At 44.5% G+C, this 46,775-nt stretch carries 41 protein-coding genes, 5 tRNA genes and 4 pseudogenes; 19 read left to right on the top strand and 31 right to left on the bottom strand.

The annotated features are described in order from the left end of the window. The 5 genes from H9625_RS08125 to H9625_RS08145 all read right to left on the bottom strand — a co-directional run bounded on the left by H9625_RS08125 (position 1) and on the right by H9625_RS08145 (position 1,464). Positions 1-72, bottom strand: a tRNA-Gly gene (locus tag H9625_RS08125). 9 nt (positions 73-81) lie between these two features. Then, positions 82-164 (bottom strand) — tRNA-Leu (locus H9625_RS08130). 23 nt (positions 165-187) lie between these two features. Then, positions 188-268 (bottom strand) — tRNA-Leu (locus H9625_RS08135). Between the two features lie 13 nt (positions 269-281). Beyond that, positions 282-354, bottom strand: a tRNA-Gly gene (locus H9625_RS08140). A 207-nt stretch (positions 355-561) separates the two neighbouring features. Further along, positions 562-1,464 (bottom strand): DMT family transporter, encoded by a 903-nt coding sequence (locus H9625_RS08145; RefSeq protein ID WP_022039217.1) that lies wholly within the window; start codon positions 1,462-1,464, stop codon positions 562-564. Between the two features lie 114 nt (positions 1,465-1,578). On the opposite strand from H9625_RS08145, the gene H9625_RS08150 reads away from it, so the two are divergent. Further along, the gene (locus H9625_RS08150; protein ID WP_225226370.1) at positions 1,579-1,800 is read left to right on the top strand and encodes a hypothetical protein; all 222 of its coding nucleotides are present in this window, start codon (positions 1,579-1,581) and stop codon (positions 1,798-1,800) included. Between the two features lie 4 nt (positions 1,801-1,804). On the opposite strand, the gene H9625_RS08155 is transcribed toward H9625_RS08150, so the two are convergent. Further along, positions 1,805-2,431: an HU family DNA-binding protein gene (locus tag H9625_RS08155; RefSeq protein ID WP_191763829.1), complete on the bottom strand. Its 627-nt coding sequence runs from the start codon at positions 2,429-2,431 to the stop codon at positions 1,805-1,807. A gap of 468 nt (positions 2,432-2,899) precedes the next feature. Here H9625_RS08155 and H9625_RS17900 point away from each other — a divergent pair, with 468 nt between their 5' ends. The 3 genes and pseudogenes from H9625_RS17900 (at position 2,900) to H9625_RS08165 (ending at position 4,576) form a co-directional block, all read left to right on the top strand. Then, complete coding sequence (locus tag H9625_RS17900) at positions 2,900-3,028, top strand: hypothetical protein (RefSeq protein WP_255376631.1); 129 nt, start codon at positions 2,900-2,902, stop codon at positions 3,026-3,028. Positions 3,029-3,043: 15 nt separating this feature from the next. Beyond that, a pseudogene (locus tag H9625_RS17680) lies at positions 3,044-3,352 on the top strand (DUF1016 N-terminal domain-containing protein); the annotation flags it as partial. A gap of 177 nt (positions 3,353-3,529) precedes the next feature. After that, complete coding sequence (locus H9625_RS08165) at positions 3,530-4,576, top strand: DUF1848 domain-containing protein (RefSeq protein ID WP_191763880.1); 1,047 nt, start codon at positions 3,530-3,532, stop codon at positions 4,574-4,576. Between the two features lie 153 nt (positions 4,577-4,729). On the opposite strand, the gene H9625_RS08170 is transcribed toward H9625_RS08165, so the two are convergent. Continuing rightward, complete coding sequence (locus H9625_RS08170) at positions 4,730-6,853, bottom strand: DNA topoisomerase 3 (protein ID WP_191763831.1); 2,124 nt, start codon at positions 6,851-6,853, stop codon at positions 4,730-4,732. Positions 6,854-7,005: 152 nt separating this feature from the next. Here H9625_RS08170 and H9625_RS08175 point away from each other — a divergent pair, with 152 nt between their 5' ends. Then, entirely contained in the window at positions 7,006-9,264 is a 2,259-nt protein-coding gene (locus H9625_RS08175; RefSeq protein WP_087207263.1) for a cation:proton antiporter domain-containing protein, read from the top strand. 37 nt (positions 9,265-9,301) lie between these two features. Then, entirely contained in the window at positions 9,302-9,727 is a 426-nt protein-coding gene (locus H9625_RS08180; RefSeq protein WP_022041254.1) for an HIT family protein, read from the top strand. Between the two features lie 62 nt (positions 9,728-9,789). Here H9625_RS08180 and H9625_RS08185 read toward each other — a convergent pair whose 3' ends face one another. The 4 genes from H9625_RS08185 to H9625_RS08200 form a co-directional block, all read right to left on the bottom strand. Continuing rightward, on the bottom strand, positions 9,790-10,221 hold the full coding sequence (locus H9625_RS08185; RefSeq protein ID WP_022041255.1) for an RNA-binding S4 domain-containing protein: 432 nt from the start codon (positions 10,219-10,221) through the stop codon (positions 9,790-9,792). 79 nt (positions 10,222-10,300) lie between these two features. Next, the gene (gene pth / locus H9625_RS08190; protein ID WP_191763833.1) at positions 10,301-10,864 is read right to left on the bottom strand and encodes an aminoacyl-tRNA hydrolase; all 564 of its coding nucleotides are present in this window, start codon (positions 10,862-10,864) and stop codon (positions 10,301-10,303) included. 35 nt (positions 10,865-10,899) lie between these two features. Beyond that, complete coding sequence (locus H9625_RS08195; RefSeq protein WP_191763835.1) at positions 10,900-11,496, bottom strand: 50S ribosomal protein L25/general stress protein Ctc; 597 nt, start codon at positions 11,494-11,496, stop codon at positions 10,900-10,902. A gap of 286 nt (positions 11,497-11,782) precedes the next feature. After that, a complete protein-coding gene (locus H9625_RS08200) occupies positions 11,783-12,172 on the bottom strand; it encodes a DUF3276 family protein (RefSeq protein ID WP_087250797.1) in 390 nt (129 codons plus the stop codon). Between the two features lie 182 nt (positions 12,173-12,354). On the opposite strand from H9625_RS08200, the gene nusB reads away from it, so the two are divergent. From nusB to H9625_RS08225, 5 genes are all read left to right on the top strand, one after another. After that, positions 12,355-13,281 carry a transcription antitermination factor NusB gene (gene nusB, locus H9625_RS08205; RefSeq protein ID WP_022041259.1) on the top strand — a complete coding sequence of 309 codons (927 nt, stop codon included), beginning with the start codon at positions 12,355-12,357 and terminating at the stop codon, positions 13,279-13,281. 43 nt (positions 13,282-13,324) lie between these two features. After that, complete coding sequence (gene yajC, locus H9625_RS08210) at positions 13,325-13,633, top strand: preprotein translocase subunit YajC (protein ID WP_022041260.1); 309 nt, start codon at positions 13,325-13,327, stop codon at positions 13,631-13,633. A gap of 11 nt (positions 13,634-13,644) precedes the next feature. Further along, on the top strand, positions 13,645-14,664 hold the full coding sequence (locus H9625_RS08215; RefSeq protein ID WP_022041261.1) for a CdaR family protein: 1,020 nt from the start codon (positions 13,645-13,647) through the stop codon (positions 14,662-14,664). Further along, a complete protein-coding gene (gene coaE / locus H9625_RS08220) occupies positions 14,658-15,263 on the top strand; it encodes a dephospho-CoA kinase (RefSeq protein ID WP_191763836.1) in 606 nt (201 codons plus the stop codon). The genes H9625_RS08215 and coaE overlap by 7 nt, the downstream gene beginning before the upstream one ends. Positions 15,264-15,336: 73 nt before the next feature. Beyond that, complete coding sequence (locus H9625_RS08225) at positions 15,337-15,768, top strand: DUF5606 family protein (RefSeq protein ID WP_022041263.1); 432 nt, start codon at positions 15,337-15,339, stop codon at positions 15,766-15,768. Between the two features lie 141 nt (positions 15,769-15,909). Here the strand turns inward: H9625_RS08225 and H9625_RS08230 are convergent, their stop codons facing one another. The 11 genes from H9625_RS08230 to H9625_RS08280 form a co-directional block, all read right to left on the bottom strand. Beyond that, entirely contained in the window at positions 15,910-16,173 is a 264-nt protein-coding gene (locus H9625_RS08230; RefSeq protein WP_191763838.1) for a hypothetical protein, read from the bottom strand. A 95-nt stretch (positions 16,174-16,268) separates the two neighbouring features. Next, the gene (locus tag H9625_RS08235) at positions 16,269-19,298 is read right to left on the bottom strand and encodes a fimbrillin family protein (protein ID WP_191763840.1); all 3,030 of its coding nucleotides are present in this window, start codon (positions 19,296-19,298) and stop codon (positions 16,269-16,271) included. A 20-nt stretch (positions 19,299-19,318) separates the two neighbouring features. Continuing rightward, positions 19,319-20,854, bottom strand: a complete 1,536-nt coding sequence (locus tag H9625_RS08240) for a BACON domain-containing protein (RefSeq protein WP_191763842.1) — start codon at positions 20,852-20,854, stop codon at positions 19,319-19,321. A gap of 85 nt (positions 20,855-20,939) precedes the next feature. Beyond that, positions 20,940-21,212 (bottom strand): hypothetical protein, encoded by a 273-nt coding sequence (locus tag H9625_RS08245; RefSeq protein WP_191763844.1) that lies wholly within the window; start codon positions 21,210-21,212, stop codon positions 20,940-20,942. A gap of 647 nt (positions 21,213-21,859) precedes the next feature. Further along, a complete protein-coding gene (locus tag H9625_RS08250) occupies positions 21,860-22,588 on the bottom strand; it encodes a hypothetical protein (RefSeq protein WP_191763846.1) in 729 nt (242 codons plus the stop codon). A 13-nt stretch (positions 22,589-22,601) separates the two neighbouring features. Beyond that, complete coding sequence (locus H9625_RS08255) at positions 22,602-23,459, bottom strand: hypothetical protein (protein ID WP_225226371.1); 858 nt, start codon at positions 23,457-23,459, stop codon at positions 22,602-22,604. A gap of 123 nt (positions 23,460-23,582) precedes the next feature. Further along, positions 23,583-23,843, bottom strand: a complete 261-nt coding sequence (locus H9625_RS08260; RefSeq protein WP_191763848.1) for a hypothetical protein — start codon at positions 23,841-23,843, stop codon at positions 23,583-23,585. A gap of 395 nt (positions 23,844-24,238) precedes the next feature. Beyond that, positions 24,239-24,550, bottom strand: coding sequence for a hypothetical protein (locus H9625_RS08265; RefSeq protein ID WP_191763850.1), 312 nt, complete (start codon positions 24,548-24,550; stop codon positions 24,239-24,241). Beyond that, the gene (locus H9625_RS08270) at positions 24,547-25,656 is read right to left on the bottom strand and encodes a radical SAM protein (protein WP_191763852.1); all 1,110 of its coding nucleotides are present in this window, start codon (positions 25,654-25,656) and stop codon (positions 24,547-24,549) included. Before H9625_RS08270 ends, H9625_RS08265 begins: the two co-directional genes overlap by 4 nt. A 76-nt stretch (positions 25,657-25,732) precedes the next feature. Continuing rightward, on the bottom strand, positions 25,733-25,885 hold the full coding sequence (locus H9625_RS08275; protein ID WP_191763854.1) for a hypothetical protein: 153 nt from the start codon (positions 25,883-25,885) through the stop codon (positions 25,733-25,735). A 35-nt stretch (positions 25,886-25,920) separates the two neighbouring features. After that, positions 25,921-28,995: a PL29 family lyase N-terminal domain-containing protein gene (locus H9625_RS08280; protein ID WP_191763856.1), complete on the bottom strand. Its 3,075-nt coding sequence runs from the start codon at positions 28,993-28,995 to the stop codon at positions 25,921-25,923. A 313-nt stretch (positions 28,996-29,308) separates the two neighbouring features. Between H9625_RS08280 and H9625_RS08285 the strand changes: the two genes are divergently transcribed. Together H9625_RS08285 and H9625_RS08290 are read left to right on the top strand one after the other, a co-directional pair. Next, on the top strand, positions 29,309-31,210 hold the full coding sequence (locus H9625_RS08285) for a tetratricopeptide repeat-containing sensor histidine kinase (RefSeq protein WP_191763858.1): 1,902 nt from the start codon (positions 29,309-29,311) through the stop codon (positions 31,208-31,210). Next, positions 31,191-31,832 carry a response regulator transcription factor gene (locus H9625_RS08290; protein ID WP_191763860.1) on the top strand — a complete coding sequence of 214 codons (642 nt, stop codon included), beginning with the start codon at positions 31,191-31,193 and terminating at the stop codon, positions 31,830-31,832. The genes H9625_RS08285 and H9625_RS08290 overlap by 20 nt, the downstream gene beginning before the upstream one ends. A gap of 165 nt (positions 31,833-31,997) precedes the next feature. On the opposite strand, the gene H9625_RS08295 is transcribed toward H9625_RS08290, so the two are convergent. Together H9625_RS08295 and H9625_RS08300 are read right to left on the bottom strand one after the other, a co-directional pair. Then, a complete protein-coding gene (locus tag H9625_RS08295) occupies positions 31,998-32,234 on the bottom strand; it encodes a nucleotidyltransferase domain-containing protein (protein WP_087207197.1) in 237 nt (78 codons plus the stop codon). A gap of 115 nt (positions 32,235-32,349) precedes the next feature. Continuing rightward, positions 32,350-32,422: transfer RNA gene (locus H9625_RS08300), tRNA-Phe, on the bottom strand. Positions 32,423-32,615: 193 nt separating this feature from the next. Here H9625_RS08300 and H9625_RS08305 point away from each other — a divergent pair. Next, positions 32,616-34,133: a DUF3843 family protein gene (locus tag H9625_RS08305; protein ID WP_191763862.1), complete on the top strand. Its 1,518-nt coding sequence runs from the start codon at positions 32,616-32,618 to the stop codon at positions 34,131-34,133. A 106-nt stretch (positions 34,134-34,239) separates the two neighbouring features. Here the strand turns inward: H9625_RS08305 and thiL are convergent, their stop codons facing one another. From thiL to sppA, 5 genes are all read right to left on the bottom strand, one after another. Further along, complete coding sequence (gene thiL, locus H9625_RS08310; RefSeq protein WP_191763864.1) at positions 34,240-35,274, bottom strand: thiamine-phosphate kinase; 1,035 nt, start codon at positions 35,272-35,274, stop codon at positions 34,240-34,242. A 3-nt stretch (positions 35,275-35,277) separates the two neighbouring features. Then, complete coding sequence (locus tag H9625_RS08315) at positions 35,278-36,087, bottom strand: purine-nucleoside phosphorylase (RefSeq protein WP_022041274.1); 810 nt, start codon at positions 36,085-36,087, stop codon at positions 35,278-35,280. Beyond that, the gene (lpxK, locus tag H9625_RS08320) at positions 36,044-37,159 is read right to left on the bottom strand and encodes a tetraacyldisaccharide 4'-kinase (protein ID WP_191763866.1); all 1,116 of its coding nucleotides are present in this window, start codon (positions 37,157-37,159) and stop codon (positions 36,044-36,046) included. Before lpxK ends, H9625_RS08315 begins: the two co-directional genes overlap by 44 nt. A 22-nt stretch (positions 37,160-37,181) precedes the next feature. Continuing rightward, positions 37,182-37,358 (bottom strand): hypothetical protein, encoded by a 177-nt coding sequence (locus H9625_RS08325; RefSeq protein WP_191763869.1) that lies wholly within the window; start codon positions 37,356-37,358, stop codon positions 37,182-37,184. Between the two features lie 186 nt (positions 37,359-37,544). After that, positions 37,545-39,308 (bottom strand): signal peptide peptidase SppA, encoded by a 1,764-nt coding sequence (sppA, locus tag H9625_RS08330; RefSeq protein WP_191763871.1) that lies wholly within the window; start codon positions 39,306-39,308, stop codon positions 37,545-37,547. Positions 39,309-39,875: 567 nt separating this feature from the next. Between sppA and H9625_RS08335 the strand changes: the two genes are divergently transcribed. The 3 genes from H9625_RS08335 (at position 39,876) to H9625_RS08345 (ending at position 42,862) form a co-directional block, all read left to right on the top strand. Then, positions 39,876-40,325 (top strand): HU family DNA-binding protein, encoded by a 450-nt coding sequence (locus tag H9625_RS08335; RefSeq protein WP_191763874.1) that lies wholly within the window; start codon positions 39,876-39,878, stop codon positions 40,323-40,325. Between the two features lie 799 nt (positions 40,326-41,124). Next, entirely contained in the window at positions 41,125-42,111 is a 987-nt protein-coding gene (locus tag H9625_RS08340; RefSeq protein ID WP_191763876.1) for a DUF3592 domain-containing protein, read from the top strand. A gap of 37 nt (positions 42,112-42,148) precedes the next feature. Further along, the gene (locus H9625_RS08345) at positions 42,149-42,862 is read left to right on the top strand and encodes a DUF3592 domain-containing protein (RefSeq protein WP_087406680.1); all 714 of its coding nucleotides are present in this window, start codon (positions 42,149-42,151) and stop codon (positions 42,860-42,862) included. Here H9625_RS08345 and H9625_RS08350 read toward each other — a convergent pair. After that, a pseudogene (locus H9625_RS08350) lies at positions 42,863-43,138 on the bottom strand (tyrosine-type recombinase/integrase); the annotation flags it as partial. It lies immediately after the preceding gene. Between H9625_RS08350 and H9625_RS17990 the strand changes: the two are divergent. Together H9625_RS17990 and H9625_RS17995 are read left to right on the top strand one after the other, a co-directional pair. Beyond that, a pseudogene (locus tag H9625_RS17990) lies at positions 43,133-43,543 on the top strand (aldo/keto reductase); the annotation flags it as partial. The pseudogenes H9625_RS08350 and H9625_RS17990 overlap by 6 nt on opposite strands. Before the next feature lie 114 nt (positions 43,544-43,657). After that, positions 43,658-44,104, top strand: a pseudogene (locus tag H9625_RS17995) (DUF2271 domain-containing protein); the annotation flags it as partial. Positions 44,105-44,336: 232 nt separating this feature from the next. On the opposite strand, the gene H9625_RS08365 reads toward H9625_RS17995, so the two are convergent. Further along, on the bottom strand, positions 44,337-46,682 hold the full coding sequence (locus H9625_RS08365; protein WP_191763878.1) for an ABC transporter permease: 2,346 nt from the start codon (positions 46,680-46,682) through the stop codon (positions 44,337-44,339). Positions 46,683-46,775 lie beyond the last annotated feature (93 nt).

Below are 46,775 nucleotides of genomic sequence, written 5' to 3' on the forward strand. Positions count from 1 at the left end.
GCGGAAAACGAGACTCGAACTCGCGACCCCAACCTTGGCAAGGTTGTGCTCTACCAACTGAGCTATTTCCGCAACAACGCGTGAAGAGAAGGAGACTCGAACTCCCACGACATAATGTCACTACCCCCTCAAAGTAGCGCGTCTACCAATTCCGCCATCTCTCCGATAAACAAACTTAAAAAGAACGTGCCCAGAACAGGACTCGAACCTGCATGCCTCTCGACACACGCACCTGAAACGTGCGCGTCTACCATTCCGCCACCTGGGCATTATTACTATAGAGCGGAAAACGAGACTCGAACTCGCGACCCCAACCTTGGCAAGGTTGTGCTCTACCAACTGAGCTATTTCCGCAACAATCGTTGTTTTGTTTTGCGGTTGCAAAGGTAATGCTTTTTCTCAAATCAGCAAACAAACTGCTTGTTTTTTTGCGAAAAAATGTTTCTTACCGGAACTTAAAGCAGGAAAACGGAGCGGCAAGCTACCTTTTTCCTGCTTCAGAAATCAGACTTTTACACGGATGTATGTAGAGCCTGTTTAAATTTTCCTATAAAGAGAATCCTACCGGCTCCCCAGATACAGGAAGAACATGCCGAGAAGCACCAGTGCGAGATCAACCGCCTTGCTCCGCAGGTTCTTTTCGCGGAACACCATGGCACCGAAGAGGAACGATACCACCACGCTTCCCCGCCGCACCATCGACACGATGGAAATCATCGAGTCGTCCATTCCTAAGGCATAGAAATATACGAAGTCTGCCGCCGAAAGGAAGAGGGAAATCAGCGGGATGCACCAGTCCCAGTGGAAAGGGGTAGTGGTCTTGCGCTTCGGAAGCCACAGGAACATCAGCACCGCCCCCATCATGAAAAGCTGGTAGATGTTATACCAAGCCTGCACCACCATGTTGTTGAACATTCCCATCAGGTATTTGTCGTACAGGCCGCTGATAGCTCCCAGCAAGGCGGCAAGCACCACGAACCACACCCAGCGGTTGTGTTCGAAGCTGATGCCTTCTTTCTTGCCCGAGCGGCTCAGCATGAAAAACGATACCACCGCCAGCAGCACACCAATCCACTGGTACAGGTTTAGCCGCTCGCCGAAGATGAGCAATGCGCCCACCAGGGTCATTACAGGGCGTGTGGCGTTAATCGGCCCTACGATGGTAAGAGGCAGGTGCTTCATCCCGAAATAGCCGAAGGTCCACGACGAGAGTACAATTACCGATTTCAGCACAATGTATTTGTGCACTTCCCAGCCTCCCGTTTCGGGTACGAAAAATATCGTGTCCTGCAATGCCGACGGACAGAACCTGGACACAAGGATGAAGGGGATGAAGATGAGGCTGGAGAACAGCGTGTTCAGCGCCAGTACGGGGAGCACCGCATTCCCGTTCAACGATTTCTTTTTGAACACGTCATAAAAGCCCAGCAATGCCGCCGAGCAGAATGCTAATAATAACCACATGTCGTTTCGTTTAGTTTCTAAATCGGGTGCAAAGGTACGAAAAACAATTGGTTAATTAATGCATGGAGATACATAAGAAACTATTTTGAGAAGCTGTTTTGAATTTATCGTGCGATGATTTGGGATGAGTTTTTGAGGCATTTTCGCTTCTGTGATGAGGAAGATAGCGGGCTATCTGACGAAGAACAGGAGCGAAAAGGACCAAAAAATCGCCCAAAGCACACACGAAAAACGGGATACATCAAGCTAAGAAAAACTTTTTGGAGAAATTCAAAACAGCTTCTGAATTTATCGTGTGCTGATTTTGTAGAATTTCAAAACAGTTTACTTTATTGAAAAATTAAAGCCCGTCATCCTGCCCCTTACGCTTCACATACACCCGGTGAGGAGCACGCCCCTTGATGTCGATAAGGTGCGCTTTCACCCATTTGTCCAGGTCCTGCCAAGCTTTGTATTTCAGCAGCCCCGTCAAAGCGCCATATTCCGCACGGGTGATATAGTCGTGGCTCTCCAGATACGATTGAAGCAAGGCGAGCCGCTCTTCCTCCGTATACGTGCACGAACTTTGCTGGAACTTCTTCCACGAAGGGGCACGCAACACCTTCCCGCAGCATTGCTTCGAGAACTGTTTGGATACCGTCACCCTCATCTTATCGAAACGGATGGACTGAGCATGTATATCCTCTTTATCGTACACCTCCGCGTCTGCCTTGAGCGAGGCAGAAACCGTGCCGATGTTCCCTATCTGCACGCGGTACCCCTCCGAAAGGAGCTGCTTGGTCCAGTTTTCTATTTCTTCCATCACGGCAAGGATATTCCCTTTGGTCAATCCGGAATGGGAGGCAATCTTTTCTGTAAGTTCATCAAAAGAAACAGTCTTGTAAGGACGCAGTTTAGGATAAAGGTGCGATCCGCTTTCATTGTTTCCTTTTGGCGGTACAGGCAAGAAATCATAAAGGGCACTCATGGCAATGTGTTTTTAAAAGGTTAATAATCGGTTTTCAGTTGTCTCCTTTTTACGGTTTCCATATCGAAACCGTACGTTCTTGATATGGAAACCATACGTTCTCCAATTGGAAACCGTACGTTCTTGATATCAAAACCGTAAAAGGAAGCTATCTGCAAAGATAATATAGCCCAGAAGCGAAGTCAAGAGTTTGGGGGATTTATTTGAAAAAGATTCGGATATAAATTCTTAACCCATCAAATATAAAAGAATATCGTTTGATTTGTTCGTAAGGATTGCTTACTTTTGTGGTAGTAAGCAAAACCTTTTGGAACAAACTGATTCTCACGGCTCCTACCAGTATAGCTATCGCTTTTCGATACAGTTATAAAGACGTTGGACGATAAATGAGTCGTAAGTTTGACGAACTAAAAAAGATAAGATACAAATGAAACCGATCTCATCGGATGTTTTTTAAAGTTTTTGGGTATGGAAAAAAATAAACTACAGACCGATATGATAACCGAGAATTTTGTTTCCGATATCCGGGCGATTATCGAACAAGGGCAAAGACAGGCATACGCTGCAGTCGGACAAATAGCTGTTATCACTTATTGAAACATCGAACGCCGTATAGTGGAAGAAGAACAGCATGGAGCTGCCCGTGCTCAATATGGCACCAAGCTGATTAAAACAATTGCAGATCGGTTGTCCATCGAATTTGGAGCAAACTACAGTGAACGGCGATTGCGGGATTATCGACAGTTTTACTTGAGTTTTGATGATTTGCCAAATTGGCACTCGCGAGTGCCAAATCTCACATGGACTCATTTCCGCCGCATTATGGCAGTACCTCATCCTGATGCCAGAAGGTGGTATGCGGAGGAAGCCTCACGGGAAATGTGGAGCATCCGTACGCTTGACAGGAACATTGGTACGCAATATTACGGAAGACTATGTGCGGCAAAAAGGGAAGGTGAACAATTGCCGAAGGCAGAAAATATCCACGTGGACGACCCCAAAGAATATATAAAGAATCCGATGGTGGCATTTATAATTTCACTGATGAAGTTTGAATTTCAATCCGATTTTTGCAACTTTGTAGAAAATTCGGTCGATATGGGAAAAGATAAGATAACCACCGATTCTGGCAAACAAATAGAAGCAACCGCTCCGGTAATCATTTCCGCCAGCCGCTCTACGGATATACCTGCCTTTTATTCCAAATGGTTCTTTAACCGCTTGGCTAAAGGGTATTGTGTATGGTATAATCCGTTCAACCGGAAGCCGATGTATGTGTCTTTCAAGCATTGTAAAGTAGTGGTGTTCTGGACGAAGAACCCGGAACCTATCTTACCTTATTTATATCAGTTGGATGAACGAGGGATTCATTACTATTTTCAGGTGACGTTGAACGACTATGTACGCGAAGGTTTCGAACCGAATGTGCCCAGTGTGGAGAAACGGATTGAAACGTTCTGCAAATTGTCGGAGCAGATTGGACATGAGCGAGTGATATGGCGGTTTGACCCGTTGGTTATCACGCCTGACATAACCCCACGTATATTGCTGAACCGGATATGGAAGATAGGCAATCGGTTGAAAGGGTACACGGACAAGCTGGTATTCAGCTTTGTGGATGTAAAAGCCTATCGGAAAGTGCAAAACAATCTGATAAAGGAAACGCATTGCTTTACGAAAGAGAATGTAGAAACCGCAGAACTGAATGAGGTGCAACGGTTGGAAATAGTGGAAGGTCTGGCAAAATTGCGCGATGTATGGAAAGCCGAAGGCTGGAACCTGACGCTTGCCACGTGTGCCGAAGAGATAGACTTGGAAGATTATGGCATTGAGCATAACCGTTGCATAGACGGGGAGTTAATGGAACGTGTGTTCGGCGAAGATAAGGAGTTGGTTTACTATCTGCATACCGGCAAGTTGCCCGAACCGGATTTATTCGGAGAGATTCCTCCTATTCCTATTGAACGGAAAAATCTGAAAGACAAGGGGCAACGTAAAATATGCGGATGCATGGTGAGCAAAGACATCGGGATGTATGATACGTGCCTTCATTTTTGTGTATATTGCTATGCCAACACAAGCCGTGAATGTGTGTTGCGAAATAAAGCAAGGCATTCGGACAATAATGAAAGCTTGATAGAATAAAAACGGAGTAACTGAAAATCAACTTTTTCATTAAAGTTGTTGAAATCCAGCTACTTGACCTGTTGTGTTATGCTAAACCTTACCAATGAACTCGTTTGTTTTCAACGGGTTAGTTATAAATTTAACGATACGAGTCTGTGGTAAGAAAAACTTTCAGAAAGGTTTGCGGAACGTACATCCGTTTTTCCATTCCGAACAGCCGTATGCGGTTTTCCCTTTCAGTATTGTACCTTTTCCACATAAGGGGCATTTTGTTCCTACGATAGCATCTTCTTGCGGTAGTGTATCGGTGGCGGTATTGGGAGAAGAAACAACTTTCTTGCTTCGTTTGGTGGAAGTTGTTTTCTTCTTTTTGGGCATGTCTTTGGTAACGGTTTTGTGTATAGGTTCTTCTGCTGTTATGGTGATGCGTCGGTTTGTATTGTCACTTAACACGCTGTTGACTATTTCACTAACCATTTGTTTTAATTCGTTCAAGAACTGTTTGGCATCATAGCTGCGCCGTTCTATTTCACGCAGTTTCTTTTCCCAAATGCCGGTCAGTTCGGCAGATTTCAGTAATTCTTCGTGTATTAGTCCGATTAATTCTACACCTGTGGGAGTAGCTGTCAGGCTTTTGCGTTCCTTGCGGATGTAATGCCGTTTGAATAATGTTTCGATGATGGCTGCGCGGGTGGAAGGACGTCCTATTCCGTTCTCTTTCAGGGCGTCGCGCAACTCTTCGTTATCCACTAACTTGCCTGCTGTTTCCATAGCCCGCAGCAAGGTGGCTTCGGTATAGGGTTTGGGCGGTTGTGTCCATTTTTCATTCAGCATAGGTGTATGTGGTCCGCTTTCTCCTTTGGTGAAAGCAGGCAATACGCTTTCTTCTTCCCCTTCTTTCGTATCGTCTTTCGGTTCTTTGGCAAAGATGATTCTCCAGCCTGGGTCGATGATCTGCTTGCCGCTAACCTTGAATTCAATGCCATCAGCTTCTCCTGTGACTGTGGTGGTGGAAAATTTGCAATCCGGATAAAATATGGCAATAAAGCGTCTTGCTATCAGGTCGAACACTTGTTTTTCCATATCAGTCAATCCTTTAGGTTGTACGCCTGTAGGAATGATGGCATGGTGGTCGGTCACTTTCGAATTGTCGAATACTTTTTTCGATTTAATCAGGGTCTTTCCGGATAGAGGAGCCGTGAAAGAGGTATAATCTTTTAATCCTTCTAGTATCTTGGGACATTTGGGGTAAATATCATCACTTAAGAAAGTGGTATCTACACGGGGATAGGTTGCCACTTTCTTTTCATAAAGCGATTGGATGAGCTGTAGGGTCATATCGGCAGAATAAGAAAACTTCTTGTTGCATTCTACCTGTAGTGAGGTCAAGTCGAACAGACGAGGAGGTGCTTCTGTTCCTTTTTTAAGAGCCGTGTCAGTAATTGTAAAAGGTACATTGCTGATACGTTCAAGTAGCAGTTTTCCTGTTGTTTCATCGGTGATGGGTGGAATGCCGCGATTTGTTTCTTCTTTATTGATGGTTTTTTTAGATGCTTGTGAAGTTTGGGATGCTTCTTCCGCAAGCTCTTCGTCACTTTTGCGCACGATGGCACTGAAAGTGGTATCTCGGTATACAGTCTTCAGCTCCCAGTATTGTTTCGGTACGAAGTGTTCTATCTCTTGTTGCCGGTTAACTATAAGGGCAAGGGTAGGAGTCTGTACTCTCCCGATGGAGAGCACTTGGCGGTTTTGTCCATATTTCAGTGTATACAGTCGGGTGGCATTCATTCCCAGCAGCCAGTCACCGATGGCACGGCTCAGTCCTGCTTCGTAAAGCGGCTGGAATTCAATTTGGTCTTTCAGTTTGGAAAAACCTTCACGAATGGCTTCTTCAGTGAGTGAAGAAATCCACAAGCGTTTCACCGGACAGTGTGCACCGGCTTTTTGCATCACCCAGCGCTGTATGAGTTCCCCCTCTTGTCCGGCATCACCACAGTTGATAATTTCATCGGCAGCCTGCATCAGGTGTTCAATGATTTTAAATTGTTTGTGTATGCCTGGGTCTTCAATTAGTTTGATGCCGAACCGTGGTGGTATCATAGGCAGGCTGGAGAGCGACCATGATTTCCACGAAGGTGTATATTCGTGCGGTTCTTTCAGTGTACAAAGGTGACCGAATGTCCAAGTCACTTGGTATCCGTTTCCTTCGATGTATCCATCTTTGCGTTCTCTGGCTCCAAGTACATCGGCGATGTCGCGTGCTACACTTGGTTTTTCGGCTATGCAAACTATCATATATAAATTTATTTGATTGTTCTGCAAAGGTAGTCAAAAAATAGCTTTTGCGTGTCCGTGCACTGATTTTTCTTGAATCTGTTCTGTATGTATTCGTATCTATCGGATTTTTTGTTACATTTGTATGGAAATATACATACAACTTGAACAATATGTCTCAATTAGCCCCTCTTATTAGTGACTTGGCATTGATTTTGATATGTGCCGGAGTGATGACGCTTGTATTTAAAAAACTGAAGCAGCCTTTAGTATTAGGTTATATAGTTGCCGGTTTTTTATGCAGCCCGCATTTTCAGTTCACTCCTTCCGTAACCGATGAGGCAAATATACATTTATGGTCAGAGATAGGTGTGATTTTCCTGTTGTTTGCTTTGGGGCTTGAATTCAGTATGAAAAAACTGTTGAAAGTAGGAAGTTCGGCAGTTATTTCAGCCTGTACCATTATTTTGTGTATGATCGTGGTCGGTATATCAGTGGGATGGATGTTTGGATGGAAACAAATGGACTGTATCTATTTGGGAGGAATGATAGCCATGTCTTCTACTACGATTGTCTATAAGGCTTTTGATGATATGGGTTTGCGTCAGCAGCATTTTGCCGGTGTTGTATTGGGGATTCTGATTATCGAAGATATTCTTGCCATTGTATTGATGGTTATGCTTTCTACAATGGCGGTCAGTACACATTTTGAGGGAGTCGAAATGGTGTACAGTCTTGCCAAACTGGTGTTCTTTTTAGTGTTGTGGCTGGTGGTGGGACTTTATCTGATTCCATTGCTGTTGAAGCGATTGCGTAAATTGATGAGTGATGAAACGTTGCTTATTGTATCGCTTGCTTTATGTTTCGGAATGGTTTATTTTGCAGCTGCTGTAGGTTTTTCTCCGGCATTTGGTGCCTTTATTATGGGGTCAATCCTTTCGGAAACAATTGAGTCGGAGCATATCGGGCGATTGGTGGCTCCGGTTAAGGATTTGTTTGGTGCCATTTTTTTTGTATCGGTAGGCATGATGGTTAATCCTCATATGATTGTTGAATACAAATATCCGATTCTAGCCATTGTAGCAGCTGTACTGTTGGGGCAGACTCTGTTTGGAACGGCAGGTGTCTTGTTGTCGGGACAACCGTTGAAAACTGCGATACAATGTGGCTTCAGCCTGACTCAAATCGGAGAGTTTGCCTTTATCATTGCAGCCTTGGGAGTCAGTTTGGGAGTGACCGGTAATTTCCTTTATCCGATTGTGGTTGCGGTATCGGTGATTACTACTTTCCTTACTCCTTATATGATTCGGCTTGCTCTTCCTGCTTATAATCTGGTTAACAGCCACTTGCCTAAGCGTTGGAGCCTGTTGCTTGAGCGGTATTCGGCGGGAGCATCTACGGTGAATCATAAGACTAATTGGCAGAAACTGATGACGGCAGTGCTTCGGATTGTGGTTGTTTATTCTGTCCTTTCAGTTGGTGTCATTATGGTGTGTCTGCATTTGGTAGAGCCTTTTGCTACGAATATGTTGGGCGACTTATGGGGCCGGGTGTTGACAGCTGTTGTCACGATAGCAGTGCTGGCTCCATTCTTACGTGCGATGATTATGAAGAAAAACCATTCGGAAGAATTTCGTACTTTATGGGCAGACAATCGTTTCAATCATGCCTTGTTGATTTCTTTAGTTGTCTTCAGGGTTATTATAGCTGCAGGATTTATCGTGTCTGTAATCGAACGCTTGTTTCACACATCGGTGGCGTTGATGATGGGGATAGCTATCTTGCTGGTATGTGCTATGGTCTTTTCGCGTTTCCTTAAAAAGCAGTCTATTGTGCTGGAGCGTACGTTTGTGATGAATTTGCGTTCGAAAGAGATGCAGCAGGAATATTTGGGCGGCAAGCGTCCGTCGTATGCCGGCAAGTTGCTTGACAGGGATTTACACTTGAGTGATTTTGTGGTGTCTCCTGATTCGGAATGGGTCGGACACACGCTGAAAGAACTGGATTTAGGGAAAAAATACGGTGTGCATGTGGCATCTATCATACGAGGCAACCGACGGTTGAATATCCCTGATGGCGCATCGCGTATTTTTCCAGAAGATACGTTACAGATTATTGGTACCGATGAACAGTTGTCGTTTTTCTCTTCAATGGCAATGAAGGCGATGCGTACCTCTGATGACGGGGAGTTTGAAAGGCATGAAATGTTGTTGAAGCAGTTTATTGTGGATAAAGATTCTCCCTTTGTCGGGAAAAATATTATTGAATGTGGTGTGCGGTCGAAATATCATTGTCTGGTAGTAGGGGTAGAGTCGTCTGGGGAGAATGTGCTTCGTGCTCCTGACGTACATTTACCTTTAAGTGAAAATGATATTGTCTGGGTGGTAGGTGAAGAAGCGAATTTGAAACGATTGTTTGCGGCAGAAGGATAAAACCATTATTTTATAATTATTAAATATAAAAAGAAGTATGAAAAGTGATCCGAAAGATTGTCTCTATTGTCAGAACAATGAGACGTTGCACAATTTGATGATTGAAATTGCTCCGCTGAGTGTTTCGCGTGTTTTCTTGTTTAAAGAACAAACTTATCGCGGACGTTGTCTGGTGGCATATAAAGATCATGTAAATGACTTGAATGAGTTGAGCGATGAAGACCGTAATGCATTTATGGCAGACGTGGTACGTGTGACCCGTGCCATGCAAAAGGCATTCCATCCTGAGAAAATCAATTATGGAGCATACAGCGACAAGTTGTCGCATTTGCATTTTCATTTGGCACCCAAATATGTAGATGGTCCGGATTATGGAGGAACTTTCCAGATGAATCCGGGAAAGGTTTACTTGTCGGATGCCGAGTATCAGGAATTGATTGAAGCCATCAAGGCAAATCTGTAACAGGCAATAGAGGCATAAAGTTTAGAGTCTTACGTGCTCTGGTGCTTTATGCCTCTATGTTTTTATTCCTCATCGTCCGAATCTTCGTCATCGAAATCAAAGTCGAAGTCATCATTATATTCGGGCATAAAGAAGTCGTCCAATTCACGACGGTCTTTTTTGGTTGGTCTTCCTGTACCTTTAGCACGATTGACGAACCCGCTTATCTTACTCATTTCCAGTAATTCATATTGGTCAGGTGTCGTGACATTTTCCATAATTTCGGGAACCAGTTTGGCTCCTACGCGTTTCTCTATCGCCTGCAATACTTTGAAAGAATAGGTAACGGGCGGTTTTTTTACTTGAATGACATCTCCTGGCTTGACCATACGGGAAGGTTTTGCTTGTGCCCCGTTGATGTGTATTCTTCCTTTTTTACAAGCCTCGGCGGCGATGGTGCGGGTCTTGAATATGCGGGCAGCCCACATCCATTTGTCTATTCTTGCTTCAGGCATAGGTTGTTCTGTTTTAGTATTAAAGTATTAAAGAAGTCAGAGGGGTAAGTATAAACGGATGCTCTGCCTCCTTTTATACTTATTTATTATTAAATTGATTCATGGTGATGTTCAATCCGGCAAGACAGAAACTTTTGATGATTTCTTCCGCTATACTGATCCGTTCGGGAAGAATTTTCCGTTCTTCTTCATCGAAATGTCCCAATACATAATCTATCTGTCCTCCTTTCGGGAAGTTATTGCCGATACCGAACCGTAGTCTTGCATAGTTTTGTGTGCCTAGTATGGCGGCTATGTGTTTCAGTCCGTTATGGCCGGCATCACTTCCTTTGCCTTTCAGGCGTAAGCTTCCTAATGGGAGTGCCAGATCATCTACTACGATGAGGACGTTTTCTAATGGAATTTTTTCTTGTTGCATCCAGTATCGGACTGCATTTCCACTCAGGTTCATGTAAGTGGATGGTTTCAGCAGAATAAGCTGCCTGCCTTTCAGCGATAGTGATGCCGTAGCTCCGTAACGTCCGTCCTTGAAAACAATATTGGACGCTTTGGCTAAAGCGTCCAATACCATAAATCCTATGTTGTGCCGGGTCTCGTGATATTCGTCACCGATATTTCCCAGACCTACAATCAAATATTTCATTGAAAGTGGATTTGTACTTTTAGTGGTTTACAGGATTATTTTGCAGCGGCAGCCTGAGCACCACGTGCGGCACGGGTCAATTTGACAGCACATACCACAGCTTCTTTGGCATTGAGGATTTCCATATTGTCGTAGTGCAATTCACCGACTTTGATGGTTTTGCCCAGTCCTAAGTTGGTAACATTGATAACCACACGTTCGGGCATATTGTTGTACAAAGCTTTCACTTTCAACTTGCGGATTTGCAGTACCAGTTTACCACCGGCTCTCACACCTTCAGCCAGACCATCCAATTGAACCGGAACTTCCATTACAATCGGATTTTCTTCGTTGATTTGATAGAAGTCAACGTGCAGGATAGCATCAGTTACGGGGTGGAACTGGATATCTTTCATGATTGCATTGTAAACCTGTCCGTCGATGTTCAAGTTTACTACATAGATATGCGGAGTGTAAACCAGTTTGCGCAAACCTTCTACCGTAACAGTGAAAGGAGTGGCAACGGGCAGACCGTTTTCGTCTTTCTTCATGCCGTACAATACGCATGGAACTTGACTGCTCTTACGCAAAGCGTGGGTAGCCTTCTTGCCTGTTTCTGTTCTTAAAGAACCTGTAATGTCAATTGATTTCATGTTTGATAAATTTTGTGTTACTCTAAATTAAGTGATATCTTTGCTTAATTCACCATCACACGATGCGTCAATGTCACAACGATGAAATTGAAAAAGCGGTGCAAAGGTAGTGATATTCTTTGATATTGCAAGCGTATGGACTATTTTTCTTGAACGAAATGTTTTCGTCTTTTATTGAAGATATACTTCAATGGGTCAAGAATATATCTTCACCTGCCCGGGTAGATATTTTCATTGGCTGGTGAATATATATCCGTTGACCAAAAAGCGGGTGTACCTCTGGTTATTAAAAATCGATGTCGATTTTGATGTCTTCTGTCTTTAGCGGCTCATTCAGGATTGCGTTGCCTCTGAGGTCGGTGTTTTCAGCGATGTGGCTTTCTCCTACAATCGGTCCCTGCTCACGCTCGATGTACCGGATTACTTCATGAAGCCCATCCATGAATTTTTCAATATCTTCTTTATAAAGGAATATCTTATGCTTCTCAAAGCTGACCTGCGACATTTCCCTTTCACCTGTTACGACTTTCTTGCTTTCCGTGATGGCGAGAAACATTTCGCCTCTTCTGCTTTTCTTCACATCCAAATAATAGATTCTTTTCCCGGCTTTGATAGCTTTCGTAAAAACGATTTCTTTGTCTATTTCAGTCATCGTATTCTTCTTAACTTCTTCCATTGTCTGTAAAATCTAAAATTCCGATGCCAAAATTGCTGAATTTTCTGCAAAAAGCCAAGGAACTATGTCTTAAAATATCTATAAACAGAAAAAAACAGTAAAAATGCGTACTTTATTTGGAACGTATGGATGAAAATCATTATTTTTGCACCTCATAATGTGACATAGTTATAATAATTAGTATGATTAACAGAGTTCTTATTCGTTTGAAGGTGGTTCAGATAATCTACGCTTATTATCAGAATGGCGGGAAAAATTTGGATACTGCAGAAAAGGAGTTGTTCTTCAGTTTGTCCAAGGCGTATGATCTGTACAACTATCTTTTGCTTTTGATGGTAGAAGTGACGCGGTATGCCAGCAGGCGGCTGGATGCTGCCAGGCACAAGCTTGCTCCCACGCCGGAGGACTTGAATCCTAACACAAAATTTGTAGACAACCGATTTATCGCGCAACTGGAAGTGAACAGGCAGCTGAATGAATTTGTCAATTCTCAGAAGAAAACATGGGAGAACGAGGGCGAGTTCATCAAGAGTTTGTGCGAGCAGATTATGCAAAGTGATATATATAAGGAATACATGGCAAGCGAAGTTTCTTCGTATGAAGATGACCGTGAAGTATGGCGGAAGCTGTATAAGAAGGTAATTTTCAACAATCAGGCATTGGATGAAGTGCTGGAAGACCAGAGCTTGTATTGGAACGATGACAAGGAGATTGTCGATACATTCGTGCTCAAGACCATCAAACGTTTTGCCCCCGAAAACGGGGACAAGCAGGAACTGTTGCCCGAATTCAAAGACGATGAAGACAAAGACTATGCGCGCCGTCTTTTCCGTCGTACCATTTTGAATGCCGATTATTACCGTCACCTGATTAGTGAACATTCGAAAAATTGGGACCTGAAACGGGTTGCCGCAATGGATGTGGTGATTATGCAGGTTGCACTAGCCGAGATACTGACTTTCCCCAACATTCCGGTCAATGTATCGCTGAATGAATATGTGGAGATAGCCAAATTGTATAGCACTCCCAAAAGTGGCGGCTTTATTAATGGCACACTGGATGGAATTGTTAATCAATTGAAAAAGGAAAACAAGCTGACAAAAAATTGATATATTTGTCTGCTGATATTTTATTAACCAAGAAAAGATAATTATGAATTTGTTAACTGTATTTATGGCAGCACAAGGAGGAGGCGACTACTCTTTCCTGATTATGATGGTAGCAATTTTTGCTATTATGTATTTCTTTATGATTCGTCCCCAAAACAAGAAGCAGAAGGAAATAGCAAACTTCCGCAAAAACCTGGAGGTAGGACAGTCGGTCGTTACAGCCGGAGGTATTTATGGGAAGATTAAAGAAATAGAAGACAATGCTGTTATTGTAGAAGTGGCTCCGAGTGTAAAACTGAAAGTAGACAAGAACTCTATTTACGCTGATACACAGGCTGCAAACAATAAATAAGAGACGGATCTATGTTCGATGTAAAGAACATACAGCAATATTATAGACTGGGAATACGGAAGATCAGAAAATTCTTGCTTAGCGATAAGTGCAAGGAGAGTCTGGTCTTCTTGTTTTTTGTCTTGGTCTCTTTCGCTTTTTGGATGTTGCAGACACTGGATGATGTCTATCAGACAGAATTTAAGGTGCCTTTACGCTTGAAAAACGTCCCGAAAGAAGCTGTGTTGACATCCGAACTGCCAGGCGATGTGCGGGTAAGGGTGGAAGACCGGGGGACAGTCTTGCTGAACTATATGCTGGGAAGAACCTTTTTCCCTATTTCGTTTGACTTTAACGACTATAAGGACCGGGGGGCGCATGTGCATATTTCTTCGGCAGATCTGTTGAAGAAGATTTCGGCACAATTGAACGTCTCTACCCATCTGCTTTCGGTACGTCCGGATACGCTTGATTTTATTTACACGATGGGCAAGGCGAAGAAAGTTCCTGTCAGGCTGGCAGGTGAAGTAAGTGCCGGCTTGCAGTATTATATTTCCCACATAGGTTTTTCTCCCGATTCGGTCATCGCATATGCCCCCGAAGAAGTGCTCGATACATTGACGGCTGCTTATACCGAGAAAGTGCATCTGCAAAATGTAACGGATACTTTGAACCAGCGGGTAATGTTGCAGAAGATTAAAGGAGTGAAGTTTGTTCCGGCATACGACGACCTGCTGGTGTATGTCGATATGTATTCCGAAAAAACCGTAGAGGTGCCGATTGTGGGCATTAATTTCCCTGCCGATAAGGTGCTGCGTACTTTCCCTTCGAAAGTACAGGTGACGTTTCAAGTAGGTTTGGCGCATTTCAAGGATGCCACATCAGACGATTTTTTTATTGGTGTTACTTATGAGGATATCATTCGGGCCAAGAGTGACAAGCTTCCGCTGACTCTAAAGACTTCTCCCGATTATGTCAGTCATGTCCGTATTACGCCAGCTTCGGTCGATTATTTAATAGAACAGACATCGGGGGAGGAAACCGAATGGTGAAGATAGGTATTACCGGAGGAATTGGGAGCGGAAAATCGTATGTTTCCCGCTTGTTGACAGAACACTATGGAATTCCGGTCTATAATACCGATTCGGAAGCAAAACGTCTGATGCTTTCTGATGAAGGGATTCGCCGGAGGCTGACAGCATTGCTTGGAAAAGAGGTTTACAAGAGTGACGGCACACTTAATAAGCCTTTGCTGGCAAATTACCTGTTTGCCGATTCTTGTCATGCCGGGCAAATTAATGCCATTGTCCATCCGCAGGTAAAGGCTGACTTTCTGAAATGGGCGGACAGGCAAACCGGATGTGAGATTGTGGCATTAGAGTCGGCTATCCTTTTTGAGTCGGGCTTCGACAACATTGTAGATAAGGTTGTCATGGTGTATGCTCCGGTAGAACTTCGGATTCGTCGGGTCATGTTGCGTGACGGTACTACCGAAGAGAAAATACGTCAGCGGATAGTAGCTCAGATGGATGATAAAGCCAAGCAGGACCGCTCAGACTTTATCATATTCAATGACGGGAGTCGTCCGTTAAATCTTCAATTAGACGATTTGCAGGAAACTTTAGAAAAAATGATAAAAGGTAACGGATAAAGTTTGTGTATGTCGGTCGTGTATTGTATTTTTGTCCTATTAAAATAAATTATTAAACTAATTAGAAACTCGTATGTTGAAAACTATTTTGGCAATCTCGGGAAAACCGGGACTGTATAAGCTGATTTCTCAGGCTAAAAATATGTTGATTGTTGAAAATATCGCAGATAAGAAAAGAATGCCGGTCTATGCCAGTGATAAAGTGATTTCGTTGGGCGATATTGCTATGTACACCGATGCAGAAGAAGTGCCATTGGCTACTGTGCTCGAATCGGTAAAGAAAAAAGAAAATGGTGCTGAAGTGCAGTTCAATTATAAGAAAGCATCCAGTGACGAGCTGCACGGGTTTATGGCGGCAGTATTACCCAATTATGACCGTGACCGTGTTCATACCAGTGATATCAAAAAGCTGATTCAATGGTACAATCTGCTTGTGTCAAGTGGTGAAACTGATTTTGTAGAAGGTGTTCAGATGGAAACCGTAGAGACTGCTGTTGAAGAATAAACAGAGACTATTTATGCACATTTGAAGCCATAAATTGAATGAATTAAACGACAATTCCTATTTGGGGATATTCAGTAAATGTCCCTAAAACATAAAATGGCATATGGAGATGACAGACGATAATCACTCTATGTGCCATTTTTATTGTAATTTTTCTGTGTTTCTCACATAATAACTGTGTCTCCTGACATTACCGATATCTTCGCTTCTCAGATACAAACTTACGGCAGGCATATAAGAAGCTGTTTTGAATTTCTCCAAAAAGTTTTTCTTGGCTTGATGTGTTCGTTTTCGTGTGTGCTTTGGGCGATTTTTTGGTCCTTTCCGCTTCTGTTCTTCGTCAGATAGCCCGCTATCTTCCTCATTACAGAAGCGAAAATGCCTCAAAAACTCATCCCAAATCATCGCACGATAAATTCAAAACAGCTTCTAAAAAACAACGGCCGGAATCTCTCACGGACTCCGACCGCAAATTATGTCTCTTCAATTTTATGCTACTATTATCTGTAAGGCACCACGATGTGATTCTTTTTAGCGTCGCGCCAAGTGCCTTTCACCCGTACAGGTGGGCGGTGGGTCTTCTTCCACTTTTCTACCTGTGCGGTAGAAGGCTGTTGGCGCAAACTACGTGAAACTGCTGTATTTCGGCTAACGGCATCGAATTGAACAAACTCTTCGTAGTCGTAGGTCCAACTACTGCCTTCGGACATCTGCATAACGGTCTTGTAGATTTGCTCGCGGCTGGGAGCGTTGAACGGGCTGTCGTTATAGCGCATCATGCTATTTTCCGTAGGACGATAAGCACCGTATCCATAGAGATAGGCTCCCTCGTAGAGACCCAACCCTTCATTGTCATAACGGCTGTCTTGCAGGAAGCGCGACCACCTGACGGTTGTCGGGTCATTGCGCCAATCTACGTTGGCACCCCAACCGAAGTTCTCCCACTGGTTATCCATGGTTTCTTTTTCGGATTCGGGAAGGGTTTCATTCCAATAACCAGCTTCTACATATTCATCCGACAACTTGGCAATGCCGTGCCCGCCGGTTTCATGGTTCAATACTCCGTCAATGTTTTGCATGATATATGCCACGAAAGAGCCGTCGGAATACATGGTTGTATAACTTCGTCCGGAATTATAGGATGTATTATACACGACTGTCACCATCAGTTTATCCATATCAATGCCGGGTACCTTGGAGGCATATTCGAAGCATTTTGCGTTATCTTCATTGAGTGCACTAATGAAGTTCGCTTTGGATACCACTTTCACTGAATATACATTGAAGCGGTCACGGAGAGAGCTATACGGTTCTATGGCAAACAGTTGCTCCATGGCTTGTATCATTTTCCAATCATACGAATCCATTTCTTTGTCTGTAAAGAAATCACCCAAGAACACCAAGTCCACGCCGTTTCCTATGGATGCGGATTGCAGTTGCACCACTTCGCCATCCCGTGAATAGTCTACATCAAAATCTTCATCCTCAAAACTTCCGTCTTCATCAGGATTTCCAAAGAGTGCTCCTGTGAACTTGAAAATGTTTTCGTTGTTGAGCGGATAAGAATCGCTGGTCTGGCAGGCGCATTCGTAGCCATATCCCCAATAAATGATATTGCCTTGATTATCGACTATATGGAAAAATGGGTCGAACGGTTGCCTGAACAAGTAAAAACCATTTGTCATGCTTGACCATGGGTAGTTGTCGTATGTTTCATCCTGCGCACCCGCATTTCCGGCCATTGCACCCCAGAAATGTTTCATATTGGGCATGCAGGCAAGTTGGGTCGTGATTTCTTCATCCTTGTATTTCATGGTTGTCATTCCAATCACGCCCAGTCCTTGGTCTTTGTATTTGTCATACAGGTGCGAAACAGCTCGCATTAACAGCGTGGAGGTTTCGTTCGTATTCGGACTCCACGTGAAGAACATTGTATATTTGTTTTTCTTATACTCTTCACCTAAGTTGACAAACGAGCCATCGTAACATTTTACGGTATTGGTATGGGACGGGATGTCTACTTTGTCGAACACATAACTTTCGTTCTGGAACATTATATCCCACCAATATACGTGGAAATTAGGATGTTTGGCTATAGCATCCGGAATCTTTCCGCTTAAGTTATTATCCCCGATTTTCAGATACCGGCCTGTGTCCATGATATAAGTATAAGACTCGGGTATGGTGCCGGTAAACTGATTCCCTACCGTTTCTATGCTAATGCCGTCTTTATGGCTTTCAGGCAATGAACCGGTAAATGCATTATAATTAAGATATAGTTCTCTCAGATAGGGACAGTGCGAAGCAAAGTCTGGCACTTCACCGGTCATTTTACGAAGATTGGTGTCAAATTGATGCTTGGCTACATTGAATTCTACCAATAACGGGAAGTCGATATAATTTTCAGGTATTTCTCCATAGATGTCATTGCTGGGAAGAAATATATAATTAAGTTCTTCTAATTGTGTCAATTCCGGCGGAAGAGTTCCGGATAAGTTGTTGGCTCCTAAGTATAATCCTCTTACCCGGTCATCTCCCGGCCAAAGAGTTACTCCATACCATTCTGATACAGGCTTGTCGCTACACCAATTGTCATTGCGTATCCAGTTGTCTCCATCCATAGCGTTATAAAAAGCAATGAGCGCCTCGCGTTCACGTGCCAGCATCTCGGCGTTGTTGTCTTCATTGATGCTCAACGTATAGATATTCCCTGCTTGAAAACCGCCTTCAGGTGCCTTTTTTGTCAATAGTGTATGATCGACACCATTGTCAAAACCGTAAGTTTTAATGGTCAGGACTGCATGTTCCGATTGCGGGTATATGGCTACATAACACGTTATACTTTTTCTGTTATTGATAGTATCTTCTGGAATGGAATAATTTACCCAATCATTATATATAATGTCTAAGTCAGGGTTATTTGTCTCATTTTTAATAATTTCTTGGCTTATGGGGTTAAAGTAGTTTGGCTCGTACGGTCTCCCTCCTATATACTCTTTAGATTGGATTTTAATTCCCAAAGCCCCTTTTAAGATATCTGTAGACAGAGTTATTTTAAGGTAAGCAAATACGTGTTTGAACTTCAGCGAAAGCACATTATCCTGTACGGTTCCCTCTGCGTAAAGGAAATCGTTAGTGATGGAGTCGCTATACTCTTGTGTTGCAATTGGGGCAATCAAAACCATATTGTCCTTTGTGTCTTCCGTATAAGGATAATAGGCATATACCTTTGTCCCGTCTTCAATCTCCAATTTGTTTTGTTGGGCAAGCGGGCTGAATTCTGTGAATCTTCCTGTGGATATGGCATAATAAGGCAAATTGCCTTGTTTATCCGTGAAGAGTCCTATTTGGTCATTTTCCTCCCAAATGGAATAGTTGATGTTTTCGGATTCTGAATGTGCCAAGCGTGTTTCTGTGAAACTGGCTATCACACGCAATCCGCCATGATTATAACTAACAAGTTCATCATCCTGACACCCATATAAAATACAGGCAGTAAGGAGAGTATATAATATGTTCCTTATGTTCATAATTCCTATCGTTTTAAGTTTTACCAAGGTTGCACAGGCATATCGTCAATGTCGCCTTCTGTATCAATTGAGTTGTCACTCTCTTGCATAATCTCTACCTCATCGCTTACACCGTATGCTTCGTTATAGATGCGAATAATGCCGGTGCGGATTTCCGTACTTTCATTTCGGCTGACACTAATGGTTATTTCATAAATATTTCCGGTCTCTGTACTACCTATAATATAAGCATCCGTATCTGATAACCAATCGGGCGAATCAACATAAGGATTGATGCCAAATCCGCATTCCACTTCCAATTGGATAACATTTACGCCATAATCTACATGTGTGGCACTACAAGAAAGGATTTTGATGTGAGCAATAGCACCTTTTTGTATCACGCGAATGGTTTGCGTGGCTTCTCCTCCGTCGCTTATTAAACGGATGTGCCCTTCACGGTCTCCAGGTTGTTTGTGCGGAGCTATTATGAATGTTAATATTCTTTCTGTCAATTCATTGGTGTTTTTTTCATCATATTGAATCCAATCCACATCAATGTCTACTATGAAGTTCACGTTAGCCTGAACGGGGAGCTCCAACACTCCCTCTATAGTGGGAACTTCATAAAGGTCTTGCGCCACAACAATGGCATCCCGTTGCATCTGTGTGACGGTCACGGCTTGCTCTATCCCGTTTTCCCTATCTATAAACCGAATCACCGCGCTACGTGCGTCGTATGTTTCATTCGGGTCTACTATAAAATAATGTGTATAGGTGGAAAGGCTTCGGGAGGAGTTTTTCCTTAACCAATCTACACCGGGCATTTCGATTTCGTATGCCGTATTGCTTCGTAATTCCACCTGAATGGTCTCTCCGGCACTGCTTACGATGTACTCTGACTGACTTAACACCAAGGCAGGACCGGTTCCTATCTGATAGACCGTAACTTCTTCGGTCAAGCCGTTTCCTCCAGCTAACTTGATGACAGCCTGACGGGCTTCCGCCTCCTCATTAGCTTCTGCATGGAAGGCCAAGAATGAGGAAGTTAGTCCACGAGAACGGGCAACGGGAGTCAACCACGTTTGTGCACCGGATTCAATCTCATAAGTCACTTCAACATTCGCCTGCAGCTCTATCGAGAAATCGCCTCCTTCTGCTTCCAATTCCACTTTGTTGGAAGTCAGAAGCAACGCGTCCTTTTGCTTCTGTGTCACGGTAAGGGTTTTCTTTACGCTTCCCGATGTGATTGTGACCGAAGCATTACGTTCATCATAGCTATCATTTGCCGTAGTGACAAGGCTCAACGTATGAGTGCCCGCTTCACCGCTTGCAGGCGAAACACTAAGCCAACCCGAGGCGGTACCGTCAACAGAAGCCGTCCAATCGGAAGTAGTTGTAAAAGTCAAGGCGAGCGTACCGCCAGCAGTATCAAACACAGGAATATCTTCTTCCGATTCAACCGTTATAGACGGAGATTCTGGAGCAGGAGGATTCTCTTCTTTATCCTCCGAACATCCCTGGCAAAGCATCAGCAGCAAGCCAAGGACAGGCAAAACAAACAAATTCTGTTTCATTTTCATACTATCTAAATTACAGTCAAAACTATTAAAGAGTTATCATTTATCTGTGGTATAATACGGTCAAGAATAAGCCGCACTATCATATCGTTCTCTTTTCGCCAACGAGCGGGCAATACTCCGAAATATGACCATAATGGCTGCAAAGCGTACAAGCCTTTTCCTTGGAAACTAACATCGCGTTCTTAGAAGCTGTTTTGAATTTCTCCAAAAAGTTTTTCTTGGCTTGATGTGTTCGTTTTCGTGTGTGCTTTGGGCGATTTTTTGGTCCTTTCCGCTTCTGTTCTTCGTCAGATAGCCCGCTATCTTCCTCATCACAGAAGCGAAAATGCCTCAAAAACTCATCCCAAATCATCGCACGATAAATTCAAAACAGCTTCTTATTACCCTTTTGTGCGGCTTGATAAACCTTATTTAAATCTCTTTCCCAAGGCGAACACGAAGACAGCCCCCAACACAAAAGCATTCCCAATAAGACCAATCCGGAATGCATAAAAGATTTCCATGTCAACATTGATTTTACAGCCATATCTATTATTATTGTTTTTTCATAGTATAAATTCCGCAATTTGCCAATCCGTCTGTGTGAAAAACGCAGTAGTACTTACTTTGCCTCTGAAGTATATATCCGTAGGCGGATGAAGTATATATTCAACCGCACATGCAGTATATATCCGTTTTCAAAGGGTATGTATTAACTGGATACGGATATTCAATTTTCATAATATGCCATACAATTACTAAGCATACACTTTTTGCAAATTACAGCATTTTTTTCAATTAGCTTGTCACCTAAAACAGTGATATTTGAAGCATATTGAACTTTTATGACCGCCCAACCACACATGTCCCGTAAGCCTTATCTTTGCTTTTGTATAGGAACATTCTATAAAAAGCGGTCGGAGTTCCTCCCGGAATTCCGACCGTAACAACTATTCAATAATATGCTGTTATTTTATCATATAACAGATAAAGCCGATTGAGACAAATGGAATAAGAAAATCACTTATCATCTTCTTTTTTAATTCCGTATTTGGCTTCTAACTCTTCATTCCATTTCTTAGCTTGTTCACGCAATGCATCCCGTTGCGAATAATAGGTATATTCTGTGACAAATTTTAACATGTTGCAGGCTTTTGCATATTTTGCAGGGACATCCGGAGCGGTAATTTTATCCTTAACATGTATTGTATCGCCTACAGCATGTTTCCCTAATCCTGAGCAAGATCCATAACCGATAGGTGTATCATCATCCATAATCAAATAATACAACCTGATATATTCTTCTGAATTTTGAGTCATTACGATGTCAAAGTTCACATGAAGCCGTGTAGTCTGCTCACCACCCCCGAATAATGCATATTCAGGAAGAGAAACTTTTTTCACCTCAATGTCCGACACAAGTTGATAAGACAGGCTATCCGACAATTCATATGCTACTTTTTCCCCTACCAGTTTGTCTGCCAACGGTTGGGCTTCTTTTCCTGCTTCTTCATACATCACCTGCATCTTGGCAATCAGCCCAAGAGCTTCACCCATACTCGCCTCCTTGCCTTGCATGGATGCGGCTTCTTTCAACAAGTCTACCGCCTTTTCTTCATACAATTCCGGTATATCGCCGAATAAACTTTTCTTGGCTACACCCGATGAGGATGTTCCATTACCTCCACAAGAGGCGAATGCCAATGATGCTATCGCAACAAGGGCAAAAACTGATTGTTTTGTTTTCATAGATTCTGTTATATTAATTATATTGTTCCAATCCTACAAGCACCATGGTCCAGCCTTTGAACACCAGCCACAAAGCAGCCAGCGAAATAAGCCCTACGACCATCCCTGTCAACGGGAATAAGTCGATAATAGCTGCTATCAGCAAAATAATCATGCTGATGCGTAACTTGCCTGCACCTGCTTGCCCTTCGGTGCCTAAAGATGCCGACTGCATCATCGAGCCATACCCTAAGAACTCAATGATAAATCCAATAATCAGCAAGATGCCTGCCACGATGCCACCCAACAAGGGAATCCAGCCGAACACAACTGCCACGATACCCAAAATAACGGCTATCTTCAGACGCGACACGCCCTGTGCACCTTTCTGGTCAACACTTTGCTTGAGTTTGCCTAATCCCACAAAGAAAAGCACCAGGCCTATCAGTGCTGCAATGCCTGTCATTGTAGAATCGCCGATGCTATCGTATACATGTAGCAACAGAGCCATCAATACCAGGTAAGCTCCCTGGCTTCCACTATTTTTCCAACGGATGCCCAAAGCTCCTGCACTCATAAACAAAGCGACAAGCAAGGCTATCAGACCCACATAGTCCAACCAAGCCGGCATATCGGGAATAAGCGAAAGCAACCCTATCACGATTCCGCCACCTGCCAGGCACAAGAAAGGTACGGGCATAGGCCCGCTTTTGTAGAAAGCGTATAAGGCCCATCCGGCTCCGATCACACCTACCAACTGGCTGCAAAACACCGAAACGCTGAAATCGGGTAACCCCAACAAAGAACCCAAATCGGGTAACAAGGTACACACCAGCAACAGCATACAGAACTGAAGCTGCAAAAACTTCTGTTTTCTTACTTTTTCGTCCATAAACGTATCATTTTAAATGATTATTTTCCGTATAATTAAGAACACGTATAACGCTGCCAAAACTCATAAACAGCGTAACCAATACCAGTAACGACTGAAATTCCAAGAAAATGTAACACGCCATCAGCCATCCGCTTCACTCGGCATAAGGAAAGACAAATGATGCCCTTTCCAACCGACTAACAGATACACCTCTGCCAGCGAAAGCACAATGAAACCTATCATCACTTCCAACGTCACCCCGGGTTCTTCATCGTCCCTATTGGCACGTGTCAGCCAAAACAATATCAGTATGCCCACTAATATGACATATACCAGCCACGAAGGAGTGACAATATCCTGTAAGAAAGGAAAACGTTCTAATATTTGTTTCGTATAATCCATACAACATTGTTTTTAATAATCCTCTTTCCAAGACAAGCACGAAGAAAGCCCCCAACACACAAGCATTTCCCATAAGACCAATCCGGAATGCATAAAAGATTTCCAAGCCATCATCAATCTTACAAACCTATTTATTAGTATTTTTTTCATAACATACCATACAATCTACTAAACATACGTCTTTGCAAATTACAGCATTTTTCGTCGATTAGTTTGTCACCTAAAACAGTGATATTTGAAAAAAATGAGACAATGTATGATTGAAAGATATAGAACCAGCCTCAAGCAGTCTCCCTTTTAGGTTTTCCGTCCCAAAACCATAAAAAGACACCGTCTGCACGGTAATATAACCCAAACGAAAACTCGAAATGTTCTAATCAGTAAGGACACATCCATTATAAACAAGAAATGAGCCATTTTACAACATACCAACAAATGATAAGTATTAATATAAAACTTATGATAAAACCAGCCCAACCAATTACGATACGCAACGAAGTCCCTAATAATTTATGAGTTCCTGTGGCAAGAAACAATACTGCAAAAAACAAGAAACAAACTACCTTTGGCGAAAAGCCCCATTGAGAGATTTGATTTGCGATTCCTAAAAAAAACGCAAATCGCGTCAAATCAACCCAAACTAATAATTGAGTACATACCCATGCGCAGACTGCTGCCCAAATCACACTAAACACAAACTCTTTCATCGTTTTACAGAAGATTCATATTCGTCAACCAACTTCTTTGCTGCCTTCAATTCTAAATAATCGAATTTATCAAATGCTTCAAACGGTTTATTCCCCAATACTTGAAGTTTATACCGGGCAATCATTACATTTTCCACAATGAAGAACGGGCATAAGGCCTTATCCCGTTTCCCGATATCACCGCGCTCTTTGTAATTCTGACCGACACAAGTCTTACAAATATTACATATGATGCACTTTTGGCAATCCTCATCATGCAGAAAAGTCGTATCACCGTGCAAATCAATAGCAGCAATCTTTTTCCAAGCTTCTGCATCTACCGAATTTGGTGCAAATAAATGACAGGGATACAGGTTTCCTTCGGGGTCATAAGCCCTCATGGTTTTTCCTGCTCCACAATGATAATTCATCATCTTCTCATTCAGTAGAGGAATCAGCGAGTCTTCAAAACGTTCGTATGGCTTTAGTTCCGAATGCTCCAAGCAATATCCGACTACTTTTTCCAATTCCCGTTTATACACTTCCACTTCTTCGGCTTTCCATTGGGGACCACGTGCCAAGCTTACCTTGAAACGTTGGAATCCCAAAGAATGAATATACCGGATGCCCTCTGCCATCATGGGAAGCGTTTCTTGCGATACGGTCATATTCACTCCTTGCCCCGGCCAAAGTTCCCGAAACAATTGGATATCTTGCAAGTCAATCACCGCCCCACGGTTTATCTTTTGCATTTCAGGCGTTCCGTCCAAGCTAAGCGAGCCTAAAAAGCGACTTTTATTTTCCCTCAGCCACTCCCGGATAGCCGGAGTAAGCGTAACGCCATTGGTCGTTGTAAAGAAACAGATGTCTTTTTGGGGATATTCATTCCATGCCCATTCACATAATTCTTTTATCAACGGAAAGTTCAAGAATGGTTCTCCGCCAAAAAAGTCTACTTTCAAAGCGTCACGTCCTTTTTCACTCAATGTTTCTTTCAAAATCCGTTTCCCCGTATCTAACGTCATTTTCCGGGGATTCTTATTTCCCTCAAAACAATACCGGCAATGCAAATTGCATGCATTGGTCACGATAAGCATTATACAAAGTATCGGTTTCTTTGTTTCCATTATTCATTGCACAAAAAACAAGAATCCCCTCCTTCGTTATGTTATAGCAAAGGAAGAGATTCTTTTGTTCATTTACTTAATAACCTGTGGCATTCCCTTTACAAGACCCACAACCTGCATCGTAAAAGAAATGGTCACACGGATCTTGTACATTCGCTTGTTCGACAATGCTTCTTGCATCACCAAACTTTTCTTGCAATTTCTGCAATAAGTCTTCTACTTTTTCCATAATTTAAATCATTTATTTATCAATATGTAATCCCTTTAATCTTGTACGGGTCGAATAGGATACCCGAAAAAAATGAAAGGAGTACTCCTATAATTAGAATAACAAGTTAAATAAGGCTGATCATTGTCATCATAATATATGTCCAAATAAAGTGTATAGGCTCTATGTCGAGTAGGAGTTCCTTCATCCAGAGTACTTGTCCAATAATTTCCATTTTCATTTTGAAGTCTGTAAGTATCTCCACAGCGATATCCAGTAAAAGGTAAAAATATAGCATTCCCATTCGGACCTGTAACTTTTGCTCCCCTCACGCCATTCTCTGTATATATTTCCCAAGCACATTTTTCTATCAATTCCGACATTTCTCCGTGAGTAGGCATACGCCACGGACTTCCCCAAGCTATACGGGCATAATCCCATTCACTACCACTGATATCATCGGGAGGATTTCCACCAGCATATTGTCTATAACAATAATACGTATCGGCATACCAGCCATAATAGTATTCTGCACATTGCCACAAGCATTCTCCGGTCGGGTCACCCCAACCATACAAACCTCCATACTCTTCAGGTTTAGAGGCACCAACATTGTAATTTGCCCATTTCACGCTCAAACCCAAATCTATAGCCTTACCTGCGACAAAAGCACCTGATGCTCCAGTCGTAAAGCTCTTTCTTGCACCATAATAATATTTACCCGCATATTCAAATCCAATGCGGCAAGAATAAGTTTTTTCGGCTTCCAAGCTGGTCAATTGATGCTCTATATTACCTTCTTCGTCTACTTCTACTTCTTCCGAAAGTATCCCCTCATCCGTTACATTAAATTCTTTATCACCTTCACAATAGTATATTTTGTATTCGATACCCGCTTTCAAGTTCTTATACCCATTAATCGTAGCGGAAACAGGAACAGATGTGAATTTCTTCGCATCATCTGATGTTACATCATTGGTCGTTATGCTGAAATAGCGTTGGTTGGGGTATGTGTTTTTAATATGCTTTTCAGGTGCTGATTCTACAGCAGGCCACCAACTTATCCATTCATGAATCCAATCATTATGCCCAAAAGAAGTCCAAGGTCTATCCCATGTCTTAGGACATTTCTCCCCTGATTCCAAATGCGACAATCCATTAAATAACCTCATAAAATAATTAGTCATATACACTTGATTATCTGCACGTCCTGAACTATGTTTAATACCAACAAAATTTCCATTGCAGGCCGTTTCTTGATTAAATGTATTACATGCCAATACAGCATAAATGGTCTTATTATCAACCGAATTTAATCCAGAATTGTGACGTACAAAATAAGGTGTCACCAGTGTATAATCAGCCTTATCATAATTAGATAATCCAACAACCTCATTATTTATAGATAAACATATTCCACTTATTAATCCATTCGTTTTATAATATTCTTCTTTAGGTATAGCAAAGCAACTAAAATGGTCATAATCCTTATGATCATTGGGCAAGTTCAACTTTGCCGGGTCTACGCCAAACGAATGAGTTTTAGTAACCAATATAATTCCATAATTTGAAAAATTTTCAATAGTAGAAAGAGAACCATTAGTTTCATATTCTACATCTAAATTTACAGGAGAAGCACTAACTAAATCATTCCGAAAAATAGAAGTTTCACTATGCTTATATATAATTTCTTCCCAATTAAAAGGATCATAAAACAACACTTTTTTATTATCAATTATGACATCATCAGAATATGATTCTACATCAAAAGTTTTTTGTTCCAACACATCAATTGCAGCTCTTGTCTTTGTGACATTAGAAGCCTCTTCTTCCACCAAACCAAGAGCAACAAAAGAACTCAAACCATTTACATAAGTAAAAGTAATAATATCATGTTGGACCGTAACCTCCTTAATATAAGGCTGTTCTCCAATCCAAGCAGCAAGTTCATTCAGTGCAGCATCCAAACTTTCAGCAGACTCCATCGTAGATATATGCTCTTCAATCGTATTTAAATAATAGTCCGACATTTCCTCATCACTTAACGCTTTTACCTCTACCTGATAGAAGAAAGCCTGATTGTCCTCTGCTACTACCGTAAAGAGAATAGTCGCTGAACCGGAAGCTGTAATTGCAGATACTTCAACTCCCGACGAAGTAGATGTAACCGTCCAATCGCTTCCACCATCCAACACTTTATGAGACCAGCGGAAGCCTCCTGTAGTCTCACATACAATGCTAAACGCTTGATTCAATGGGACAGACAATTGTCCATTAGTTATCATCTGCTTTTCACCATTCATCACACTATATAAAGTAACGCAACTCTTCGGCACACTTATTTCCGTACCATCCGCCAACACGAATATCACACTACTTCCCGTTTCTATTACATCCGAGAAGAAACTATCGCCGTTACTTCCGTCCTTTCCGTCTTCACCGTCCTGACCATCCTGACCGTCTTGACCATCTTCACCATTTACCTTAGTCCAAGTTTTTCCACCGTCTACCGACAGATATACATCACCATATTCTGTTTTCAATTGTGGAACAGGAGCAGAAACTCCATCCTTACCATCCTCTCCATCTTGACCGTCTTTGCCATCTTCACCATCCTGACCGTCTTGACCATCTTGGCCATCCTGACCGTCTTCACCATCCTTACCATTAGCACAAATCGGATTGCCGGAAGCATCTTCCAAGAGTTCACCGTTCAATGTCCAGTACCAACGCCCATCTTTACCTTCGGCCACACCGATAATGGGCATATCACCTTTATCTCCCTTGTCACCTTTATCACCCTTATCACCTTGATCTCCCTTGTCACCTTTATCACCTTTTGCACCGTTATAAATATTTACCTCACCTTGGCGATAGAAATTGATGGTATAACCGATAACCTCATCTCCATCTTTGATTTCCTCCACCGAAGTGATATAATCGTTCCCGTTTACGATTGCCTGCAGGGCAGCAATGTTTTCGTTAGCTGTCTTTTGCCATTCTTCCAGTGCGGCGATGCGCTCCTCTTGGTCATTAATGGCGTTCCATACTTCATTGTCATCGTAGCCGCATCCGCTCAGGCAAAGCGACACGATGCACATCATTGCGTAGAAAAACTTTTTCATAATCATTCGTATTTAGTTTTACTTTACTTATATTCACACGCTTTTTGCAAATTAAGACATTTTTCCAAAAACACTTTGTCACCTAAAACAGTGATTTTTCAAAGGAGAATAAACTTTATTGAATGTTCGCATGAAGAGCCTTTGCAAACATAAGTGATGTGGCTGGCTCACTTATGTGAAACGTCCGACTCACTTATGTTAAACAGGCAACTTACTTATGTTTATCAAAATGCATCCTTGAATGAAAAAAATCCAACCACCCGGCATGTGGTTTCAAATAAATTACTATTTTTGCATCGGTTAACTATTATAAACAATTATGCGCACGTATTGCCTGCATCTTATCCTGCTGATTTCCGCTTTCGTGATACCTTTATCCGAAAGCAAAGGAAAAGAATTGCCTACCGATACCCTTCTGGCGCATCTCTATGATCAGGCAGTCTCGCTTATGGGAGAAGGCGAATACGACTCGGCTCAGGCTTGTTTCGACAAGGCTTTTGCTATGGAAGGCGTAACCGGCTCACCCCTTTATCCGGTTCTGCTCAACGAGCAAGCCACCTTGCTCTTCTATAAAGGTGAACTCGCCCGCTCGCTGGAGATGAAGAAAAGCGTATTGCCCTACTTGCCCGAAGTGGAGGACTTAGAGAAGCACGTCAGCGTGTACAACGACCTGGGTGTGCTTTATCACCGGTTCAACCGGCAAGATTCTTCCCTTTATTTCTATAACAAGGCACTGGATGCCGCCCGGCAATACGGAGACAAGAGCTGGATAGGAAACCTCAACCTGAACCTGGCAGTATTCTACTTTAACCTGCGGAACTATGAAGACGCGGAAAGGCACATCGACGATGCGTTGAAGTATGTGCTCCAAACCGACGACCTTCCCACCACATTCGCTGCCTGGCAAGTGCGGTCCGCCATCAAGGCGCAAATCGGAAAGACTGAAGAAGCGGGGGCTTCCATCCAACAAGCGTGGCAAATCGCATGCGGTCCCGAAGGCAATGCGGAATGGAAGGTGCGCTGCATCCCCGGCATGTACCGGTACTTCCAGCGCAAAGGGATGACCGACTCTATCCGTTATTACATCGGCATAGGGAACAAACTTTTGGGAAAGCTTCCGCCTCATAACATTTCCGCCGTGGGATTCATCCAGACACGAGGCTTGGCGAACTACGAACAAAAGCGGTATGCCGAAGCCCTGAAAGACTTTATCTACCTGAATACCCATCCGACGGGAAGCGAAAAGAAATCGCTTTTCGAAAAGATGGCGGTCTGCTATCATCATTTGGGAAATCCGCAAAAAGCCTTCGCCTATATGGACAGCGCACGGATGTGGGCGGACTCGCTCGCCAAGCAAGAAGTCACCTCGCAAATGGCGGAAGTGAAAGTGAAATACGAGACACAGGAAAAAGAACTGGAAATCACCCGGCTCCGCGAAAAGGTCTTGAAGCAAGAAGCCGACTCGCTGAAGATAGCCCTCGCCCTGATAGCCGGACTGGCATGTCTGGTTATCATCCTGCTCCAGCAACGCCACAAGCGGAGGAACGCCGAACGGGAACTGCTCCGGATGAGGCAAGAAAAAGAACTGGAATCGGCACGAAGCTACATCGAAGGATTGGAAGAAGAATGCAGGCATTTCGCCAAAGAGCTTCACGACGGTACCGCCAACGACCTGCTTGCCCTCGAAATGAAAGCCCGCACGGAAAAACAGGCGTCAATGGCTGAGGCTATCAAACAGGTAAGGGAAAACGTAAGAACCATCTCGCACGAACTGATGCCGCCCGAATTCGAAAGCCTCAGCCTGAATGAGATACTGAGCCAATATGCCCGAAGCCTCACGGAAAACACGGGCGTCCGCGTCAGCTATAACGAAGGCTCATCTTCGCCAACGCCACCCGACGCGTTGCCCCAAAGGACCGCCCGCGAAGTGTACCGAATCGTGCAGGAAATCACCATGAACGTCATCAAGCATACCGACGCTTCAAGCATCGGCATCTACCTCAGCCGCCATACAGACGGAAATATCTTCTTACAGATTACAGATAACGGTCATCCCATATACCCGAACCGTCCCCAAACGGAAGAAAAAGGCATCGGGCTACGTACCATAAGCGACCGTGCCAAAGCCATCCGGGCTACAATCGAAAACCAGACCGGCGAAAAAGAGAACCGCTTTATAATGACTTTCAAAATCGAATCCAATGAACGAGAATTTGTATAACATCCTTATGATAGATGATCATCCCATCGTGACCGACGGCTTGGAAAAGTTACTTAGTACGCATATCCAAGCACATTGCATGAAAGCCAACGACTTGAACACGTTAAAGCAAGTCCTTACGGGAACGGATTTCAACCTGTGCATCACCGATTTGGAATTTCCGGGCACAGACGGTTTCAACCTCATCCGAATGATACACGAACATCTGCCGCAATGCCCCATTCTGGTCTATACCATGCATGAGGAGCCTTGGATAGCTACCAAGCTATACGAATCGGACATCCGCAATTTCATTAGCGGAGCTGTATCCAAACACGCTGACCTTAATGAAATTCCCATGGCAGTAAATACCATACGGAACGGTCAGGAATACTTCAGCCAGGCATTCAGCTTGTTGCACGATAAACGGAGCAGAACCGAGAACAGGTCACCTTACCGTACCTTGTCTGACCGGGAAAAAGAAGTATTGACATACCTTATGCAAGGGCTGAGTACGCGAGAAATAGCCCGGCGCATGTATCTCAGCATAAACACGATACAAACCTACCGCAAACGCCTGCTTGAGAAAATGAATGCGAAAAATGTAGCCGAATTGGTCAGCAAATGCAAAGGATTATTTTGATGGAAACCAAAACTTTTATTGGCATCAAGCTTATGCAGGTTGTGCATACTGGAGAAAAACTCACCGTAGTTTACACCTCGGCTTACACATAATTATTAACAATTGTATTACTTATCTCATATAAATATAAGTGGTCCTATATTGGATAGGTCTCTATATTTCTGTTTATATCAGTATTCCCGTTTTGAGAATATCTGCATAGAGAGGATTGTTTGTATCTTCTGTAAGTAGAACTGGCTCTATAAGATTGCTTATCTTACGTTTCAGTTTCCACAATAAAGGAGTATCTTCAAAATAATCATCACTCATTCGTTCTACCACAACGGCAATGTCAATGTCGCTGTCCTCTGTGTGGTTGCCTTTGCTGTATGAGCCATAAAGGTAAAGATCCTTTAAGGGCAAATATAGCTAATTCTTTTTAGAAACAATCATTTGATGTTGAAAAACCTTTTTATTTCGGACTCCCAATAAAGCAATAAAAAAGAGAGCTACATCGCTGTAACTCTCTGACTCTTTGTGGTGCCAACGGGAATCGAACCAGTGACACAAGGATTTTCAGTCCTTTGCTCTACCAACTGAGCTATGGCACCAACTTTACAATCATTGTTTCTTGATTGCGAGTGCAAAGGTAGGCAAATTTTTTGAATCTGCAAACTATTTTGAAACTTTTTTATCAAAAGTGCAGAAATAATCGGAAAAGCAAAAGGATAAACGATTTTTTTGTACTTTCGGTCAAAATTGACAAGAAAGAACAACGATGTGTGCTACTAAAATCAATAGACAATGAAGAAAATATATCCGAAAGAATGGTTGGAATTGCATCCTTATCAAATTGTGGACGAAGTAGACCGCTATTACACCGATGTAGCCAATCAGATTTACCAAGTACTGAACACGCCTTTAGCAGACGGAATGTTTGAGGAGAAGGATGCCCGCTATTTTAGCCTTTGCCTGACAGCCTGGTTTGAGGATGTCATCAGCCAAGTAGGAATTTGGACTACTTTTACAGCAGCGTGTAAGAAACGTTACGGGAACTGGCTTCCCTTTTATCCGCTGGATGAAAATTATTACCCCGATGAAATTAATGTCGAAGACATACGCTTTCTGTTATGGCATCATATACAGTTCTCTTCCCGGGATGAAGGACGTATTATTAATCCCGAAAATCCAGTGATAGAACTTTTTGCGAATGAACTTTACTGCATATTGGATGAGATTTATGAAACGGCACCCGAAAATGAACGGCTTTGGCAATTTATGCATCCCAAGGGAAAAGGAGGATTGAACAGTTTCGAGAAGTATCGTTTAGTATTGCAATGGTTTCATTATGACTCTTATTTCAATATCGAAAACCAAAAGCAATATGAGGATGAATTAGAAGAAACAACAAGCGATTTAAGCGAGGATTGGCAAGGGAAGAAGAACTTGCTCGTATATAACACCTATACAGCCTTGATGTTGCAAGGGCGCAGAGACCTTTTATCCTTGACATCTTGCGAATGGCTGGCATTGTGGGCTGAACAGAACAACGGTCCGCAAGAATGGCGTTCGACAAAGGAGTATATAGAAAGTTTCTTCTTGCTTACAGGGGAAGATGACGGTTTCTTGTATTTACAGGACTTATGCGGTAGGGATGAAGTGTATCGAGTTACTAAGGATTCTTTCGACTTAAGTTCTATCAAAGAAAGGCAAGTGGGTGAATCAGTTGCTCTCTGCACCTTGCTGCATTATGGAAAAGTGTGGAATCAAATAGGTATAATGAGTCTGTTGCCGTCATTGAATAATGACATAAAGCAAGCTGTAGAAAGCCTGCGTGACAAAAAAGAACATCGGAACGAAAAGGCTGTGTATGAAGACTTCATACGGGCAACCGGCGGAAAGCCTTTTTATTTCTGCAAATCCCGGCAGGAAATGATTGACTTCCTGACTCATGAGATGAAATACCGTACGGCTGAAGGATTGAAGTTGCCTTCAATAAGAGCAAAGCATGGATTGATCTTGATGGCAAGTCCTCGAACCGGGCTGTACATACAAACCCAGTTATGCGAATGTGTCAAGTCGCCCGACAATCCGTTTTACGATGCAAAAGCCGCTGCTCAAAAAGCGCTTTCTTTCTTACTTAGCCCGGACGTGATTCCATACGACTTGAGTTGCATGTTGCAAGACAGGGGCATGCTACCGGATGCGATGCTGAACAGCTTGAAAGGAGAAGAGTACGGACGGAAATTCTTACAACAAAACGCGCACTTTCTGACAGATTATTTCTTCCACCGTTGCCGGGAGAAAGATTATGATGCATAATTTAAGCATTCTATTCACCACAGAGGACGCAGAGGCACACAGAGTATTTAAATTTTTCTCTGTGGTACTCTGTGCCCTCTGTAGTGAATAATGCTATTTCTATATCTTACTTCAGCGGATTCCAGCCTTGGGCTTTCAGTTCCAGTTCGGTTCCGTCGCGCGTAAGCAAGGCACAGCCTAAGTCGGGCTTGGTGATGTAGCCGATGACTTTCACGCCTGCAATCTGCTCTACTTGCTCGTGTGCCGTGAGGGGGACGGTGAAGAGCAGCTCGTAATCTTCGCCTCCATTCAATGCACAGGTAGAAAGGTTCATGTTGAACTCCTCTGCCATGACGGCGGTCTGGTAATCTATCGGGATGCGCTCCTCGTAAACTCGGCATCCTACCTTGCTTTGCGTACAGATATGCAACAATTCAGAAGAAAGTCCGTCGGAAATGTCCATCATTGCCGTGGGCTTGATTCCGGCTTTTGCCAGGCTTTCGATAATGTCGCGCCGTGCTTCCGGTTTCAGGAAACGTTCCAACAGGTATTCTTTTCCGGCAAAGTCAGGCTGCACATCCTTTTCTCCTTGGAACACGGCTTTCTCACGTTCCAATAACTGAAGTCCCATGTAAGCGGCTCCCAAGTCACCCGATACGCAAATCAGGTCGGTTTCTTTCGCACCGTTGCGGTACACAACCTGGTCTTTTGCCGCCTCGCCGATGCAGGTGATAGAAATGGCAAGGCCTGTGACCGAAGAAGTGGTATCACCTCCCACGATGTCCACATGGTGTTGCCGGCACGCCAGCTTCACCCCGTCGTAGAAGTCTTCGAGGTCCTCTATGCAGAAGCGTTTCGATACGGCAAGCGATACGGTAATCTGCTTCGGCATGCCGTTCATGGCATAGATATCCGAGAAGTTCACCATGGCCGACTTGTACCCCAAGTGTTTCAGCGGGGTATATACCAGGTCGAAATGTACGCCTTCCATCAGCAGGTCGGTAGTAACCAATACCTGTTTATCCGGATAGGAGAGTACGGCGGCGTCATCGCCTACGCCGTACACCGACTCCTTGTTCTCCAATTTAATGTCTTCCGTCAGACGCTTGATTAAGCCAAATTCGCCGAGCGTCGCTATTTCGGTTCTGTTCCCTTCGTGCATGGCTTACGCTCTGTTTATCAGTTCTCTCATAATAGTGGTCATGCGCGGCTGTGCGGCATCGGCTGCCTTTTGCACTTCTTCGTGCGATACTTCCACGATTTTACCTTCTACGCCTAAGTCGGTGATGACCGATACACCAAACACCTTAATGCCGCAATGGTTTGCCACGATGACCTCGGGCACGGTCGACATACCTACCGCATCACCGCCCAAGATATGAAACATCTTGTATTCTGCCGGCGTTTCGAATGTCGGGCCTTGTGTGCCTACGTATACGCCTTGCTGTACCTTGATGCCTTTTTCCTTGGCGATTTCCAATGCCTTGGCGATTAATTCCTTCGAATAAGCCTCGCTCATGTCCGGGAAGCGGGGACCGTAATCGATGTTCTTTCCACGCAACGGATGTTCGGGGAAGAGGTTGATGTGGTCGGTGATAATCATCAGGTCGCCTATCTCGAAATCAGGGTTCATGCCTCCGGCTGCGTTTGATACAAAGAGAGTCTTGATGCCCAACTCACGCATCACGCGTACCGGGAAAGTCACCTGCTGCATCGAGTAGCCTTCGTAGAAGTGGAAACGCCCTTGCATCGCCAGGATGTCTTTCCCACCCAACTTGCCGAATATCAGCTTACCGCTATGTCCTTCTACGGTTGAAAGGGGAAAGTTGGGGATATCTTTGTAACTTATTTCATATTTATCGGTTATCTCATGTACTAAACTTCCCAAACCGGTTCCCAAGATAATGGCGGTTTCGGGATGAGTTTGCATTTTAGCCTTCAGAAAGGCTGCTGTTTCTTGTATTTTTTCTAACATATTCTATGATGTTTTGGTTGAACATTTCTTTTTCTTCTTCATCGAGGAACTCTACCGTAATAGGCAGCACATATATATAAGGTATCAGGTCCTTGTCCATATCAGGGTGTCCGATGAGCCTGGCTGCATCTTTTTCGGTCGTGACGATGAACCGCTTTTTTTCCGGCAATTTCCCGAATCTGTCTTTGATGCATTGTATATCGGAAGCATCGAAGGCGTGATGGTCGGGAAAAGTAAGCGGAACGATATGCGGACTGTATTCCGACAGTTTTTTTATGAGAGGGGCAGGCGAAGCGATACCCGTAAGGAGCAAGATGTACTCATCCGTCCGGACGCTTTCAAGGTTACGTTCGGGTGCCTCTACAAACAAAGGCTGGAGTTTCCCGTATGCCAAGGTCGTGAAAAACAACTCTTGTCGGGGGAGTGGCGCCAGTTCTTTCCGTATGGCATTCCGGATATCTGTATCCAGACCGGGTGGACATTTGGTGACTATCAGAATGTCTGCCCGTACTTTCCCGCTTACCGGTTCGCGCAAACGCCCGGCAGGGAGTAAAGCATCGCGCGTAATCAGGCGATGATAATCGATAAGCAGAATGGTGACGCCTGCATTCACATACCGATGCTGGAAAGCATCATCCAAGAGGATAACCCGTGTACCGGGTGCCGTATGTCCATCAGTCAGCAGGCGGATTCCATGACACCGGTCGCGGTCTACCGCTACGTAGATGTCCGGAAACTTGTGCAACATCTGGTAAGGTTCATCACCTATCTCCTCAATGGGCGTTTCCGGATTCCCTAACACAAATCCTTTCGATTTCCGTTTGTATCCCCGGCTCAATACAGCTACTTGCCATTCCCTGTGTAACAAGCGTATCAGGTATTCAGTGTGTGGGGTTTTGCCTGTGCCTCCCACCGTGAGGTTCCCGATGCAGATAACCGGTACGGAAAACGTGTGCGAATGCAGCACGCCTCTATTGAATAAGGAGTTGCGCAAACGCACTCCCACTCCGTATAGCCAAGCTAGGGGCAGCAGGCTGCGGTATATCTGTATGTCGTTCGGCTTGTTATGCATATTTTTAGTTGACTAATGTGAATCAGGAGTTAGAAGTTGTTTTGAATTTCTCCAAAAAGTTTTTCTTGGCTTGATGTATCCGTTTTCGTGTGTGCTTTGGGCGATTTTTTGGTCCTTTTCGCTCCTGTTCTTCGTCAGATAGCCCGCTATCTTCCTCATCACAGAAGCAAAAATGCCTCAAAAACTCATCCCAAATCATCGCACGATAAATTCAAAACAGCTTCTTAAACGTAGTTATGTTTCACAGGAGTTATCACTTCGTTCAGGAGTTAAAAGCAATAGCCTTGCTTCTGAAAGTGGTGCAAAAGGTATGGGTTTCTAACTCCCAGCCTGCCAAGCGGGCGATAACTACCTATAACTCCCTTTTAACTCCTGATTGGCATGACTAATTAATTGTCAATATAAAAGGCATGCGTGCCTGGATGTGGTCTGCATTCTTGAGGTTCTTCACGATGCGGAACGGTTCGTACCATTCGCCCAATTGCTCTTTCAGCCCGGCGGACAGATAGTGGTCTGTTGTCGAATTGAGCAGGCTAAGGAAGAATTCCTCTTGTTTGGGATAGTCCATTACGGTGTATTCCGTTATCTCTGCACGCTCGGCGGCAATGGCTATGGCACGGTCAATGCCGCCCAGTTCGTCTACCAGCTTCAGGTCTTTTGCCATTTCGCCTGTCCATACACGGCCTTCGGCTATTTTCTTGATGTCTTCTACCGGCATCTTGCGTCCGTCGGCGCATCGTTTGGTAAAGAGTTCATAGCCTTTGTTCACCATTCCCTGTACCAGATTTTTTTCTTCTTCGGTAAACGGACGGCTGATATCGCCCAGGTCGGCAAGCCGGTTGGATTTCACTACATCAAAATGGATGCCCAACTTGTCGTTCAGCAACTTCTGCGCATTCGGTATCATACCGAAGATACCGATAGAGCCGGTCAGTGTAGTAGGTTGGGCTACAATCCAGTCGGCTGCACACGAGATGTAATAACCGCCCGAAGCCGCATAGTCGCCCATTGACACAATGACCGGTTTCTTTTCTTTCAGCAAGGACACCTCACGCCATATCTGTTCCGAACCGTATGCGCTTCCGCCCGGTGAATTGACACGCAATACTACGGCTTTCACGTTTTCGTCTTCGCGCAGTCGGCGCAGATCGTTTATCATCTGTTCCGAGTTGATACCTTCGTCCGAAGCCAGTGCGCCGTCACCTATCTCGCCGGCAGCATAATATACCGCCAGAATGTTTCCACTCTTGTCTTTCGGTATGTTGCGCTGTACATTCACCATATCTTCTACGTAAAGGGTGTTCAGGTTGTCGTCCTCATCAGTCTCGGTCAGTTGCTTCAGATAGGCAAGCATTCCGTCCTTGTACAGCAGTGTGTCTGCCAGTCCTGTCTGGATGTACGCTTCGGCAGGCTGGAAATCCATGTTTCGGTCGGCAAGTGCATTGAGTGTATCGGCAGGGATGCCGCGCGATTCGGATACATTTTTCACCATCTGTCCCCAGATAGAGTTGACAAATGCCTGTGTCTGCTCGCGGTTTGCCGGACTCATTTCGGTGGATGTGTAAGGTTCTACCGCCGATTTGTAAGTTCCTACACGAAAGATTTGCATCTCTACGCCCACTTTGTCAAGCAAGTCTTTCAGGAACATTGATTGTGCAGCCAGTCCGTGCCAGGCAAGGCTGCCTTGCGGATTTACAGCCACTTTGTCTGCTACGCTTGCCAGGTAATATGTGCTTTGGCTGTAGTTGCCTCCGTATGCCACAACAAATTTTCCGCTTTCCTTAAAGTCGAGCAGGGCATTACGTATTTCCTGAAGCGAGGCACTTGAGCAGACAAAGGCTTCGGCATTGAGGCAGATACCTTTTATCTTTTCGTGTTCTTTTGCTTTGTGGATGGAATTGAGAATGTCGTTCAGTCCATAGGTCGTAAACTTGTCACCTAAGAGCTGGTTCATAGGATTCGATTGGCTGCGTTCGGCCACATTTCCACTGAGGTTGATTACGAATACCGAATTGTCTTTCACCGTGGTTTCTGTTCCCGATGATGCCACCATGCCGGCAATGCTTGCAATGCCGATAATGGTAAAGATGGCTCCCACGATACACAGACCGATAACGGTAGCCAGCAAGTACTTTAAGAAATCTTTCATTGTCGTAATGTATTTGGTTTTGTTTCTTTTGCACAAAGATAACGATTTCTGGATATTTTGCAAACCGATTTTGTCCTGTATATACTTTGCACGGAATAAAATTGTGCATTTAGTGTAACGTAACTATTTTACCACAGCGGACACAGGGTATCACAGGGAAAAATTTAAAAGCCTCTGTGTCTGCTGTGGTGAAAAAATGCACAAACTTGTACCGCGCATGACATACATTACAGGCAAGAATACGACAGAAGAAAACATCGGCACCGCATGGCGTTTGCAGCAAACGACAAGTCTCGTGTGCGTGAAACAATTCCCTGCATAATTTTCCCTAAAATTCTTGACAACCGCCTTCCCAGATAGTATCTTTGTAAGACGCAGCCGCTTGCGGAAGTCCGCGGATATAGGTGCGCCGGCAAACGATGATAGCCCCATCCGCTGTAAGATTATTAATCTTCAGGCTGCAAGATTATTAATCTTACAAGCGGAAGATTATTAATCTTACACCGGGCGAAGCCATCTGCGTTGAGAGAAGAAGATAATAACAACAACCTTTTAAATAATCTGAATATGATAAAGTACAGCTTAGTAATGCGCGGCGAACCCCGCCACCCGGAACGTCCGAAGCGGGCTTTCGCCTCGGCACAGTGTATCAAAACCCTCTCGCTGGAAGAAGTGGCACGGCACATCAGAGCCCACGGGTGCGCTTACAGCACGGGAGACTTCATCGCCATTACGAAGATGCTGGCGGAAGCTACCGCAAAGTTGCTGAAGGAAGGTTATCAGGTGGAACTGGATGACCTGGGCAAGTTTTACATCACCTTGGGATGCGAAGGAGTCGAAAGCATGGAAGCGTTCCAGCCCGACCGGCACATCAAAGAGGTGCGGGTAAACTGGGCGCCGGGAGAAGCTTTCGGCAACATGCGCGAAGGAGTAAACTTCGAAGAAAGCCTGAAACGGCACACGGAACGGAAGCTGCTGCGTGCCGAGCGGAACGGCGACAGCATACTGGAACTGTAATAGAAACTGTTTATACCCCTCAGGAGTAAAAAGTCAACAATTGGGTAGCATAGATATGGGCAATCTATACTATGCATCATATAAGTACAAACATGTGCTGCAATTCGGCACATATTCTTATCTAAATTTGCCACATAATCATCCAAATAAGACAATGATAGATATAATTGGAGTGATAACACCTGCGCAAAAGCAAAAAATAATGCAGAAATATTAGCTACTTAGCATTATTTTCGTACTTTTGCGATTGAGCAGGAGAAATCCCGCTCAAGGACATACGGATAAAAAAGAAGCGTTATGCACATCTTGTAAATCGAAAACCTAGGAAATTTTCAGATGAACACAAGAAGAAGGCATAGTGGTTCTCACGCTATAGCGTGGGCTGCTATCACTCCACTCTTGTGTTAAGGTTTTCCTAGGACCTTCGATTTACAGTGGACATTGCAGTTCCACGCTTGAACCAAATGTTGCAATTTAATCACCTGAGTATCAAATATTAGTATAGGGAATTATATAGTTATGATACCATATAGTTCCCTATAATTGTAAGTATTAACCTATTTTTTCTGTGCGACTTCAATTGCATCGTGTTTTAATTCGTTTTCATCCTCTACCGCATCTAATACTTTGTCTGCTAATGTATTTGTGCAACAAATCCGCAGTGGTTGTGCAACGCCGCAGTAGAAAAGTACCGTCCCGGATTGTTTTTTTGCGCCTTTTATCGGAATTCACGGCATTGTAACCGGAATGAAATGACCGGACGCTATTTTTGTTATCAAATTCATAAATTGTCCGTGTTATGAAAGAAGAAGACTTGCGCCAAGAAGCCTATAAAGAATGCAAGAAAAGCCAACGAAAGGAAACGATTATTGTCTTTGCGATAATAGCCGTGGCAGGTACTCTTTCCGGGTGCGCATTTATTCCGGTTTATTTTTGGTTGGGCTGTGGATTAGGTCTTTTCCTCATCGCGCTGGCTTGCTCCTTTGCCCATGCCACCTGGAAGAGGCATCAAACTGAGCTTCATGCGGTTGCACAAGGTGTCTTGGCGGAAGCTGAAGTGGTGGAACTGAAGGAAGAGAAGGATTCCGACGGCAAACAGACGACAATGGCCGTCTATGAATTTGCCTTGCCCGGAGGCTCGAAGCACCGCTTCAAGGAATCCGTTTCCTCCTCGATGGCGGGGATTTTGGGGCTGGTACGGGTAGGTACCAGGCTTCCCCTATTTGTTGACCGGAATAATCCGGACATTTTCTATAAGATGAAACACCGCCTCACGGAACAATCCGTTCCGGATATGGACGATGCCGTCATCAGCCAATACCTCGGAAAGTATGGGAATAGTTTGGACGGGCTGAAGCCCGAACAGGTAGTCCGGGGTTATAAGCAATCCAAGTGGATATTGGGAGCATTCTTAGGACTCATCATCGCCGGTGCATTGGGAGTAATCGGTTTCGCGGTGTACACTAATTGGCAGAATATGCGCCATGACAAGATTGAGCTTCCTATCGGTGTGTTTATTTCCCTCTTAGGCCCGACGGAAGTCTACCAGTATTTTCCCGAAACCGATGAATGGAGCTACTATGCGGATGATTTTGGCGTAAGGCGGACAGCCCGTTGGCGTTATGACAGCAAATGCCGAAAGCCAATACAGATAGGCTACACTTCCATCTCTTTTACACCCCAAGAGGCGGGCGACTGGCCGGAACTGCTTATTCCCGAAAGTTACCGAGGCCGGTTGGACGAGTTTGCCGCTGACAAGACGGACAACAACTTGACTCCTCCATGATTTATCACTTATCCTATTCACTAAAAAAACATATTCAATGTATCCCGACAGAGAGAAGGCATTGGCCAAAGGCAGACGGAAAGACAAAACATTTATCCGCGTATTCTGCGGCATATTTATTCTTCTTGGCATTATCTTGTTCACTGCAGGTATTGCCGTTGGCGTCAGCAGTCATACATTCCGGCAAAAGGCGGAACCGGTGAATGCCGTCATCCTGGCCATGCGCGGAGCGACCAGCGAATCATTGGGCACTCCCGTCGTGGAATATGCCGTAGACGGAAAATCCTATACAGCCACACTCAACATGGCATCCTCGTCCATGCACCCGGGCAAGCGGATAACCGTATATTATCAGAAAAACAATCCCCGGGAAGTGCGCTATCTGGACGATAACGGCTGGCTGGTTGCCCTCTTCGTGTTCATGGGAACCGTGTTTGCCGGGATGGGTGCGGCATTCTGGCTGGTGAAGCGCAGCCATGAGCGGAAAGCCCGCCGGTTGCTGGCCACTGGAAAAGTGGTGGAAGCGGAAATCACAGGCATCCGCGAGGATACAAACAACTCGATGAACGGACGTCATCCCATCGTGGTCAGTTGCCGCTACACCGCACCGGATGGACGGGTGTACTTCTTCCGCAGCGGTTCCTTCTGGTACGAAAGCTACGAGATAGACCCGAAGAAGAAGGTGCGCGTGTATGTGGACCGCAACAATCCGGCGGATTATTATGTAGATGTGGACAGTGCCATAGGGTAATTAAACGTGCCGGGTTTCCTGTTTGCAAACAGACCGGATGACCTTGCTGTTTGCCCTGTCCACCACGGAAGTGTCCAACAGGGCAAGGTAAATGCGTGTGGTGTTTTCCGAGTCGTGCCCCAATGCCTCGCTGATGACCGGCAAGGGGATGCGCTGGCTTTGGGCGATGCTGGCCCAACCGTGCCTGCTCACATAGAACGTGAGCTTGACGGGACATCCTGCCATCCTGCCGATTTCCTTCAGCTTGCGGTTCATTCGGTGCGAGGCGTTCAGGTATATTACTCGCTGCTGAACCGTGATTTTGAATGGGAACTGATGCCGCTCGGCATAGACCAGCAGGTAGGCAGCATCATCTGGAGTCCGTTGGCTGCCGGACGTCTGGGAGGGTGCTACCGCCGGAACAACTCCATGCCGCAAGACGGAAGAGTGGCACGCGGAGGCGCACCCGTAAGGGATAACGTAGTGGCTTACGACCGTCTGTATAATATAATAGATGTGTTGGATGAAGTGGCTGCGGAAACGGGAAAGGCTGTGGCACAAGTGGCATTGAACTGGTTGTTGCAACGTCCTACGGTGTGCAGCCTTGTCATCGGAGCCAGTTCAGAAGAACAACTCCGGCAGAACCTGGGGGCGGTAGACTGGAAGCTTACGGCAGAACAGATGCAACGCCTCGATGCCGCCCTGGTTGCGGTCGGCATCTGCCTGCAAGGTTGCACCACCTCGTATGCGAAAGACAGAGAAGATGCGAAAGAAACTCCCGCAGGAGAACGGTTGGAGATTTCTTTCCGCTTCCAGCGTGGCGGCATTGCTTCCAGCCAATATGCCATTTGGATAGAAGACGAAACGGGCAAGTTGGTACGTACCTTGTATGTTACGTCTTTTACAGCAAAAGGAGGATATGAATACCGGAAAGATGCCGTTCCCACATGGGTTGCCAAAGCTGATCCGAAAAATAGGATATCCGGCAATATTGATGCTTTCACTGGTGCCACTCCTCGGAACGGGACGTTACATTATGTGTGGGATGGTAAAAACAATGAAGGTATGCCTGTATCCAAAGGGACGTATATGGTTTTTATAGAAGGCACGCTGTATTGGGAGAGCAGGGTTGTTTTCTCCGCTAAATTGCATTGGGGAAGTTGCGAAGAGGAATCAGTTCTTGTATCTTCCCGATATTATGGAGCTCCTTCAGTGAATAAAGACATGATAACAGATTTGAAAGTCTTTCATATGGCAAAGTGAATTTTGTGTCTGTTGTTCATGCAGTTGGAAAGACATCGGAAACAGGAGAAAAACAAATCCGCCGGCTTCCTTGCTCACGCAAGCTTGCCGGCGGCATTTGAAATCTAAGAGAGTTTATAGATCAATGCTGTATTTAGTTGACTAGGTAACTAGGTACTAGTTGACTAGGTCTGTAGATACTAAGGTGTTTAGAACCTAGTTCCTAGTACCTAGTCACCTAGTGCCTATGAATTTATTCCGTCTTCAGGTTTTCCACCGGATTCTCTCGTGTGGCTTTCAGGCTGATGAGGTATACCGAAACCAGTGAGATGAGGGCTACCGTGATGATGGAAGCTATCGGAACCCACCACGGGAAGGTGCTGTCGAAGGTCACAATCTTATTTATCTGATGTATGCCAAGCGTCATCAGTGGAACTGCGATTGTCAGGCTGATGGCAAGTGATACGAACGTGAAGCGCATCAGCCTTTCTTGTTCTTTCATCGAACTGGATCCGAATGCCTTCCGTATAGCCATGTCGCGCTTACGCTGGGTAATGAAGTAAAGGCTCATGGCGGTCAGTCCCAACAAGGAGATAAGCAAAGCTGCTCCGGTAAAGATAAGCATCAGGCTGTTCAAGCGGCTGAAGTCGGCATAAAGGGTATGCATTTGTTCGCCGTACCATGCAGAGTCGAAAGAAAAATCCTTGGCGGCTATCTTGAACAACTTGTCCAATTGTTTTTTGTAAACGTTCAGGTCGCCGTCCTGCACTTCGACCGAAATGTTCGATGGGTAGATGCTATCGGGGTGCTCTATCTGTATCTGAAGCGGATGGATATCGTGGTCAATCAGGTTTCGGCTGATGACAAAGTCCTTGAACACGCCGGCTATTTGGAAGCGATCATTAGTATCGTTTGTGAAATAATCCGTGATTCCGATGCCTGCCAGTGTCTTCATCGCCCGTTCGCTTAAAAAGATATTGTTGCCTCCTAACGGTGCGTGGCGGTCTTCGGTTATCTGTATATGGTAGATGTCGAGGAACGCCGAATCGGCGATAAAGGTCTGGAAGCTCATCTCCACCGTGCTGTCCGCCGAAGGAATGTAGGTGGTATAGTTGTTCCCTCCGTCCAAAGGTACGCCGCGCGAGAAAGAGATGCATTTTACGAAAGGTAGCTTCTTTGCTTCGGCACGGAAGAGTTGCAGCTCTTTTAGCGAGCCGTAGGACGGATAAATCAGTACATTGTCGTATGCATAGCCCAAGGGTGTGTGTACGATGCGGTATATCTGTAGAGAGAGATAGACGGAGCAGGTGAGCAGGGCAATGGTCAGCCCGCACTGCACGATGTTGAGCACCCGCAGGTAGACAGCTTTCGTCTTGCGTCGGAAAGTCCCTTTTACTACGTCCATGGGGTTGTAGTTGGAAAGTATCGTAGCCGGGATAAAGCCCGAAAGCAAGGTCAATGCTGCAATGAACAGGATATAGACAATAACGGTTGTGGCATTGAGATCGCCCGTAATATCAAGTTTGACGCAGAGCAAGTCGATTGCTATTGGTTCGGCAGCTTTGGCAAGGATGAAACCTATGATGAATGAAAGGAGTGTAAGCAGAAACGATTCAGTTATCATTCGCCAGAAAATATCCTGTTTCGATGAGCCGAGCAGGCGGCGTGTAGCCATTTCCTTGGCGCGGAAACTGGTCTGCGCCACGCTCATGCTGATGTAGTTCAGCACCGCCATCAGCAGGATGAGCACACCCACGGCAATGAAGATTGCCACTAACTTAAAGTCATACTGGTTCATCGGTATGACCGGTGATGTTTCGGAGAAATAGAAATCGTACCAGGGAATGAAGTTGGCTTCTTTCAATGCACCGGAATCTTGATAAAGCCAGAAAAACTCTCTCAAGTACGATACTATATCTGCCGATTTCCGATTCAGGTCGGTACCCGGAGCGGTACGGAAGAAGAGAACGCTTCCCCCGGCATAGTTCATCCCCGTACATTCGATGGAGCTGCTCCAGTTGATATACTTCATGTTCTCGAACGGCATGTACATTTCGATGTCGGGAGAAAGAATTGAGTTGTCGAAGTCTTCGGTGATACCGGTCACGGTGAATGTCGCGTTGTTGCAGGGAATTACCGTCAGGGTTTTGCCTATGGCATGTTCTGTACCGAACAGGCGGATGGCTGCCGAACGGGTAAGCACGATACTGTTGTCATCAGCAAGCAATTGTTCACGGTTCCCTTCTACCAACGGAAGACGGAAGAATTCGAAGAAGTTCTTTTTTACCACACCGCCCTGTGCCTGTACCGTTTTATCACCTACTTTCACAAACAGTTCCGCTGCACTCATGGCACACCAGTCCTCTATCTCCGGATAGCGGCTTTGCAGGCGGTCGCCCAAGTTGTAATGTCCTCCCGCATATTCTTCGTTGGCGAACACCGAGATGCGGTCGGCATCGGGCAGGTCTTTGTCCACAGTGAGCTGCCGTGTCACCATGTTGGCGATAAGGAGCACGAACATCAGCGAGATGCTCAGCCCCGCCACGTTGACGAATGTAAAGAGCTTGTTGCGCTCCAAGAAGGTGAAGTAGGTCTTCATTTCAATTAATAATTAATAATTAGGGTGTCCAGTTTAATGTTCCCAATTTAGCCCACATTTTTGAGCTGTTTGGTGCGTACTGTAACCCAGTTT

Origin of the sequence: Phocaeicola intestinalis (genome assembly GCF_014837065.1) — a bacterium.
Classification (GTDB): domain Bacteria; phylum Bacteroidota; class Bacteroidia; order Bacteroidales; family Bacteroidaceae; genus Phocaeicola; species Phocaeicola intestinalis.

What these genes read in the sequence shown, in the direction of transcription:
- H9625_RS08250 (WP_191763846.1), bottom strand. Translation starts at nt 22,588, where the DNA reads ATGAAAACAAAACAATCAGTTTTTGCCCTTGTTGCGATAGCATCATTG.
- H9625_RS08325 (WP_191763869.1), bottom strand. Translation starts at nt 37,358, where the DNA reads ATGATTTGGGATGAGTTTTTGAGGCATTTTTGCTTCTGTGATGAGGAA.
- H9625_RS08230 (WP_191763838.1), bottom strand. Translation starts at nt 16,173, where the DNA reads ATGATTTGGGATGAGTTTTTGAGGCATTTTCGCTTCTGTAATGAGGAA.
- H9625_RS08340 (WP_191763876.1), top strand. Translation starts at nt 41,125, where the DNA reads ATGAAAGAAGAAGACTTGCGCCAAGAAGCCTATAAAGAATGCAAGAAA.
- H9625_RS08155 (WP_191763829.1), bottom strand. Translation starts at nt 2,431, where the DNA reads ATGAGTGCCCTTTATGATTTCTTGCCTGTACCGCCAAAAGGAAACAAT.
- H9625_RS08285 (WP_191763858.1), top strand. Translation starts at nt 29,309, where the DNA reads ATGCGCACGTATTGCCTGCATCTTATCCTGCTGATTTCCGCTTTCGTG.
- H9625_RS08245 (WP_191763844.1), bottom strand. Translation starts at nt 21,212, where the DNA reads ATGATTTGGGATGAGTTTTTGAGGCATTTTCGCTTCTGTGATGAGGAA.
- H9625_RS08335 (WP_191763874.1), top strand. Translation starts at nt 39,876, where the DNA reads ATGATAAAGTACAGCTTAGTAATGCGCGGCGAACCCCGCCACCCGGAA.
- H9625_RS08180 (WP_022041254.1), top strand. Translation starts at nt 9,302, where the DNA reads ATGAAAAGTGATCCGAAAGATTGTCTCTATTGTCAGAACAATGAGACG.
- yajC (WP_022041260.1), top strand. Translation starts at nt 13,325, where the DNA reads ATGAATTTGTTAACTGTATTTATGGCAGCACAAGGAGGAGGCGACTAC.
- H9625_RS08150 (WP_225226370.1), top strand. Translation starts at nt 1,579, where the DNA reads ATGATTTGGGATGAGTTTTTGAGGCATTTTCGCTTCTGTGATGAGGAA.
- H9625_RS08365 (WP_191763878.1), bottom strand. Translation starts at nt 46,682, where the DNA reads ATGAAGACCTACTTCACCTTCTTGGAGCGCAACAAGCTCTTTACATTC.
- H9625_RS17900 (WP_255376631.1), top strand. Translation starts at nt 2,900, where the DNA reads ATGGAAAAAAATAAACTACAGACCGATATGATAACCGAGAATTTTGTT.
- H9625_RS08200 (WP_087250797.1), bottom strand. Translation starts at nt 12,172, where the DNA reads ATGGAAGAAGTTAAGAAGAATACGATGACTGAAATAGACAAAGAAATC.
- H9625_RS08305 (WP_191763862.1), top strand. Translation starts at nt 32,616, where the DNA reads ATGAAGAAAATATATCCGAAAGAATGGTTGGAATTGCATCCTTATCAA.
- H9625_RS08345 (WP_087406680.1), top strand. Translation starts at nt 42,149, where the DNA reads ATGTATCCCGACAGAGAGAAGGCATTGGCCAAAGGCAGACGGAAAGAC.
- H9625_RS08145 (WP_022039217.1), bottom strand. Translation starts at nt 1,464, where the DNA reads ATGTGGTTATTATTAGCATTCTGCTCGGCGGCATTGCTGGGCTTTTAT.
- H9625_RS08315 (WP_022041274.1), bottom strand. Translation starts at nt 36,087, where the DNA reads ATGTTAGAAAAAATACAAGAAACAGCAGCCTTTCTGAAGGCTAAAATG.
- H9625_RS08215 (WP_022041261.1), top strand. Translation starts at nt 13,645, where the DNA reads ATGTTCGATGTAAAGAACATACAGCAATATTATAGACTGGGAATACGG.
- H9625_RS08235 (WP_191763840.1), bottom strand. Translation starts at nt 19,298, where the DNA reads ATGAACATAAGGAACATATTATATACTCTCCTTACTGCCTGTATTTTA.
- H9625_RS08265 (WP_191763850.1), bottom strand. Translation starts at nt 24,550, where the DNA reads ATGAAAGAGTTTGTGTTTAGTGTGATTTGGGCAGCAGTCTGCGCATGG.
- H9625_RS08185 (WP_022041255.1), bottom strand. Translation starts at nt 10,221, where the DNA reads ATGCCTGAAGCAAGAATAGACAAATGGATGTGGGCTGCCCGCATATTC.
- H9625_RS08195 (WP_191763835.1), bottom strand. Translation starts at nt 11,496, where the DNA reads ATGAAATCAATTGACATTACAGGTTCTTTAAGAACAGAAACAGGCAAG.
- pth (WP_191763833.1), bottom strand. Translation starts at nt 10,864, where the DNA reads ATGAAATATTTGATTGTAGGTCTGGGAAATATCGGTGACGAATATCAC.
- H9625_RS08165 (WP_191763880.1), top strand. Translation starts at nt 3,530, where the DNA reads ATGGGAAAAGATAAGATAACCACCGATTCTGGCAAACAAATAGAAGCA.
- H9625_RS08270 (WP_191763852.1), bottom strand. Translation starts at nt 25,656, where the DNA reads ATGGAAACAAAGAAACCGATACTTTGTATAATGCTTATCGTGACCAAT.
- H9625_RS08240 (WP_191763842.1), bottom strand. Translation starts at nt 20,854, where the DNA reads ATGAAACAGAATTTGTTTGTTTTGCCTGTCCTTGGCTTGCTGCTGATG.
- nusB (WP_022041259.1), top strand. Translation starts at nt 12,355, where the DNA reads ATGATTAACAGAGTTCTTATTCGTTTGAAGGTGGTTCAGATAATCTAC.
- H9625_RS08170 (WP_191763831.1), bottom strand. Translation starts at nt 6,853, where the DNA reads ATGATAGTTTGCATAGCCGAAAAACCAAGTGTAGCACGCGACATCGCC.
- H9625_RS08260 (WP_191763848.1), bottom strand. Translation starts at nt 23,843, where the DNA reads ATGGATTATACGAAACAAATATTAGAACGTTTTCCTTTCTTACAGGAT.
- H9625_RS08290 (WP_191763860.1), top strand. Translation starts at nt 31,191, where the DNA reads ATGAACGAGAATTTGTATAACATCCTTATGATAGATGATCATCCCATC.
- lpxK (WP_191763866.1), bottom strand. Translation starts at nt 37,159, where the DNA reads ATGCATAACAAGCCGAACGACATACAGATATACCGCAGCCTGCTGCCC.
- H9625_RS08275 (WP_191763854.1), bottom strand. Translation starts at nt 25,885, where the DNA reads ATGGAAAAAGTAGAAGACTTATTGCAGAAATTGCAAGAAAAGTTTGGT.
- H9625_RS08175 (WP_087207263.1), top strand. Translation starts at nt 7,006, where the DNA reads ATGTCTCAATTAGCCCCTCTTATTAGTGACTTGGCATTGATTTTGATA.
- H9625_RS08280 (WP_191763856.1), bottom strand. Translation starts at nt 28,995, where the DNA reads ATGATTATGAAAAAGTTTTTCTACGCAATGATGTGCATCGTGTCGCTT.
- coaE (WP_191763836.1), top strand. Translation starts at nt 14,658, where the DNA reads ATGGTGAAGATAGGTATTACCGGAGGAATTGGGAGCGGAAAATCGTAT.
- sppA (WP_191763871.1), bottom strand. Translation starts at nt 39,308, where the DNA reads ATGAAAGATTTCTTAAAGTACTTGCTGGCTACCGTTATCGGTCTGTGT.
- thiL (WP_191763864.1), bottom strand. Translation starts at nt 35,274, where the DNA reads ATGCACGAAGGGAACAGAACCGAAATAGCGACGCTCGGCGAATTTGGC.
- H9625_RS08255 (WP_225226371.1), bottom strand. Translation starts at nt 23,459, where the DNA reads ATGGACGAAAAAGTAAGAAAACAGAAGTTTTTGCAGCTTCAGTTCTGT.
- H9625_RS08225 (WP_022041263.1), top strand. Translation starts at nt 15,337, where the DNA reads ATGTTGAAAACTATTTTGGCAATCTCGGGAAAACCGGGACTGTATAAG.